Source organism: Catellatospora sp. KI3, from assembly GCF_029948125.1.
Lineage (GTDB): Bacteria > Actinomycetota > Actinomycetes > Mycobacteriales > Micromonosporaceae > Catellatospora.
In genome coordinates this window covers 285,257-342,927 of record NZ_JASAMB010000005.1, presented here as the reverse complement: position 1 = coordinate 342,927, position 57,671 = coordinate 285,257, and the positions used below count along the sequence as shown (strand labels likewise).

Below are 57,671 nucleotides of genomic sequence, written 5' to 3'. Positions count from 1 at the left end.
GTCCAGCGGCACGTAGCAGCCGCCGGCCTTGACGACCGCGAGCACCGCCGCGACCAGGTCCAGGCCGCGCGGCAGGGCGAGCGCCACCCGGCTCTGCGGGCGTACGCCCCGGGCCAGCAGCTCCCGCGCCAGCCGGTTCGCACGGGCGTCCAGGTCGGCATAGGTCAGACGCCGTCCCGCGATCGAGACGGCGACCCGGGCCGGGTCGGTGCCCGCCGCCGAGTACGCCCGCGAGAGGTTCGCCATCGCCGGGGACGGGGCGGCGAGGTCGGCGACGGTGCCGGTCGGTTCGGTCAGCAGCCGGTCGATGATGTGCTCCACCTGTTCGAGGAGCTGCCGCGCGCGGTCCGCGCCGATCAGCTCGGTGTCGTACTTGATCTCCAGGGTCAGCCGCTCGCCGGGGAAGGCCACCAGGGCGAGCGGGTAGTGCGGCGCGTCGGTGCCGGTGAACCCGCGCACCCGCAGGCCGGACGCGCCGGGGGTGTCGTCGGCGGCGGGGAAGTTCTCGACCACGACCATCGTGTCGAAGAACTCGCGCACCCCGGCCAGGCGGGCCAGCTCACCCAAACCCGTGTGCTGCACGTCGAGCAGGTCGGTCAGCCGCTCCTGCAGCGCGGCCAGGACCTCGCCGAGCGGCTGGTCAGGCTGCCAGGCCATCGGGACGGGGACGGTGTTGATGAGCAGGCCGACGATCGACTCCACGCCGGGCAGCTGCCCGCCGCGACCGGAGACGGTCGAGCCGAACACCACCCGGTCGCGGTCTACCAGCTGCCCGAGCAGCAGACCCCACGCGGCGTGCAGCAGCGTCGACACGGTCACCCCGTGCCGTCGCGCCGCCTCGGTGACGTCCTTCGTACGCCGCGCGGAAAGGCTGCCCGAGACGCTGTCGTGGTGGCCGACCCCGGCCCCGGTGCCGACCAGCAGCGTCGGGGCGACCCCGGTCAGGGCGCGTGCCCAGGTCTCGCGGACCACCGCCGGGTCGTGGGCGAGGACGGACTCGACGTGGTCGCGGAAGGTGACGGCCGGGGCGGGCAGGTCGGCGCCGCCGCGCTCGTACGAGGCGATGACGTCGGCGAACACCAGCGGGTACGACCAGCCGTCGGCGATGATGTGGTGCATCGTCTCGATGAGCCGGTGCTCGGTGGCGCTCAGCGAGACCAGCGTGTAGCGCACCAGCGGCGCCTGGGCCAGGTCGAACGGCTCGGCCAGCGCGGCCGCCGCGATCCGGGCCAGCTCCGCCTCGGCGTCGGCGCGGCCGGACAGGTCGACCGCCTGCCAGGGCAGGGCCACCTCGGCCGCGATGAGCTGGGCGATCCGGCCGTCGGACAGCTCGACGAAGGCGGCCCGCAGGGCGTCGTGGCGGCGTACCGTCGCCGCCACCGCCACCCGCAGCACCTCGGCGTCGAGCGGGCCGGTCAGCTCCGCGACCTGCTGCACCCGGTAGGTGTCCACGTCGGAGTCGGCGTACGCGGCGTGGAAGTACATGCCCTGCTGCAGCGGCAGCAGCGGCAGGATGTCGCGCACCCGGCCGGGGCGCGCCAGCCGGTCCACGTCGGCCTGCGACAGCGCCACCAGCGGGAAGTCCGACGGGGTGTGCCCGTCCAGGGCGGCGCAGCGGGCGAGCGCGGTCAGCGCCGCCAGCCACAGCCGGGCCAGCTCCCGCACGTCGTCCTCGGTCATCAGCCCGGTCGGCCAGGACAGCGTCGCCGACAGGACCGGACCGTGCGGGCCGTCCTGCGCCTGCGCGTTGACCTCCAGCACCTGAGCCGGGTTGTCCGGGTGGACGCCCTCGTGCAGCACGCCGGTGCCCTCGCCGCCGGTGAACCGGCCCAGGTAGTTGAACAGGATCTGCGGGGTGCGCGGCCACGGCGAGCCGTCGGCCAGGTAGCGCAGCACGCCGTACCCGAAGCCGTTGTCGGGCACCGCCCGCAGCTGCTCCTTGACCGCCCGCGCGGCCGCGGCCAGCCCCGGACCGGCCGCCTCGACCTCGGCCCAGCCGACCGTGCCCGGGTCGAGCGCGACCGGGTGGATGACGGTGAACCAGCCGACGGTCCGCGACAGGTCGGCGTCGGCCGCGCCGACGTGCTCGCCGTGGCGGCCGTGGCCCTCCAGGTTGACCAGCACCGGCGTCTGCTCCGGGGTGGTCGCCCAGCCGGGCCGGGGCGTGGCCCGCCACCGCCGGACCGCCACCGCGAACGCGGTGAGCAGGCCGTCGTTGACGCCGCCGCGCAGCGCGGCGGGCACGCTGGTGAGCAGGGCCGTGCTCAGGTCGGCCGCGACCGTGACGGTGACCGACGAGACCGTGGCGGCGGTGTCGCGCGCCGGGTCCAGGTCCCGCGTGCCGAGCCTCGGGTCGGGCGTGTCCAGCACCGCCCGCCAGTAGGCCTCCTGCGTCGCGAACCCGCCCGCGTCGGCGACGGCCCGCACCCGGGCCGCCCAGTCCTGGAACCGGACCGGCACCGGCGGCAGCGCGGCCGGACGCCCGGCGGCCACCGCCGCGAAGGCGCGGGCCAGGTCGTCGGTGAGCACCCGCCACGACACGCCGTCGACGACGAGGTGGTGCACGCTCAGCAGCAGGTGCGAGGGCAGGTTCGGGCCCTCGTCGTACCAGGTCGCGGCGGTCATGCGCCCCGCCGCCGCGTCGAGCCGGGCGGCGGCCGCGTCGACCGCGCCGGACAGCCGCGCGGGCGGTGGACCCGACTGCGCGACCAGGTCCGGTTCGAACGCCGCGCGCACCCGCAGCACGTCGCCGTCGACGCTGAGCCGCAGCAGGTCGTGGCACTCGCCCAGGGCCCGCAGCACCGCGGTGACCCCGGCCAGGTCCAGCCCGGCCGGGGCCGGGAGCAGCATCGTCTGGTGGAACCGCGACAGCGGCGTACCGGCCTGGAACGTCTCGGCCAGCATCGGGGTGAGCGGGACCGTGCCGTCACCCGCGACCGGTGCCAGCGCGGGCGCGGCCGGGGCGGCGGCGGTGACGGTGGCCGCCAGTGCCCGCACGGTGCGGCGGCGGAACACGTCGCGCGGGGTGACGTGCAGGCCCGCCTCGCGGGCTCGGGCCGCCGCCGCGATCGAGGAGATGCTGTCGCCGCCGACGGTGAAGAAGTCGTCGTCGATGCCGACCCGGGGCAGAGCCAGCACGGCGGCGTAGACGCCGCACAGGGTCCGCTCGGCGTCGGTGCGCGGCTCGGCCGTGGCGCCGGTGTCGGGGATCGACGCCTCCGGCAGCGCGGCGGTGTCGAGCTTGCCGTTGACGGTCAGCGGCAGCACCGGCACGGCGGCGTAGCGCTGCGGCACCATGTACCCGGGCAGCACCTCGGCCAGCGCGTCGCGCAGGCCGGCCAGGAACACCCCGTCGGCGGCCCCGGCCGGCACGACGTACGCGGCGAGGCGCCTGCGGCCGGTGACGGCGTCCTCCAGCTGCGCCACCACGGCCGCCTGGCGTACGCCGGGCAGCCCGCCGAGCACCGTCTCGATCTCGCCCAGCTCGACCCGGTAGCCCCGGATCTTCACCTGGTCGTCGGTGCGGCCGAGGAAGTCCAGGTGGCCGTCGGGGCGCAGCCGGACCAGATCGCCGGTGCGGTACATGCGCCCGCCGGGAACGTTGGGGTCGGCGGTGAACCGCGAGGCGGTGAGGCCGGTCGCGTTCAGGTAGCCGTGGGCCAGGCCCGCCCCGGCGATGTACAGCTCCCCCGCCGTGCCCGGGTGCACCGGCCGCAGCCACGGGTCCAGCACGTACGCACGGGTGTTCCAGATCGGACGGCCAACGGTGCTGGTCGCGCTCTCATCCGTACCGGCGCCGAGGGTGTTGATGGTGTACTCGGTCGGCCCGTACAGGTTGTAGCCGATCGGGCCGCCGGGCCGGCGCAGCCGCTGCCACACCGCGTCGCTGACGGCCTCCCCGCCGAGCAGGACCAGGCTCGGCGGATACCCGGCCGGGTCGAGCAGCCCCTCCTCGAACAGGTGGTGGGCGTAGGTCGGTGTCACGTTGACCACGTCGACCCGGTGCTCGCGGCAGTACGCGACCAGCGCGGTCGCGTCGCGGCGCAGCTCCTCGTCGCAGACGTGCACCTCGTGGCCCTCCACCAGCCACAGCAGCTCCTCCCACGACATGTCGAAGGAGAACGACACCGTGTGCGCGACCCGCAGCCGGTCCCGTCCGGCCGCCTTCGCCCGCGCCACCGCCGGGTCGAATATCTCCGCCCGGTGGTTGAGCTGCATGTTCGTCAGCCCCCGGTACGGGGTCACGACGCCCTTGGGCCGCCCGGTCGACCCGGACGTGTAGATCACGTACGCCGGGCTGTCCAGCGAACCCGGTCCGGCACCGGGCATCGGCTCGCCGCTCAGCGCCGCCAGTTCGGCCGCCAGCTCGGCGGTGTCGAGCAGCAGCGCCTGCCCGCCGAGGTCGCGCTGCCGTCCGGCCAGCTCGGCCGCGCCGGTCGTGCAGAGCAGCAGGGCGGGCCGGGCGTCGTCGAGCATGTCGGCCAGGCGGGCCACCGGGTGGTCCAGGTCCATCGGCAGGTACGCCGCCCCGCAGCGCAGCACCGCGAACAGCGCCACCACCATCTCCACGCCGCGCGGCAGCCCCAGCGCCACCACCGTGCCCGCCCCGGCGCCCCGCCCGCGCAGCAGCCGCGCGTACCGGTTGACCTCGGCGTCCAGCTCGGCATACGTCAGCGACCGGGCGCCGAACACCAGCGCGGTGTCGGCCGGGATCAGCGCCGCCCGCTCGGCGAGCAGGTCCGCGACGGTCGCCTCCGGCAGCGGGTGCTCGGTGGCCGCCCAGTCGCCGCGCAGCCGCGCCGCCTCGGCGTCCAGCACCGGGTCCAGCCGCGCCACCGGGGTGTCGAGGCCGTCGGCGACCCGGGTGAGCAGCCGCAGGAACCGGTCCAGCTGGCGCCGGGCGTCGGCGGCGTCGGTCACGTCGGGCCGGAACTCCAGCTTGACGTGCAGGTTCGCCCCGGGCGTGACCACCCACGTGTACGGGTAGTGCGTGGTGTCGGTGTACCCGACCCCGGTGATGCCGTGCCGCTGCTCCAGGTCGGTGAACGTGTCGTCGGCGAGGAAGTTCTGCAGCACGAACAGGGTGTCGAACAGCTGGTCGTGGCCGGTGGCGCGGTGGAGTTCACCGAGCCCGAGGTGCTCGTGCGGGGCCAGCCGCAGCCGGTCCTGCTGCGCCCGGCGGGCCAGGTCGGCGACCGTGTCGGCGGGGGCCGGGCGGACCCGGACCGGGACGGTGTTGAGGAACAGGCCGATGGCGTCCTCGATGCCGGGCAGCTCGGTGGGGCGCCCGGCGACGGTGGTGCCGAAGACGACGTCGGTGCGGCCCGCCTCGTACCCGATCAGCAGGCCGAGCACGGCGGTGAGCAGCGAGTGCAGGGTGACGCCGCGCCGCTGGGCCTGCTCGCGCAGCCGCAGCGTGACCGCCGACGGCAGCGCCGCCAGCAGCCGGTGCGAGGGCAGCGGGTCGCGGCCCACGGCGGACGGGACCAGCAGGGTCGGCTCGGTCACGCCGGACAGCTCGTCGCGCCACGCGGCGACGGCCGCGTCGGAGTCCCGCCCGGCCAGCCAGGTCAGGTACTCGGGGAACCCGTTGGCGGCGGGCGGCAGGGCGCCGGCGGCGCCGCGAGTGGCGTACCGGGCGAAGAGGTCGCGCAGCACCAGCTCGCGCGACCAGCCGTCCCACAGCAGGAAGTGGGCGGTGAGCAGCAGCTGGTCCCGGTCGTCGGGCAGCCGGACCACGGTGAGCCGGATCAGCGGCGGCCGGGTCAGGTCGAAGGGCTCGGTGAGGTCGGTCTCGTGCAGCCGGGCCAGCGCGGCGTCCAGGTCGCCCGGGTCCAGGGTGGACAGGTCGGTGACGGCCACGGTCGCGTCGAGGTCGGCGGCGATGTACTGGACCACGTCGCGCACGCTGTCGCCGGTGAACCCGGCCCGCAGCGTCGGATGGGCCCGCAGCAGCGACGCGAACGCGGCGCGCAGCGCGTCGAGGTCCAGGCGCCGGTCGAAGTCGAAGACGTTCTGGGCGATGTAGGTGTTGGCGCCGTCGGCGTAGGCGGCCTGGTAGTAGACGCCGCGCTGGAGCGGCGACAGCGCCCAGATGGTCTCGACCGGCACCGGCGCGGCGGCCAGCACCCGGTCGATCTCGGCCTGGTCGAGCCGGACCGTGGCGAGGTCGGCCGGAGTCAGCGCGGCCGGTGCCGGGGCGGCCTGGCCGGCCAGGCCGGCGTCGATCGCGGCGGCGGTACGCAGCCGGAACAGCGCCTCCACGCTGACGTCCAGGTCATCGCGCGCGAGCCGGTTGACGACCCGGATGGCCAGGATGCTGTCGCCGCCGTGGGCGAAGAAGTCGTCCTCGGCGCCGAGATCGGTGCTGGACAGCACCTCGGCCAGGTGGCGGCGGATGCGCTCGGCCCGTTCGGTGCGGGCCGCGCCGCCGGTGCGGGCGGCGGGCGCCGGATCGGGCAGGGCCCGCCGGTCGCGTTTGCCGTTGGGCAGCAGCGGGATCCGGTCCAGCACCGTCACCGTGGCCGGGACCAGGTACGGCGGCAGCTCGGCGCGCAGCATCGTCCGCAGCGCGCCAGGGTCCAGGCTCTCGCCGGGCTCGGCGACCACGTAGGCGTGCAGGGCGTGCGTACCGGCGCTGCCGGGACGGGTCGCGGCGACCGCCTCGGCGACCCCGATCCGGCGTGCGAGGGCCGCCTCGACCTCGGCCAGCTCCACCCGGTAACCGTTGATCTTGATCTGGTCGTCGGTGCGGCCCAGGAACTCGACCTGCCCCGACGGCAGCAGCCGCGCCCGGTCGCCGGTGCGGTAGAGCCGCTCGCCGGGCGTGAACGGGTCGGCCACGAACCGTGCCGCCGTCCCGCCGCCCTGCCCCAGGTAGCCCCGGGCCAGCTGCGCGCCGCCGACGTAGACCTCGCCGATGCCGCCGGCCGCGACCAGGTCCAGGGTCTCGTCCAGCAGCAGCACCCGGGTGCCGGGCACGGGCGTGCCCAGCGGCACCCGGCCGTCCACCGTGGTCACGTCGGCCGTGAGCACGTCGCCGACGACCTCGCTGGAGCCGTACGAGTTCACGATCCGCGCCCCCGGCGACGCGGCGGCCAGCGCCCGTACCGTGCCGGCGTCCAGCGCCTCGCCGGACAGCAGCCAGCGCCGCACCCCGGCCAGCGGCGCACCGTCCACTTCGGCCATCGCCGCGGCCAGGCTCGGCACCGCCAGCAGCTGCGTCGCGCCGCTGTCGGCCACGAGCCGGGCCAGCGCGGCGCCGTCGGCGGCGGTCCGCTCCGGGGCGATCACCGTCGTGGCTCCGGCGACCAGGGCGCCCAGCAGCTCGGTCGTACCGTCGATGAAGCTCAGCGAGCTCTTGGCCAGCCGGACGTCGGGCGTGCCCGGCGCGGCCGACCACTGCTCGGCCGCCCAGACGAGGCGGTTGCCCAGCCCGCCGTGCGTCCCCACGACCGCCTTCGGCCGCCCGGTCGACCCGCTGGTGTAGACCACGGAGACGGCGTCGGCCGGGTCCGGCTCGGCCGGGTCCGCGATCGGCGCCCCTGCCGCGGCCGCCCGCACGGTGTGCTGCGGCAGCCCGTGCGGCGGCAGCGTACGGGCCGTCGCCTCGTCGGCCAGCACCGCCACCGGCCGCGCGTCGGCGAGCATGAACTCGATCCGCCCCGCCGGATACGCGGGATCCACCGGCAGGTAAGCCGCCCCGGTCCGCGCCACGGCCAGCAGCGCGGTGGCCAGGTCGACCCCGCGACCCACCGCGACCGCCACGATGTCGCCCCGCCGGACCCCGCTGCGGCGCAGGTGCCCGGCGACCCGGTCGGCCTTCGCGACGAGTTCGGCGTAGGTGAGCGCGGTGTCCCCGCAGACCACCGCGGCCCGGTCCGGTGCCGCCGCCGCGGCCCGGTCGATCAGTGCGAGCACCCCCGGCTGCGCCTCTCGCAGGTTCGCCGAGGCGGCGAGCAGGGCGGCCCGCCGCTCGCCCGGCACCAGCCCGACCTGCCCCACGGGCAGCTCAGGGTGGTCGGCCAGGGCCGCCAGCAGCAGCAGGTACTGGTCGAGCAGCGTCTCGGCCGAGGCGGCGTCCACGGCGGACAGGTCGTGCGTGAGCAGCAGGTCGATGCGCTGACCGGGCTTGGCCATCACGGTGACCGGGTAGTGCGGCGCCTCGACCGTGTCGACGCCGGTGACCCGCAGCGCGCCCACCTGGTCGAAGACGGCCGGATAGTTCTCGATGACCACGAGGGTGTCGAACAGTTCGCCGACCCCGGTGCGCCGGTGGATGCGGCTGAGTGCGGTGTGCTCGTGCTCCATCAGCCCGGTCTGCGCCCGCGCGGCCCGCGCCACGACCGCGATCAGCGGGTCGGCGGCGCGCCACCGGACCCGCGCCGGGACGGTGTTCACCAGCAGGCCGATGATGTCGTCGATGCCGTCGAGGTCGCCGGAGCGGCCGGAGACGGTCACGCCCACGACCGCGTCGCCACTGCCGGTACGGCGCCCGACCAGCAGGCCCCATGCGGCGGTGAGCAGGCCGCTGACCGTGATGCCGTGCCGCTGCGCGAGGGTGCGCAGCCGCTCGGTCAGCTCGGCGGGCACGGTCGCGGCGCGCCGGGCGTAGCCGGTCGCCGTGCCCGGGGCCAGCGCCGAGGCCAGCCGGGTCGGGCCGGTGACGCCTTCGAGCGCGGCGGCCCAGGCGTCGGCGGCGGTGTCGGTGTCGAGGGCGGCCAGGGCGCGCAGGAACGTGTCGTAGCCGACCGGGGCGGGCAGCGGCTGCCGCTCGTGCAGGGCGAGCAGCTCGCGCAGCATCAGCGGCACCGACCAGCCGTCGGCGAGCAGGTGGTGCACGGTGTGCACGAGGGTGTGCCGGCCGCCGTCGAGCCGGGCCAGCGTGAACCGCATCGCGGGCGGGTCGGCCAGGTCGAACGCGGTGGTCCGGTCGGTGCCGGCGGCCTCGTCGAGCCGCCGCGCGGCGGTGTCGGCGGGAAGGCCCGACAGGTCGAGGTCGCGCCACGGAACTCGGACCCGGTCGGCGGTGGCGGCGACGGTACGGCCGTCGCGCAGCGTCAACAGCGCGGCGGCCAGGTGCGGGTGCCGGGCCAGCAGGCCCTCGGCGGCGGCGCGCAGCCCGGCCGGGTCGACCGGCCCGTCGAGGTGGATGCGCTGCTGGACGACGTACGGGTCGGCGCCGGTCGCGGCGCGGGCGTGGAAGTAGAGGCCCTCCTGCAGCGGCGACAGCGGCAGCACGGTGCGCAGGCCCGGCACGGCGGCGTCCAGTTCGGTCACGTCGGCCTGGGTGAGGGCGGCGAGGGGGAAGTCCGACGGGGTGTGCCCGGCCACGCCCGGGTCGGCGGCGATCGCGGTGAGCGTGTCGGTCCAGCCCCGGGCCAGCTCGGCGACGCGGTCGGCGGTGAGCAGGTTCCCGGCCCAGCTGAACCGGGCGCGCAGCACCGGACCCTCGGCGGTGTCGACGGCGACGGCGTTGACCTCGACGACCCGGGCCAGCGGCAGCGCCGGATCGCGCCGCTCCACGACGATGTCGCCGCCGTCGACGGCCGCGAACGGGCCGGAGTCGGCGGCGGTGAACCGGCCGAGGTAGTGGAACAGCACCTGCGGCGCGGCCGCCAGCTCGGGCCGGGCCGTGCCGGACAGGTAGCGCAGCGCGCCGTAGCTCAGGCCCCGGTGCGGGACGGCGCGCAGCTGCTCCTTGACCGCGCGGACGGCCGCGCCCAGGTCGCCGGCCGGGCCGGGGTCGACGGCGAACGGGTACAGCGTGGTGAACCAGCCGAACGTGCGCGACAGGTCGACCTCGCCGGGCAGCACGTCCTCGCGGCCGTGGCCCTCCAGCTCCAGCAGCAGCGGCCCGTCGCCGCCGCGCCAGGCGCGCAGGGCCAGCGCGAACGCGGTGACCAGGCCGTCGTCGACGCCGCCGTGGACGGCGGCGGGCACCGCCCCGAGCAGCCGGGCCGACACGTCCGGCGGCAGGGCCACGGTCAGCTCGCGCTCGGTCGCGACGGTGTCGCGGGCGGGGTCGAGCGGCCGGTGGCCGAGCCGCGGGTCGGCGGTGGCGCAGGTATGCCGCCAGTACGCCTCGGCGGCGGCGAACACCCCGTCGCGGGTGGCCTCGCCGAGCCGCCGCGCCCACTGCCGGAACGCCGTGCCGTCGCCGGGCAGGCGCACCGGCCGCCCGGCGCTCAGCTCGGTCCAGGCGGCGCGCAGGTCCTCCAGCAGCACCCGCAGGGACACGCCGTCGACCACGATGTGGTGCACGGCGAGGATGAGCCGCCCGTCGCGGTCGGGGCCGCCGTCGAGCCATACCGCGTCGAGCATGCGCCCCGCGTACGGGTCGAGCCGCCGCGCGGCGGCGGTCGTCTCGCGGTCCAGTGTCGCGTCCAGTTCGGCCGGTGCCGGGGCGGTGCGGCGGGTGGTGAGTCCGGCGGCGGTGACCGACCCGGCGGGTTGGACGGTCAGCGTCCAGCGCGGGGTGCCGGTGGCGCGGGTGCGCAGCACCGGGTGCGCGGCCAGGACGGCGTCGAGCAGGATGTGCAGCTGCGCCTCGGTGAGACCGGCCGGGGTGCGCAGCGTCATCGCCTGGAAGAAGCCGCGCATGGCGGGGCCGAGGTCCTGCAGCCACTCGGTGATCGGGGTGGGCGGCACCTCCCCGTCGGCGTCGGCGGCCGTCACGGCGGCACCGGGATCGACGGCGGTGACGGCCGGGGCCAGCGCGGCGGGTGTCCGCCGGGCGAGGATGTCGCCTGGCCGCACCACGTACCCGGCCTGGCGGGCGCGGCGTACGACGCCGATGGCGGTGATGCTGTCGCCGCCGAGGGTGAGGAAGTCGTCGTCGGCGGAGACCTCGGCGACGCCGAGCACGTCGGCGAAGACGTGGCAGAGCAGCCGCTCGACCGGCCCGTCCGGGGCGCGGCGCGGCGCCCGCTCGGGGGCGGCGGGGTCGGGCAGCGCCCGCCGGTCGACCTTGCCGTTGGCGGTGACCGGGAACGCGTCCAGGATGGTCACGGTGCCGGGCACCATGTACTCCGGCAGCCGGTCGGCGCACCAGGCGCGCAGCTGCTGAGCGGTGACCTCGGCGTCGACCGTGGCGTATGCGGCGAGCTGGGCCGCGGCCGTGCCGGTGTGCACGACGACCGCCGCGCGGCGTACCGCCGGATGTCCGGCCAGGACCGCCTCGACCTCCTCCAGCTCCAGCCGCATGCCCCGGATCTTGACCTGGTTGTCCGCCCGGCCGACGAAGTCGAGGCTGCCGTCGGCGGCGAACCGGGCCAGGTCACCGGTGCGGTACATGCGGGTGCCGCGCCCGTCGAACGGGTTGGCCACGAACCGCGCCCCGGTCAGCGACGGCGCGTTGACGTACCCGCGCCCGAGCAGGAACCCGGCCGCGTACAGCTCGCCCACCTCGCCGGTCGGCACCGGCTCCAGCCGCTCGTCGAGCACGTAGAGCTGCGTGTACGGGTTGGCTCGCCCGATCGAGGTGGCGATGCGCTCGGCCTGGTCGCGGTAGATGACGTGCGAGACGCCGATGGTCGCCTCGGCGGGCCCGTAGCCGTGGTAGAGCGTGGTGGTCAGCTGGCGCCGGAACCGCTCGAACAGCTCCGGGGTGAGCACCTCGCCGCCGCACCAGACGTGGCGCAGCCCGTCGAGCAGGGTGGTGCCCCGCGCCATCTCCAGCAGCACGTCCAGCATGGATGAGACGAGGTAGACGAAGGTGACCCGTTCCCGGGAGATCAGGTCGAGCAGGTAGTGCGGGTCGCGTTCGCCGTCGGGGTCGGCCACGACCACGTACCCGCCGCTGACCAGCGGCAGGAGGATCTCGTTGACGGAGATGTCGAACGCGAGCGGGGCCTTGAACAGCGACGCGTCGCCGGGGCCGAAGTGGAGGATCTGCTCGACCTGCCACAGCAGCCGGTTGCAGATCGCCTCGTGGCGGATCATCGCGCCCTTGGGGCGGCCGGTGGAGCCGGAGGTGAAGATCACGTACGCCAGGGCGGCGCCCGGGATGGGCAGGTGGAGCGGCTGGGCGGGCTCGGTCCCGTACCCCCAGTCGGCGAGGTCGACCTCGACCAGGTCCCCGGCCGGCACGCCCTGGGGGTGGCCGGGCGCGGCGACGACCAGCCGCGCCCCCGCGTCGGCGCGCACCTTCTCCCGGCGTTCGGCCGGCCAGGCCGGGTCGACCGGCACGAACGCCCCGCCCGCCGACATGACCGCCAGTACGGCGACGACCATCTCGGCGGAGCGGGGCGTGCTGACGGCGACCGTCTCCTCCGGACGCAGTCCCCGAGCGCGCAGGTGGTGCGCCAGTTGCCAGACCCGGGTGGCCAGTTCCGCGTAGGTCAGCCGGGTCTGTCCGGCGACCAGGGCCAGGGCCTGCGGGGTGCGGGCCGCCTGGTCGGCGAACAGCTTCGGGACGGTCGTGATGGTACTGGGGACAGCGGAAAACTCGGCCACACCGAAGGTCATGTAAGTTAGGTTAGCCTAACCTTTGTTTCAGTGGAAGTCGGCGTCCGCGCCTGCCACGCCCGCCACAGTCCGGCGTAGTACCCGTCGGCCTTGAGCAGCTCGTCGTGGTGTCCTTCCTCGACGATCCGCCCGTCCTCCAGCACGCACACCCGGTCGGCCGCGGCCGCCTGGGTGAGCCGGTGCGCCACGATCAGCGCGGTCCGCCCGCGCATCGCCGCCGACGCCGCCTCCTCCAGCACCCTGGCCCCCTGGCTGCCCGCCTCGGCGGTCGCCTCGTCGAGCACCACCACCGCCGGCTCGGCCAGCACCAGCCGGGCCAGCGCCACCTGCTGCGCCTGCGCGGCGGTCAGCGGATGCCCGCCCTCGCCCACGGCGGTGGCCAGCCCATCTGGCAGCGCGTCGACCCAGTCGAGCGCGTCCACGACCGACAGCGCGGCGCGCAGCTCGTCATCGGCCGCGCCGGGCTTGGCCAACCTCAGATCGGCGGCGAGCGGACCGGCGAACACCCGCGTCTCCTGGGTCACCATCGCGATGTGGCGCCGCAGCAGCGGCCCCAGCTTGGGCAGCGGCGCCCCGCCCGCCAGCGCCGCGCCAGAGTCGGGCCGCAGCACCCCGGCCGCGATGGCGGCCAGCGTCGACTTGCCCGCGCCCGTGGTGCCCACCAGCGCGACCCGCTCGCCGGGCGCGAGCCGCAGAGTCACCCCGTGCAGCACGGGCACCCCCGGGCTGTACCCGAACACCACGTCGACCAGCTCCACCGACGCGTCGGCGGGCTCCTGGGCCGCCACCGGCTCCTCGGTCTCCGGGATGTCCACCACGCCGACCAGCCGGGCCAGGCTCGCCCCGGCCAGCTGCACCTCGTCGAACACGAACAGCAGCATCCCGATCGGGTTGAACAGCCGGTGGAACAGCACCGCCGCGGCGGCGGTCTCGCCCACGGTCAGCGAGCCGTCGCGCACCAGCAGGAACCCGGTCACTAGGATCGCCGACAGGACGAGGAACTCGGCCCGGTTGACCCGCCCCACGAACCTCGTGAACAGCGTGAAGACCGACACCGACAGGTCGCGCCTGGCCGCCGAGGCGGCCTCCAGGCCGCGCATTCGCCAGCCGAGCAGCCGGTACGCGTGCACGGTGCGCACCCCGTGCAGCGACTCGACCAGGTGCTGCGAGGACTGCGCCCCGGCCAGCCGCTCGCGGGCGTAGACCGGTGACGAGCGGGGCAGGTACCAGCGCAGCGCCAGCACGTACAGCGGCACCGCGACCGCACCGGCCAGGCCCAGCCGCCAGTCGAGCCCGGCCATCGCGAGCAGGCTCAGCGTCCCCAGCAGCACCGACGACGCCATGGTCGGGATCACGTCGGCGACGGCCTTGCCGATGGTGGTGGCGTCGCTGCCGACCCGGGACAGCAGATCGCCCTGCCCGGCGCCCTCCACCATGGCCGACGGCAGCCGCAGCACCCGCGCCAGCACCCGTTCGCGCAGCTCGGCGAGGACGGACGCGCCCAGGCGCCCGGTCAGGTACGTGCCGAGCCCGGTGGCCAGTCCACCGAGGACGGCACAGCCGACCAGCACCGCCGCGACCCCGGCGACCACACCGACGGCGGCGCCTTCGCGCACCCGGTCCACCAGCACGCCGAGGGTGTACACGGTGGCGACCCCGGCGGCCGCGCCGACGGCCCCGGCGGCCAGCGCCCCGGCCAGGCCGGGCCAGCGTTCGCGCAGCGCGGCCGACAGGTAGCGGCGGCTGTCGCGGGCCGACGCGATGGGCAGCACGGCGGCGGTGAACACGTCGCTCATCGCAGCACCGCCCGGCGGTAGGCGTCCTCGGTGCGCGACAGGTCGGTGTGCGTACCGGTCGCGACGGCGCGCCCCTGCTCGACCAGCACGACCCGGTCGGCCACGGCCAGCAGCGCCGGACTGCTGGTGATCACGACGGTGGTCTGCGCCGGACCCGACGCCCGCTCCGGGTGGCGCAGCGCGCGCAGGCCCCGGGCGATGGCGTGCTCGGTGACCGCGTCCACGGCCGTGGTCGGATGGTGCAGCACCAGCAGCGGCGGCCGCGCCAGCAGCGCCCGGGCCAGCGCCAGCCGCTGCCGCTGCCCGCCGGACAGGCTGGCGCCGCGCTCGGCCACCGGGTGGGCCAGCCCGCCGGGTGCGGCCCGCAGCACCTGGTCGGCCGCCGAAGCCCGCAGCGCCGCCGCCAGCAGCTCCTGGTCCGGCTCGTCGCCCTCGGCCGCGCCGGCGGTCAGGTTGCTGCCGATGGTGCCGGTGAACAGGTCCGGGTGGTGCGGCTCGGCGTGCAGCGGCCAGCCGTCGGCGCGGTGCTGCCCCAGCACCGAGCCGCCCAGCCGGGCCTCGCCGCGGTAGTCGTCGGGCGGGACCCGCCCGGACAGCACCGCGGCCAGCGCGTCGCCGTCGGTGGCGCGGGTGGCCACGACGGCGACGAACTCGCCGCCGCGCACCTCGAGGTCCAGGTCGGACAGGGTGGAGTAGCTGAGTCCGGCCAGGTTCAGCTCCGGCTCCGGCGCCGCCTCGGCGGGCGCGGCGGGCTCGGGCAGCACGGCGGGGGCGGCCAGGACCGCCGCGATCCGGTTGGCCGACCCGCGCGCCTGCGCGACCCAGCCGGGGATGACCGCCAGCAGCCCCATCGGCTCCATCAGGAACTGCGCCAGCCCGATCACGGTGATGAGCTCCCCCACCGAGATGTCGCCGCGCAGCGCGAACCAGCCCGCCAGCACTGCGGCGGCGCCGGCCAGCAACGCGCTGCCGACGCCGGAGGCCGCGGTGTAGGCCCCCTGCGCCCGCGCGGCGCGGACCATCGCGAGCCGCGACCGGCCGGACACCTCGCGGTACCGGTCGGCGGCGGCGCCGGTCGCCCCGATCCCGGCCAGCGGGCGCAGCCCCGAGACCAGGTCGGTGGCCACGGCGGTGGCCTCACCGGCCAGTTCCTGCTGCGCCTCGGCCCGGCGGGTCAGCGCCGGGGTGGCCGCCTGCAGGGCGAGCAGCACCAGCGGGGTGCCGACCAGCACGGTCAGCCCCAGCGGCACGTCGATGGCGAGCAGCGCGGCGGCGCTGATCCCGATCGCCACCACCGCCCCGACCAGGCGCGGAATGTAGTCCAGCACGTACGAGGTCTGGTCGGTGTCGACCGTGGCCACGCTGAGCAGGTCGCCGGTGGCCTGCTCGGTGCGCAGGCCGCGCGGGCGCAGCACGGTGGCGGCCAGGTCCAGCCGCAGCAGGTGCGCCTCGTCGGCGATGGCCTGCATGAGCTGCCGGGCGCCGAACCGGTACGCCACCGTCAGCACCGTGAACAGCAGCCCCAGCGCGGCGATCCACCGGGCCAGGGCGTACCCGTCGCCGGTGGCGACGGCGCGGTCGACGATCACGCCGATGAGGATCGGCACCAGCGACTCGCAGACCTGGTGCACTCCGATCAGGGCGGAGCCGACGGTCAGCCGCCGCCGGTTGCGCGCGACGGTACGGCGCAGCACCGCGCCGCCGGTGTCGACGGTCGCCGTCGTCATCCCCGGGTCAGTTCGCGGTCGCCGCGGCGGCCATGCGCTCGCGCAGGCTCTTCGGGCGCAGGTCGGTCCAGTGCTCGTCCACGTAGTCCAGGCACGCCTGGCGGCTGGTCTGTCCGTCGGCGCCGAAGACGACGGTCCACCCGGCGGGCACCTCCTTGAAGGTGGGCCACAGCGAGTGCTGCTCCTCGGCGTTGACGAGCACGAAGAACGTCGAAGCCTCGTCGTCGAACGGGTTGCTGGACATGGCGCCTCCTAGATTCAAACCAAGGTTAGGCTAACCAAAGTCGGCAGTTGAGGCAAGGCAGCCCCGGTCACCGTCCCCGGCGGCCCTGCGCGGCCAGCAGCCACACCAGATAGACGCCGCCCAGGGCCACCGTCACCACGCCGACCGGCAGCGTCGTCGGCGCGAACGCCCGCGCGGCCAGGAAGTCGCTGCCCGCCAGCAGCAGCGCGCCCGTCGCCGCCGCCGGAGCCAGCGCGATCCCGGCGGTCCCGGCCAGGCGCCGGGCCAGCTGCGGCGCGGCCAGCGCCACGAACGAGACCGGCCCCGCCACGGCCGTCGCGGCGGCGGTCAGCGCCACCCCGACCGCCAGGTACGCCAACCGCACCGGCCCCACCCGTACGCCCAGCGCCGCGGCCGCCTCGTCGCCCAGCTCCAGCGTCCGCAGCCGCCCGCCGAGGCCCAGCAGGACCAGGGCGAGCGCCCCGACCACGGCCACCGCCGGGCCGACCTGCGCCCAGCCGAGCTCGTTGAGGCTGCCCTGGCCCCAGACCGCTGCCGCCATCGCCGTCTGCAGGTTCACCCGGATCAGGAACCACTGGTTGAGCGAGGTCAGGAACGCGCTCACCCCGATCCCCACCACGATCAGCCGGAACCCCTGCACCCCCCGCCGGTACGCGAACAGGTATACCGCCGCAGCCGTGGCCAGCCCGCCGACCAGCGCCCCGGTCGCCGTGACCGCGAACCCGCGCCCCACGAACACCATCGCCAGCAGCACCCCGGTGAACGCACCCGTGCCGAAGCCGAGCACGTCCGGGCTGCCCAGCGGGTTGCGCAGCAGCGCCTGGAAGACCGCCCCGCTCACCCCGAGCGCCGCCCCGAGCAGCAGCGACAGCAGCACCCGGGGCAGCCGCCACTCCAGCACCACCAGCCGGGCGGCCCGGCTGCCGCCGCCGGTCAGCACCTCCACCACCTGATCCGGCGGCAGCGTGAACTGGCCGGTGCCGAGTGCCAGCACCCCCACCCCGGCGCCGAGCAGCAGCAGCACCAGCACGCTCACGCACGTGCGTACGCCCAGCCGCACCGACACCGGTCCGGCCCGCAGCACCAGCATCCGGTGTCCGGAGTCGACGCCCTTCACACGCTCCTCGCCTTCGCCCGGCGCACCAGCAGGATCAGCACGGGCGCGCCGATGAGCGCCGTGACGATGCCCGAGCGCAGCTCGCCGGGGCGGATGACGACCCGGCCCACCACATCGGCGGCCAGCAGCAGCACCGGCGCCGCCACCGCCGTGTACGCCATGATCCAGCGCTGGTCCGGCCCGGTGAACCAGCGCACCGCGTGCGGCACCATCAGCCCCACGAAGCCGATCGGGCCCACCGCCGCCGTCGCCCCGCCCGCCAGCAGCATCACGGCCGCGACCGTCAGCACCCGGGTCCGCGTCACGCTCGTCCCGAGCGACCGGGCCAGGTCGTCGCCGAGGGCCACCGCGTTCAGCGACCGCGCCGCCACCGCCGCCAGCACCAGCCCCGCCAGGATGAACACCGCCACGGTCGCGGCGATCGGCATCGGACGGCCGGTCAGCGTGCCCACATCCCAGAAGCGCAGGTAGTCGAAGGCGCGCGGCCGCACCATCCGGATCCCCGACGAGATGCCGTCCATCACCGCGCCCAGCGCCACCCCGGCCAGGGTCAGGCGGACCGGGGTGGCCCCGCCCGAGCCCGCCGAGCCCAGCGCGTAGACCAGCACCAGCGCCACCGCCACCCCCGCGAAGGCGAACCAGACGTACGCCCAGATGCTGGTCAGGCCGAACAGGCCGATCGCGACGACGACGAACAGGCTGGCGCCGGAGTTCACCCCGAGCACCTGCGTGTCGGCCAGCGGGTTGCGCGTCACCGCCTGGATCAGCGCCCCGCAGACGCCCAGCGCGGCCCCGGCCAGCAGCCCCAGCACCGTACGCGGCAGCCGCAGCTCGCGCACGATCGTCTGGTCGTCGCTGTCCACGGGGTGCGCGAACGCGTCCCAGACGGTGTGCGGGGCGATGTTCCGGGTCCCGATCGTGATGCTGAGCAGGCAGACGGCGGCCAGCGCCAGCAGGCAGAGCAGCAGTCCGGCCAGCCGCCGCCGCGACCGCACGGCGGGCTCCGGCGGAACGGGTGGTGCGGGGGCCTGGACGGACAGCGGGGTCGACACTTACTTAGGATAGGCTAAGCTCATCCGGTGCGGCAGTCCCCACCCTCCGACCTCGCCGGCCTGCTCGCCGCCGTCGACCTGGGCTACCCCTTCACCATCCACGCAGGAGTCCCGGACGGTCCCGACTGGATCACCCTGGACCGGCTCGCCACCGACCCGGCCCTGCTCGACGCCTGGCTGTCCGACCTGCTGGCCGGTGAGGCGCGCGGCCAGCTCCCCGTCGCCGCCGTCAGCCTCGCCGCGTACGTCGCCTCCGCCGTCGCCGACCCGCTCACCGTCGCCCTGGCCACCCTCGGCCGAGCCTGGCCGGTCACCCCGACCGGCACCGCCGTGCACCGCCACCCCGACGGCTGGTGCGACGGCGTCGCGATCGCCCACCCCCAGCGGCCCCCCGCCGACGATCCGCTCCACCCGGCCGCACCAGACCCAGCCGCCGACCCTTTCCGCACGGCCGCGCACGACCCGGCCGATGAGGCCTACCGCACGGCCGCGCGCGACGTGGTCGCCGCGCTCGGGCCGGTGTTCGAGGCGATCCGGGCCCGGACCCGGATCGGCCGACCGGCCATGTGGGGCGGCCTCGGGGACATGATCGCCGCAGCCGCCGTCGACCAGGCCAGGTACCGGGGCACGGACCCGGGCGTCGCCTGGCACGGCGCGCAGCGCCTCGTAGACGCCATCGCCGAGCATGCGCCGCAGGTCCGGGCGCGCCGGTCGCTGGTCGTCATCGCACATCCCGGGCCGGCCGGGTTCGTCGCCCGGGGCACCTGCTGCCTGGACTACCGCGTCGGCGGCGACTACTGCACCCGCTGCCCGCTGCGCACCCCCGAAGACCGCCTCGCCCGCTGGACGACGGAGCTCGCGGCCGAACGGGGAGATCCGGAATCGTGGACGCCCGGTGCTGCTGTAGCGACACCCGGCGTCCACGATTCCGGATCACCACCGACGCACCCCGACCGCTGCGCGGAGTCACCGGGCAGTCGGGCGTGCCTGTGGGCAGAAACACCCGACTGCCCGGCGGCATGAGCCCGGTCTCAGGGTCGAAGCCAGGGTGAACACCTGATCTGCCGGGTGCGGGTGGGGGCTAGGTTGGCGGGCGTGCCCCTCATCGCGACACGTTCGCTGACCAAGACCTACCCGGGCGGGGTGACCGCCCTGTCCGATCTGACCCTGGCCGTCGAGCCGGGCATCATCGGGCTGGTCGGCGCCAACGGCGCCGGCAAATCCACGATGATCAAGACGCTGCTCGGGCTGCTCGCGCCGACCACCGGCGAGGTGCAGGTGCTCGGCCTGGACCCGACCAAGGCACCCGAGCAGGTCCGCGCTCGGGTCGGCTACATGCCCGAGCACGACTGCCTGCCGCCGGACATGATCGCCGCCGAGTTCGTCACGCACATGGCCCGGATGAGCGGCCTGCCGCGCACCGTCGCCCGCGAGCGCGCCTCCGAGGCGCTGCGCCACGTCGGGCTGTACGAGGAGCGCTACCGCCAGATCGGCGGCTACTCCACCGGCATGAAGCAGCGGGTCAAGCTCGCCCAGGCGCTGGTGCACGACCCGGACCTGCTGCTGCTCGACGAGCCGACCAACGGCCTCGACCCGGCCGGACGCGACGCGATGCTGGCGCTGATCCAGCGCATCGGCACCGAGTTCGGCATCTCGGTGGTGGTCTGCTCGCACCTGCTCGGCGAGATCGAGCGGATCTGCGACTCGCTGATCGCGATCGAGGGCGGGCGGCTGCTGCGCGCCGACCGGATCGACGCGATGACCACCGGCACCGACGTGCTGGCCATCGAGGTCGCCGAGGGCACCGAGCAGCTGTCGGCCGCCCTGGCCGAGCGCGGCCTGCGGGCCACGGCCGAGGGCCGGATGCTGCTGGTGCCGCTGGACGACGAGGCCACCTACGACCTGATCCTGCGTACCGTCGCGGATCTCGACCTGCCGCTGCACCGGCTCGACCAGCGCCGCCACCGGGTGGCCGAGCTGTTCTCCACCGAGGCGCCGACCGTCCAGGAGGCCACCCATGTCTGACACCAGTGTCATCCACGACATCGGCTACCAGCGCTACGCCGGAGCCCGGCTGGGGCGGGCGTACGCGGTGCGGGCGCTGTTCGAGCACGGGCTGCGGGTCGCGTTCGGGCTCGGCCGCAGCGCCAAGGCCAAGATCTTCCCGTGGATCGTCGTCGGCCTGGTCACCCTGCTCGCGGTCATCGCGGTGGCGGTCAGGGCGCAGACCGGCGAGACGTTCCTGCCGTACCAGGAGCTGCCGTCGGTGGCCAGCCTGCTGGTGCTGGTGTTCCTGGCCGTGGTCGCGCCGGAGCTGGTCTCACGCGACCTGCGCAACCAGACGCTGCCGCTGTACTTCTCCCGCCCGATCAAGCGGTCGGACTACGCGCTGGCCAAGTTCGCCGCGCTGTTCACCGCGTCGTGGCTGCTGATGGCCGGACCGCAGCTGCTGCTGTTCGCCGGTTCGGCGTTCTCGACCGGCACGGGCGCCGGCGCGTGGGCCGAGGCGCGGGGCATGCTCGGCGGCTGGGTCGTGTCCGCCCTGTACGCGCTGGTGTTCAGCAGCGTGTCGGTGCTGGTCGCGTCGCTGGCCAGCCGCCGCGCCTTCGCCGCGGGCGCGATCGTGGTCGTCTTCATGGTCACCACGCCCGTGGTCGGCCTGCTCATCTCGCTGGGCGGCGACGGCAACCTGGCCAAGCTCGCGCCGCTGGCCAGCCCGTTCCTGCTCCCCGAGGGGGTACGCGTCTGGCTGTACCACGCGGACAGCCTGCCGATCGGATCGTTCGGGCCGCTCTACGCCCTCGTGACCGTGCTGCTCACCGCCGCGTGCACCCTGCTGCTCCTGCTGCGCTACCGGAAGGTCTCCCTGTGAGCGCGAGGAGCGTAGCGAAGCGAAGCACCGCAAGCCGCGAACGAAAGGCAGACCTGTGACCGACCTCGAACTGCGCGGCGTCTCACGCTGGTACGGCAACGTCGTGGCCGTCAACGACGTCACGATGACGCTCGGCCCCGGCGTGACCGGCCTGCTCGGCCCCAACGGCGCGGGCAAGACCACGCTGCTGCACATGATGGCCGGGTTCCTGGCCCCGTCCCGGGGCGAGGTCCTGCTCGACGGCGTCGCGACCTGGCGCAACCCCGGCATCTACCGGCACCTGGGCCTGGTCAACGAGCGCGAGGCGGTGTACGGCTTCCTCACCGGCGCCGAGTTCGTCCGCGCCAGCGCCCGGCTGCACGGCCTGCCCGACCCGGCCGCCGCCACCCGGCGCGCGATCGAGCTGGTCGAGATGGCCGACGCGCAGGACCGGCGGATGGGCACGTACTCCAAGGGCATGCGGCAGCGGATGCGGGTGGCCGCGGCGCTGGTGCACGACCCGGCGGTGCTGCTGCTCGACGAGCCGTTCAACGGCATGGACCCGCGCCAGCGCATGCACATGATGCAGCTGCTGCACCGCCTCGGCGAGCAGGGCCGCACGGTGCTGTTCAGCTCGCACATCCTGGAGGAGGTCGAGCAGGTCTCCGGCACGGTCCAGGTGGTCGTGGCCGGGCGGCTGGCCGCCTCGGGCGACTTCCGCACCATCCGGCGGCTGATGACGCACCGGCCGCACGTGTTCGCGATCCGGTCCAGCGACGACCGGCGCCTGGCCACGGCACTGATGGCGTCGGAGTCAGTGGCCGGGGTGACGCTGGGCAAGGACGGGCTGACCGTGCACGCCGGCGACTACGGCACGTTCACCCGGGCGCTGCCCCGCATCGCCCTGGAGCAGGGCGTACGTGTACGCGCGCTGGTCCCGTCCGACGAGTCGCTGGAAAGCGTCTTCTCCTACCTGGTCTCGGCATAGGAGCCCGCGATGAACCTGACAATCGCCTGGATCACCCTGCGCGGCCTGCTCGGCCGGCGCCGGTCGCTGCTCCTGCTGCCGCTGCCGCTGATCCTGATCGGCATCACCGCGGTCGGCAAGGCCATCGGCGCCCAGCCCGACGAGCTCGCCGAGGACGTCCTGATCGGGATGGGGGTGGCGGTGCTGCTGCCGCTGGTCTCGCTGATCGTCGGCACCGGCGTGCTCGGTTCCGAGATCGACGACGGCACGGTGGTGCACATCCTCACCAAGCCGATCCCGCGCAGCCGGATCATCCTGGCCAAACTGGCGGTGGCGACGCTGGTCAGCGCCGTGGTCAGCGCGGTGCCGATGTACGTCGCGGCGGCCGTCGGCGGCGTCGCCGACCTGGGGCTCGCGCTGGCGGCGGCGTGCGCGGTCGGGGCGCTGGCCTACTCGGCGCTGTTCCTGGCGCTGAGCGTGGTCACCCGCCGCCCGGTCCTGCTCGGCCTGCTGTACGTGATCATCTGGGAGGGCCTGCTCAGCAACGTGGTCGCCGGGACCCGCTCGGTGTCGGTGCAGCACTACGTGATCGCGATCGCCCAGAAGATCTCGGGCAGCGACCTGATCGGCACCACGATCTCGGCCACCGTGGCGGCGGTGATGAGCGTGGTGATCACCGTCGCCGGAACGTGGCTGGCCGTACAGCGGCTGCGCTCCTTCTCCGTGGCGGGCGAGACGAGCTGACCGTGCCGCGATGTCGGGAGAGCGCCGTGACCGGTCCCCGGTGCGGCGCTTTCCCGTGTCCGCAGGCCGGTACGCGCCTGCGGACACGCCGAAGCCCTGTAGTAATGTGATCTTCTGAGGGCGGTTTGTCTGACTTACGGAAGCCCGCCGGGTAATCGCAGAGCCAGGAAGCGGGCCATGACCGAGCAACCGACGCAGCAGACGGCCGACGACACCGTCACCTTCGAAGACCTCGGCCTGCGCCCCGAGCTGCTCAAGGCCCTCACCGCCCTCGGTTACGAGGAGCCCACCCCGATCCAGCGCGAGGCCATCGGCCCGCTGCTCACCGGCGCGGACCTGCTCGGCCAGGCCGCCACCGGCACCGGCAAGACCGCCGCGTTCGCGCTGCCGGTGCTCCAGCAGTGGGCGCAGCTCGGCGCCGACCGCGACAGCCTCGACCCGGTCGCGCTGGTGCTGGTGCCCACCCGCGAGCTGGCCGTCCAGGTCTCCGAGGCCTTCCACCGGTACGGCCGCGAGATGGGCGTGCGGGTCCTGCCGATCTACGGCGGCCAGCCCATCGGGCGCCAGCTCGCGGCGCTGCGCCGGGGCGTCGACGTCGTGGTGGCCACCCCGGGCCGCGCCATCGACCACATCGGCCGGGGCACCCTGCAGCTGGGCGACCTGCGCACCGTCGTGCTCGACGAGGCCGACGAGATGCTCGACATGGGTTTCGCCGAGGACATCGAGGCGATCCTGCAGGAGACGCCCGAGCAGCGGCAGACCGTGCTGTTCTCGGCCACCATGCCCTCCCGCGTGGACGGGCTGGTCCAGCGGTACCTGCGCAACGCGGTCCGGATCCAGATGGGGCGCGCGGCGACCCCGCCCGGCGAGGCGCCCAAGGTGCGCCAGAGCGCGTACGTCGTGGCCCGTTCGCACAAGCCGGCCGCCCTCGGCCGGATCCTCGACGTCGAGTCGCCCACCGCCGCGATCGTGTTCTGCCGCACCCGCGAAGAGGTCGACCAGCTCACCGAGACCATGAACGGCCGCGGCTACCGGGCCGAGGCGCTGCACGGCGGCATGAGCCAGGAGCAGCGCGACCGGGTCATGGGCCGGCTGCGCGCGGGCACGGCCGACCTGCTGGTCGCCACCGACGTGGCCGCCCGCGGCCTGGACATCGAGCAGCTGACCCACGTCATCAACTACGACGTGCCGTCGGCGCCCGAGGCGTACGTGCACCGCATCGGCCGGGTCGGCCGCGCCGGTCGCGAGGGCGTCGCGGTCACCCTGGCCGAGCCGCGCGAGCACCGCATGCTCAAGACGATCGAGCGGGTCACCAAGCAGCGCATCATCATGGAGAAGATCCCCACCGTCGCCGACCTGCACGCCCGCCGCCTGGAGCTGACCAAGGCCGCGCTGCACGAGGGCCTGCTCGAGGAGGACTACGAGCAGTTCCGGGTGGTGGTGGAGACCCTGGCCGACGAGTTCGACATCGTCGAGGTGGCGCTGGCCGCGGTGAAGCTGGCGCACGAGGCGATGGGCAACGCCCCCGACGACGAGGTCATCCCGGACCTGTCCGAGGCGGCCGAGCGGCCCGACCGCAAGCGTGAGGCCGGGCGCGCCGGCAGCCGGGGGCCGAGCTCGGGCGCGGTGAAGCTGTTCGTGGGGCTGGGGCGGCGCAACGGGGTGCGGCCGCAGGACCTGGTCGGGGCGATCGCCGGCGAGTCGAGCCTGTCCGGGCGCGACATCGGCGCGATCGAGATCGCCGACCGGTTCTCGCTGGTCGAGGTGCCCTCAGGCGCCGCTGACGAGGTCATCGACGCGCTGCGCAACGCCACGATCAAGGGCAAGCGGGTGACGGTGCGCCGCGACCGCGACCGGGCGCCGCGCCGCGAGCGCTGGTAGTCACGCCCCGAACAGGCCGTCCTGGGTGGACTCGCCCAGGTCGGCACCGCTGTGCACGGGGGCGGGCCGCTGCCGCGCCGGGGCGGAGAACAGCTTGCCGGCCGGGCCGTTCGCGGCGCCGACTCCGAACGGCACCAGCAGTACCGGCTCCGGGGGCTCGGCGAACCGGCCGGTGCCCCAGCGCACCCACAGCGCGACCCGGCCCGCCGCCGCCTCAGCCTGCAGTTTCTCCAGGGTGCGCCGCCGATCGGACTGGTCGATCTCGACCACCACCGGCGGACCGTCGGGGCGGCCGATCCCTACGTCGACCCATGAGTGCCGGTCGGCGTACGGCGGTGGCAGCGGCACCACGCTGCGTGCCTTGCGGTAGACCCGCCAGCCCTGCGCGGTCCCCCACGCCAGCACCGCCTCGACCAGCAGCCGCGTCACCCCGTCGGCGTCGGCGCCGCTGAACTCCAGCCCGCCCAGCCATGACGTCAGCGACCCCGCGACCTGCCGCCCGTCGCCGCCCACCACGCGCCCCTCTCCGCCCGTTGGGAAGGGGCCCTTCTACTACGGAAAGCGAGAAGAAGGGGCCCTTCCTTTCCTGACCAGCAGGCTACTCGGGCGGCCCGAGGGTCGGGCGGGTCGGTCAGAGCAGCCCGTTGAGACCGGGCAGACCGCCGAGGCCGGTCGGGCCCTCGGCGCCCGCGCCGCCCAGCGGGCCCGGCAGCGGCAGGCCCTTCAGCAGGTCGCCGACGATCGGCAGGTTGCCGAGCAGGTCGCCGATGATCGGAATGCCCGATTCCGGGGTGTGCTGGGTCTCCGCCGCCACCGGCGCGGCGCTGGCCGCGGTGGGCAGCGACAGGGCCGCCCCGGCGAGGAGCAGACCTGCACCGATTCGCTTCACATTGGTCATAAACCGATCAACGACGCCCGGACCTGCCAGGTCGTGGCCGCGGGTGCCTGAACACCCGCGCTGAGCGCGGCGGCGGCCGCCGCCGTAGCCGAACGGGGCATGCCCGGCTACGGCGGCGGCCGCGAGTGTCGTCCCGTCGCGCGGTCACACCGTATGCGGTGTGGGTACACCGCATACGGTGTGACCGCCGGATCGGGGACGGGACGACGGCCCGGTCAGGACCCGAAGACCTCCAGTTCCGAGAGCTGACCGGCGGGCCACCCGGTGTTGGCGGTGACGGTGATCCGCACGTACCGCACCGTCCCCGCCGGGAACGTGATCGTCACCGTGTTCCCGGTCGCCGGGTCGAACGTGTACGGCGCGGCGGCCTTCAGCGTGGTGAAGTTCGTGCCGTCGGTGCTGCCGGACACGGCCACGGTCTGGCTGCGGGCGGCCCACGCCGACGGCGGGGGCAGCTTGAGCACCACCCGGCCGACCGGCTGCGCCGACCCGAGGTCCACCTGCAGCCACTGCGGGAACGCGTTGTTGGCGCTCTCCCAGTACGTGCCGGAGTTGCCGTCGACCGCGTTGCCGGACACGTACGTCTGGACGTTGGAGGACTGGCTGGTGGGCCGGTTGAGCGCCAGGTTGGTGACCGCGGCGGTGCCGGTGCCGGTCAGCGACACCGTCAGCGGCGAGTTCGTGGCGCTGCTGGTGACGGTGAGCGAGCCGGTGCGGGTGCCCGCCGCCGTCGGCCGGAACACCACCGAGACCGTGCAGGAGCCGCCCGCGGCGATGCTGCCGCCGCAGGTGTTGGTCTGCGTGTAGTCACCGCCGGGCACGATCGACGACACGGTGGCCGCGAGGGTGCCGGTGTTGGAGACGGTCACCGTCTGCGCCGCGCCGGCGCCGCCGACCGTGGTCGCGCCGAAGGTCAGCCCGGTCGGGCTCGCCGACAGGACCGCCGAGCCGGTCGAGGTGCCGGTGCCGGACAGGGCCACCGTCTGCGTGCCGTTGGTGGCGGTGCTGGCGATGGTGAGCGCGCCGGTGCGGCTGCCCGCCGCCGAGGGGTGGAACGTCACCGTGACGACGCAGTTGGCGCCGGGCGCCAGCGTCGCCGCGCAGGTGGTGGTACGGGTGAAGTCGCCGCTGGTGGTGATGCCGGAGATCGTCGCCGTACCGGTGCCGGTGTTGTTGATTTCGACGGTCTGCCAGTCGCTGTTGTCGTTGACCGGGGTGGACTCGAACGCCAGCGCGGACGGGTTCACCGTGAGGGTGGCCGGGCCGCCGGTCCCGGCCGCGTACACCTCGAACTGCGACACCTGCCCGGCGGGCCAGCCGGTGTTGCCGGTGAACGTCAGGCGCAGGTAGCGGGCCGTGGCCTGGGCGAAGGTGAGGCTGGCGGTGTTGCCGGTGGCCGGGTCGAAGGTCATGGCCTGGGCGCCGGTGATCGCGGCGAAGCTGGCGCCGTCGGAGCTGCCGGAGACCGCCACGGTCTGGGTGCGGGTCGCCCACGCCGCCGCCGGCGGCACGCGCAGGGTCACCTTGCCCACGGCCGTGGCCGAGCCGAGGTCGACCTGCAGCCACTGCGGGAACGCGTTGTTGGCGCTCTCCCAGTAGCTGTTGACGTCGGCGTCGGTGGCGTTGCCGCCCGGGTAGCCGCCCTGCGCCGAGGAGGTCGAGGTCGGCCTCCCGGCGGCCACGTTGGTGGTGCCGGTGCCGCCGGTCACGCCGACGCCGGTGAGCTGCACCAGGATGGCGCCCTGGCCGTCGTCGCCGGTGATCGAGTAGACGGCCGACTGGGCGCCCGTGGTCTGCGGGGTGAACGTCACGGTCTGGTGGATGACGTCACCGGGGGCGAGCTGCTGCCCCTCCGATACCGGCGTGGTGGTGTTGAACGCCCCGACCGGCGGCGCCGCCTTGGTGATGGTCAGGGTGATGTTGCCGGTGTTGGCGATGTCGAACGTGCCGGTGGCGGTCTGCCCGACCGGCACCTGCCCGAACTTCAGCGGGTTGGGCGTGATGGTGAGCTGGGCCGCGCCGCTGACGGCGGTGCCGGTCAGCGCCACGGTGACCGAGCCGGCGTTGCTCGCCACGGTCAGCGCGCCGGTGTGGCTGCCCGCGCTGGTCGGCGTGTACTTGACCGATACGGACACCGAGGCGCCCGCGGCCAGGGTGGTGCCGTTGGCCGGGAACCCGGTCGCGCTGAAGGGCGCGGTGGGCGCGGTCGCGCCGCTGATGGTGACCGCGCTGGTCCCGGTGTTGGTGATGCTCACGCTGAGCGTCTTGTTCGCCCCGGTGGGTACGGTGCCGAACGCCAGCGTCTTCGGAGTCGCGCCGAGCCCGGTCTGGGTGCCGTTGCCGTGCAGGTCCAGCGCGACGGTGCCGCTGTCGGTGGTGAACGACAGGCTGCCCGCGGCGCCGCCGGGCCCGGTCGGGGTGAAGCGGACCGGCACCGACAGGGTCTGCCCGTTGTTCAGGGTCACCGGCAGCGCGGGCGGCGTGGCCCCGAACGGGGCCGCGGTGCCGATCGCCGAGACGGTGACGGTACGGGTCGCGGTCACGGTGACGGTCGCGTTGCCGGTGCTGCCCACGGCGACGTTGCCGAAGTCGGTGGGCGAGCTGGTCAGCGCGGCGGTGGTGGGGCGGCCGAAGCCGTAGATCCGGCCGTCGCGGGTGCCTACGTAGACGCGGCCGTTGTCGGTGGCCGGGGTGGCGAACTTGGTCGCGGTGCCGATCGGCGCGGAGTAGCGCAGGTTCAGCCGCCCGTTGACGGGCAGCGCGTCATACGCGCGCAGCTGGCCGTTGGCGCCGGTGGCGCCGTCGCTGTAGACGGTCCAGACCACGGCGGTGCCCGAGGTGGTGCCGGTCGAGGTGACCACGGGCGAGCCCGACGTGTAGCCGAACGTGGACGAGCTGGTCCCGGTCGAGGTGAGCACGGGCAGGCCGGAGCCGTTCACGCCGTACTTGAAGGCGCGCAGGAAGCCCTGGTTCTCCACGGTGTACACGTAGCCGCCGTCGCCGCCCCAGAACGCCGGGTGCCCCCAGACGCCGTTGTACGGCCCGGCCGGTGCGCCGACGGAGGCGTCGCCGCCGCCGGGGCCCTGGGCGTTGCCGCCGAGGTTGTCGCGGTTCAGCAGGTACACCCGGCCGTCCTTGCCGACCTGGACCAGCAGCTTCGGGTGGGCGGTGGTGCCGAACCCGGCGGGCAGCGCCATCGGGCCGCCGGAGCCGAAGTCGGTGTCGTCCTGGTCCAGCCGGCTGTTGTTGTACGGGCTGAAGAAGTCCCGCGCGGTCAGCGACCCGTCGCCGTTGACCTGCAGCCGGATCACCGACTCGGCCAGAGTGCCGGGCGGGCTGGTGCCGGGACCGGGCGCGGGCGAGACGCCGTTGCCGGTGGCCACGATGATCCGCCCGGGGCCGTCGGAGACCAGGCCGCCGCCGGACTGCCAGATCCCGGCCATGCCGTTGGAGCGCCCGGCCTCGGTGGACCACAGCGTCGCCATCTGCGGCGCGGACGTCTTCACCCCGGCCACGTACCCGACGTACGGGCCGTAGTCGCAGTGGCTGGCGAAGCCCGCGTAGACGACCCCGTCGAGCAGCAGCAGGCCGGGGCGCTGCGCGGCGGTCTTGGGGTTGAACGTGTTGGACGGGTCGTTGGTGGGGCTGCCCTGGATGGTGACCGGCCAGCCGGTGCGCTCGACTCCCGTCGCCGGGTTGACGGCGTGCATGTAGAAGTGCGGGTGGTCGGCGTCCGGGCCGTCGTTGACCTTGGCGGTGAAGTACACCGAGGCGGTGGCCGGGTCGTACACCGGGGTGCTGGTGACGCCGATGTTGGGCACCAGGTCGCCGCAGCCGATCGCCGAGGCGGGCCAGGCCGGGCCGACGTTGCGCGACCAGGTGATGGCTCCGGTGGCGGCGTTGAGGCCGTACACCCAGTTGTTCTCGGTGGCGGCGATGACGGTGCCGTTGACCACGATCGGCGCGGCGTAGACCTGGCCGTTGAGGGTGGTGTTGAACAGCTGGCCGAAGTCGGCGGCCGACACCGCCGAGGGCGCCAGCCCTGGTTCGTTGGAGTCCCAGCCGGTCCGCAGGTTGTCGACCGAGATGGTGGTGCTGTCGGCGACGGCGGGGCTGGGCAGGGCTAGCGCGGCGGTGGACACCACGGCTGCGGGCAGCAGCGCGGCGAGCATCCGATGCAGACGTCTGGCGGCGGGCATGACCTACTCCTGGGGGATCACCGGGGACGGCGGTGGGCACCGGGCGCGGAGCGGTCGCGTTCGGCCTGATCGGACGGAACCGTAACTCCGCAGACACGACAACGCAAGATAGAGACGCCGTATGGAAATATTTTTGCGTCGAACCCCTAAAGAACTTGCGTTCCGTGATCATTCCGCGCGTCGAGCCCGTCCAGCAGCAGGTCGAGTCCGCCGGTCAGCGCGGCGCGCGCCGCGGCGACCGGGTCGTACCCGCCGTCCCCCGCCGGGGCCTGGGCCAATGCGGTCGAGTGCGGGAAGCGCTGGGCGAAGTCGGGGGCGACCTGGGCCAGCTGCGCGGCCCGCGCGTGCCACCACTGCTCGTCGGCGTCGCCGGTGGCCCCGGCCGCCGCCCGCGATTCGGCCGCCGTCTGCGCCATGCCCCGGACCAGGTGCAGCAGCGCGCTCACGGCCGTACGCCGCACCGCCGCCGGCAGGCCCATCGCGTCGAGGATGCCGAGCAGCGTCTCCAGCACCGCCTGCTCGTGCGGGCCGAGCACCGGCCGCGCGTAGGAGACCTGCAGCAGCCAGGGGTGGCGCAGGTAGCGGTCCCACAGGTCGGCGGCCCAGGCCAGCACCGCCGCGCGCGGGCCGGCGGCGGGGTACCCGGTGGGCAGGTCGGCGTGGGCCTGGTCGTACATCAGGTCGAGCAGTTCGCGCTTGCTCGGCACGTACGTGTACAGCGCCATCGCGGAGGTGCCCAGCCGCCCGCCGACCGCCCGCATGGACAGCCCGCCCAGGCCGGACTCGTCGGCCAGGGCGATCCCGGCGGCCACGATCGCGTCGACGGTCAGCCCGGGTCGCGGCCCGGGGGCGGTGCGGGTGCCGGGCGGGGCGCCGCCCCGCCAGAGCAGCGCCATGGTGCGGGCGGGGTCGCCCTGTCCGCCGTAGACCGTCACGTGGCATCTCCGTACGTCGTAAGCTATCGTTCCGGAGCATCACTTTACACCGTACGGAATCAGGAGCCGCGATGACCCACGCGACGCTGCACGACGGCGCCCACCTGCCCCTGCACCTCACCGGCGACGGCCCCACCGTGCTCCTGGCGGTCAACCCGGACCCGGTCGAAGGCCCCCAGGCCGAGGCGATGCGGGCCTGGGGTGCAGACCCCGCGCTCGGCCGCAACCTCATCGCCGGGCTCGCCGACCGCTTCCGCGTCGTCGCCTTCGACTACGAGGGCCACCTCCAGCGGCACCCCAAGCCCGGCACGCTCACCCCCGACAACGTCGCCGCCGACCTGCTCGCCGTCGCCGACGCCGCCGGAGCCGACCGCTTCGCCTACTACGGCTACTCCTGGCTGGCCCTGGCCGGGCTGCAGCTGGCCCTGCGCACCGACCGGCTGTCCGCGCTGGTCATGGGCGGCTACCCGCCGATCGACGGGCCGTACCGGCAGATGCTCGCCGTCACCACCGCCGCCCACGCCATGGCCACCGCCCCGGCGCAGCCCGCCGGCGAGGTCGTCGCGGGCGACTGGTCCACGGTCCAGGTCACCTCCACCGAGGCCCAGACCCGCCAGTTCGTCACCCTCTACCAGGCGCTGCGCGCCTTCGACGACCGCGCGGCCGACCTCGGCTGCCCCCGGCTGTGCGTCGTCGGCTCCGCCGACACCATCGCGTACGGCCCCGCCTGGGGCGGTGTCGTCGTCGACATCGCCGGACCGCTGCTGCGCGACCGAGCCTGCGCCGAGGCACGCGGCTGGGACGTCGCGGTGCTCGACGGCCTGGACCACATGGGCGCCATGCAGGCCGCCGCCGTCCTGCCCGTGCTGCGGCCCTGGCTGGCCGACCGCCTGCCGCGCTGACTCAGCGGAACTCGTGCACGACCTCGATCGTGCCCACGATGTGCCGGTTGAACTCGGCCAGCTCCTCGGCGGGCACCCACAGCTCGAGGATGTCCCGCCCGCCCGCCTGCCGCACCGGATAACGCGCCGCGAACCCCTGCTCGACCTCGAACCGGGTGACATATCCCACGCCGGAGGCCGGGACGTTCCAATCGCGCGCGATCAGGACCGCGTACTGCTCGTTCAGCACCGGGTAGAAGATCGGCTGGTCGGGCAGCCGAGGCGGCCACTCCCGCCAGCCCGACGCCTCGACCAGCGCCAACTCCTGCGGCCCGGTCGGACGCCACAGGGTCAGGGTCTCGGTCATCGCGGCGCGCCTCCTCGGTCGACGGCCGAGGCTACCGCCCGACAGCATCGCAGGCCAGCGCAATATCGCGGTGGAGCATTCAACATCGTCCCGGCAAGCTTTCAGCCGGGGCTCAGCCACCGTTGCCAGCATCGTGACATCGCCCCCGGCTTGCCGGAGGTTTAGCCGCCCACCGGCGGGGAAGCCGCAAACGCAAGCCCACCTGTTAGGAGTGACGATGACCGCCGTTGCCGACCACCTCGACCTGACCCAGCTCGGCGCACTGCTGCGGCAGCGCTACGACGACGCCGCCGAGCAGCTGCGTATCGAGACCGAGGCCGACTGGCTGCGGCACATCCACGACCAGGGCCCCGGCGACACCGCCGACGCGGGCACCGCCGCCTCCGAGACCATCGAGCACAGCCTGGTCACCGCCGCGCTGCAGGACCAGCTCGCCCGCCTCGGCGACGCGCTGGGCCGCCTGGGCGAGGGCACCCTGGGCGTGTGCGTGCGCTGCGGCGAGCAGGTGCCCGCCGGGCGGCTCGAGGTGATGCCGTGGGCGACCCACTGCGTCCCCTGCCAGAGCATCGTCGACCGCCGCCGCTGAAGAGCCGCGAAAACCGCAAGGAAGGGCCCCTTCTTATCGCAATGCGCGGTATGAGGGGCCCTTCTTAACGTGCCGGTGCCGACGGCCCGGCCACTACGGCAGCAGGGCGGGATCGGGGTCGGCGCCGACGGCCGACAGCACCCCGCTGAAGAACCGGCGTACGCACACGGCCAGCACCACCTGCAGCACGTCCTGCTCGGACAGCCCGTGTCCGCGCAGCGCCGCGACATCGGCCTCGGTGACGGTCGTCGGGTCGGCCGCGACCTTCTCGGCGAAGTCCATGACCGCGACGTCGACCGGGTCGAGCCCGGCCGTGCGGTGGTCGGCGACGATCGCCCGCAGCCTCTCCTCGTCGTAGAACCGCTCCCGCAGCACCTTGCTGTGGGCCAGGGTGCAGTAGTCCGAGCCCAGCCGCTTGGCCGCCACCACCGTCGCCAGCTCGTAGCGGCGCAGGTCCATGCCGCCGCTCACCGCCTTGGCCAGCTGCTGCCAGGCCGCGTACGCCTCCGGCTGCAGCGCGAACACGCGCAGGTAGTTGGGGGTGTAGGAGGCGTCGGCGTCGTACAGGGGCGACTCGGCGGGGGTGGCGAGATAGGTCATGCCGCGACGGTAGGGCCGGTGCCGACGAGGTCGATCACCCCTGTCGCCCATCCGTCACAGGCGAACCCGCTCCCGCGGCGCGAGCCGGTCGACCGTCCCGGCACAGGTCACTGCTCGCGGCGCACACCTGTGGGGGTGTACGTACACCCCCACAGGTGTGCGCCGCCACAGGGGACGTACGCGGCACACCCGCTGGCCGCGCTACGAGGCGGGCGCCTCCGGAAAGGCCGCCGATGCGCGAGCAGGACTCGCGCACCTGCCGCGGCGGCTCAGGAGGCCGACTCGGCGATCCACTCCTCGACGGGCGGGAGCACCTTGTCCGCGTAGCAGTCGGTGACGGAGCAGGCGCGCCGGCGGTGCAGGTCGGCGGGGTGGCGCGCGATGGTCTCCTGGCGCGCGGCCAGGCCCTCGGCGGTGCGTCCGGCGGCGTACAGGTTGCGCTGGAGGGCGTCCAGCGCCCAGATCAGCAGCTCGGCGGCGGTGTGGTCCTGGACGGGATCGATCAGTCGAGCGGTCGCGACCGCCTCCTGCGACATCCGCAGCTTGTCGACCGGGTCGACGGTGACGCGCTCCAGGCGGATCAGCGCGTCCACCAGGCGGCTGCGGTAGCCGGGGTAGCCCGCGACCAGTGTGCGGTATGCCCACACCTCGGTCGCCTCCGGCAGCTTCGTGGACGACAGGACGATGGTACGCGCGATGAGCTCAGCCTCGATCAACATGCCTCCGTGGCTCTGCGGACAGGAAGGACGCCCGCCGCGAGCGGCGAACGTCCGGTGCCCGGCCTCGGGGGGCGCCACCCCGAACCGGCACGAGCGGGAAGCTTATGCGCGTGAAATCGCAGGTCGCGACGGTCGTACGGCGGAGTGTGGAGTTTCGGATCCTGGTTTATGCTCTTGGTGGTTCAACCTCACACCCGCCCCGGCCGCCGTTTCACCGGCCCGCGCCCGGGTATCAGCGCTGGCATGACTGACGTTGTGCAGACCCGCGGTGACGGCCATGACGAGATCCTGGCGCTGGACACGACCGGGGACGGCCACCCGGACCTGTGGGCGATCGACACCGACGGCGACGGCAAGCCCGACCTGTTCCAGTCCGACACCGACGGTGACGGCAAGATCGACGTGACCATGGTGGACCTCACCCAGGACGGCACCATGGACGTCATCGTCGACGGCGACGGCGGCCACCCGCCGAACACCGACCCGCTGCCGTGACAGCCGCTCCAGGACCGCGCCGGATCCCGCACGGGAAGTCCCTGATGCGATCGACCTGACCGGATGCATATGGTCGGACTTGCCTCATCCGGATCGGCAGAGAGCGGGATCCCGGTGCGAAAAGTCCTGTACGGCCTGGGCCTGTTGCTGGGCCTCTACCTGATCGGCCGGGCGATCGCCGAGCCGTTCACCATCGACATGAGCGACCCGGCGACCTACCGCGACGACTGGGGCGGGCCGGGGCTGCCGGGTGTGCTGCTGGCGCACTGCGGCCCCGGTGTGCTGTCAGCGGTCCTCATCGCCGCCGCGGTGCTGCGGCGGCGCCGCTCGCGCCAGGCTCACGACGCACTCGGCTGACGGCAGACCCGACGACGCCCGGCACCCCCGCACGGTCCCCGCCGACCTGAGTAGATTCTCGGCGTGACCGAGGAGCAGACCGCACCCGCCCGCAGACCCGGCTCGATCGCGGTGACCGCGCTGATGGGGGCTGTCGCCGGGACCGCGCTCGCCGCAGGGCGGGGCGCCGTGACGGTCGCGGTCTCGGCGGTGGCCGGGGCGGGCGCCGTCGCGGGCGCCGACCTGGTGGCGCGGGCGCGGCAGCGGCCCGGTGAGATCCCGGCGCTGTGGTCGCGGATCGTGGCCAGCGTCGCGCTGGCCGCCCCGCTGGGCTGGCTGCTCGGACTCTTGATCGCGCGCCCGCCGCTGGTCGGACTGGTCAGCGGCGCGGTCGTCGGACTGCTCGGCCTGCGCCCGCAGAAGGTGCTGCTCGGACCGGTCGTGGGTCTGGTAGTGGGCTGGGCGCTGGCGGCCGGCTGGCCGGGTGTCCCGGCGGCCGTGGTCGCGGCCGCGGCGGTGCTGGTGTTCCGGTGCCTGTCCGCGCTGGTCTTCCGCGACCCGCAGGTCAGCCTGCTCGCCGAGCAGGCGGACGCGCGGCTGCTGCCGTTCGTGGTGCCGCTGACCTCCAGCACCCGCTACGTCGGCACCGGGTACGTGCGGGAGCTGGCCGCCGCCGTCGGCGGCCACTACACCCCGGACGCGCCCGACGTGGGCATCGTGTCCAGCCTGGACGAGCTCACCGGACCGGGCTTCGACCCGGCCGCCGTCGATCCGCTGGTGCGCGAGTTCTACGAGCACACCACCCGGTTCTCGCTCGACATCGTGCCGCGCTGGCGCGCCTGGGTCCGCCCCGGCTACCTGCTCTACCGCAACCTCGTCGCCCGCCCGCTGGGGCAGGCGAACGTCCCGATGAACCAGCGGGAGACCCAGCGCGGCGTACGCAGCCGCATCGACACGGTCAGCACCGACCGCGGCGGCCCGATCAGCCGCCGGGGCTGGATCAGGTCGTTCGCCGACACCGACGAGCCCATCTACGTCGGCATCTACACCACCTACCGGCACCAGGACCGAGGCTATGTCAGTGTCGGGTTCCCGCTGCCGCGGGCCAGCTTCACCGCGACGCTGGCCCCGGACAACCGCCCGTACGGCGGCCTGGTGCTGGCCAGCGTCGGCACCACCGACCAGCCGGGCCACTACCTGACCGTCGTCGACGAGCCGACGGGCAGGCTCACCGTCGCGGCGGTCCACGGGTTCCGCGAGCGCCTGGACGTCTACCTCGAGCAGGGCGAGCTGCGGGCCGAGCACGCGTTCTGGCTGTTCGGCTTCCCGTTCCTGGTGCTGGAGTACCGGATGCGCCGCAAGTCCGCGACCTGACTCCCCGCATCTTCCGAAGCGGGCAACCATCCGGCGGCCGGGACGCGTCCTGAGTGGCATGTCGGTACCGTCCGCTGCCCCGCTGCCCGCCGAGTTCGACGCGTTCGTCCGGGCCAGGACCGCCGCGCTGCTGCGCGCGGCCTACTTCCTCACCGGTGACCAGCACCTGGCCGAGGACCTGGTCCAGTCGGCCCTGGCCCGCACCCACCGCTGCTGGTCGAGCCTGCACGCGACCGGTGCGGCCGACGCGTACACCCGCAAGACCATGTACCACCTGCAGGTGTCGTGGTGGCGGCGGCGCCGGGTCGCCGAGACGCTGACCGGGGAGCTGCCCGCCCGCACCCCGGCGGCGGCCGACCTGGCCGAGCAGACCGCGCTGCAGGTGACGCTGCGGTCGATGCTGCTGCGGCTGCCGCCTCGGCAGCGGGCCGTACTGGTGCTGCGGTTCTTCGACGACCTGACCGAGGAGCAGACCGCGCAGGCGCTGGGGGTCACCGTCGGCACGGTGAAGAGCCAGACCGCCAAGGCGCTGGCCAAGCTGCGGCTGCTCGCCCCGGAGCTGCGGGAGTTCTACGCCGGTACGGCCGCCGAGGTCAAGCCGGTCGACCTGCGGGAACGGGCGCTGGCGTCGTCGCGGCGGCTCGGCGCCCGGCGGGCCGCGGCGGTGTCCGCGCTGGCCGCGGCCGTACTGGTGGTGCTGACCGTGGCGGTGACCGTCGGCGGGGGCGGGGACCGGTCTGTGCCGCCCGCTAAGCCGACCCCGTCGGCGTCGCTGCCGGTCGCGCCGTCGCCGACGCTGCTGCCCCAGCCGGTGGTCGACAACACCCCTGACGTCGGCCCGTTCGCCGGGGCCACGGTCACGCTGCCGGTGTGGTCCGGCCCGCGCGGGTCGCTGTGCGCGTCCGGCCGCACCGTGTTCAGCCGGTACGGCATCGCCGACCGGGCCGCGCTGCCGGTGTGGGTCATGGAGCAGGTGCAGTCTGACGTGGACGGCGACGGGGACGAGGATGTGGTCGCGGCGTTCATGTGCAGTGAGGGACCGGAGTCACCGGGTACGCAGGTCGTCGCGTTCCGCCGCGACGGCGCGGACCGGCTCACGATCCTCGGGCGGGTCGTCGCGACCGGGCCGGGCATCGCGATGATCCACCACATCGAGGCCGCGAGCGGCGGGGTCGTGGTCGAGCTGTCGCGGGACTACAGCGACGGCGGCCAGAGCAGCGTGCCGTTCCAGCGCCGTACCTTCCGCCTGGTGGACGGCGCGTTCAAGCAGGTGGCGGGCCCGACGACGTGGCCCGCGCGGCCCGAGCACGCGGCGTTGGCGCTGAGCACCACCGACGTGGTGCTGCGGCCCGCCGCCGACGGGCGGTACACCGGGCGGCTGACGGTGAGCGTGGCCAACACCGGCACCCTCGGCGTGGCCGAACTCCAGCTGGCCCTGACGCTGCGGCCGTGGCTGCGGCCGGCGGGGCCGGGCTGGGACGGCTGCACCTTCGCCAGCCACGGCGAAGACGGCGACAGCGCGGTCTGCCCGCTGGACGGGCCGGACGCCGGCGCGACGGTACAAGCCGGCTACACGTTCGTCGCCGATACCGTGCCCACCCCGCTGCCCAGCACGGGCAGCCAGCCGTGGCAGCCGCTGTTCGCAGCCCGGATCGCCCAGCTCCCGCCGTACACGTTCGAGCAGCCGGTGCGGTGGGAGCAGGAGTTCACGGTGGTGCTGGGCTGACGAGGGTCAGCGGCCGCCGGGCGGGTCCGGCCGGGCGGCCAGCCGCGCGACGTCGGGCCAGGTGAACCGCAGCTTGGCTGGGGTGCCGTGCAGCCGTCCCGGCACCCCGCCCGGCGGCCCGACCGGTGCGCGCTCGGCGGCCGTGCCGCCGACGGCCCGGTAGAAGCCCTGGGCGGCGGTGTTCTGCTCCAGCACCCACAGGTACAGCGCCGGGGTCGCGGCCGAGGCGAGCACGGTGCGGGCGGCGCGGGCCATCAGCCCGGTGCCGAGGCCCGTGCGGTGGCGGTCGGCGACGACGTGCAGGTTGTCGACGAAACTGCCCCAGCGGTCGTCCTCGTCGAGCACCACGTGCACGAACCCGGCGAGTCCGGCGCCGTCCCGCGCCAGGATGGTGACGCCGCGGCCGGGTGCGGCCAGCCGGGCCGTCCACACGGCACGCCGGTCGGCCAGGACGTCGCCGTCGAGGAACGCGTCGGCGAACGCGCCGCGGTAGTGGCGGCGCCAGCTGTCGGCGTGCAGGTTCGCGACGGCCTCGGCGTCGTCGGGGTCCGCGGTGCGCCATACCGGCGAGGTGCCGTCTCTCATCGGCCCGACGCTAGCGGCGCCGCCCGCACCGGACGGCCGGTTTCCCGCCCGCTGGACGTTCGGGGGAACTTTCGCTCAGTCCACGGCGATGCCGCAGTCGACGTCCTGCGGCATGTCGGGGCGCCGGTTGCGGGCCAGCGACTCCAGCAGCGACCGCTCCAGCGGCAGCGACAGCACGGTCAGGCCGTAGTCGAGCCGGTCGGTGGTCCTCGACCGGCTCGGGTTCGAGCGGCGGCTCCGGTGGGAGGTGAGCACATCGGACAGTGTGTCATCCCATGTCAGCAGCCATCTCGCGGCGCACGGATCCCATCCGCTCGGCCGATCACCCGTTCAGGCGTCGGCGATGCCGCGGCGTTCGTCGTAGGGGACGGTGCCGGCGGCGGTGTGCTCGTGGCGCTGCTGCTCGCGCAGGTGCTCGGGGGCCAGCCAGCGGGCCAGGTGGTAGCCGACGATGGTGACGATGGTGCCCAGGGCGATGCCGCCGAGGGTGAACGTCGGGCTGAACACCAGCGACGTGTCGCCGATGGCGATGATGATCCCGGCGGCCAGCGGCACCAGGTTGATCGGGTTGCCGAAGTCGACCCCGTTCTCCTTCCAGATCTTGGCGCCGAGCAGGCCGATCATGCCGTACAGGACGACGGTGATGCCGCCGAGGACGCCGCCGGGGGTGGCCGACACGACGGCCCCGAACTTGGGCGAGAACCCGAACAGGATCGCGACCAGCGCCGCCAGGTAGTACGCGGCCGTGGAGTAGATCCTGGTCGCGGCCATGACCCCGATGTTCTCCGCGTACGTCGTGGTCGGCGAGCCGCCGACGGTGCTGGCCAGCACCGTCGCCACGCCGTCGGCGCCGATGGCCCGCCCCATGACCGGGTTGAGGTCGTGGCCGGTCATCTCGGCGACGGCCTTGACGTGGCCGGCGTTCTCGGCGATCAGCGCCACGACCGCGGGCAGGACCAGCAGGATGAACGCGAACTCGAACTGGGGCAGGTGCCAGCCGGCGATCTCGTTGCCGTTGGCGTCGGTGCCGGTGTGCGGCGGGAACCCGAGCCACGGCGCGGCGGCCACCCCGGACCAGTCGACCCGGTCGTGGGTGGTGGGGCCGCTGCCGCCGGGCAGCACCGAGGTGATCGGACCGGCGACGCGGTCGAGCAGCCACGACAGCGCGTACCCGAAGACCAGGCCCAGGAAGATGGCGATGCGGCCGACGAAGCCGCGGGCGGCGACGGCGACCACGATGACGAACAGCATCACCGCCAGCGCCACCCACTGGTCCTGCGGCCAGTACACCTTCGCCACGACCGGGGCCAGGTTGAACCCGATCAGCATGACGACCGCGCCGGTCACCACCGGCGGCAGCACCGCGTGCAGCACCCGGAAGCCCAGCAGGTGGATGAGCAGGCCGACCAGGGCCAGCACCGCACCGGCGATCAGGATCGCGCCGGTGACCTGGGCGGAGTCGCCGCCCTGGGCGCGGATGGCGGCCACGGCGCTGACGAACGACGCCGAGGTGCCCAGGTAGCTTGGCACCCGGCCCTGCACGATCAGCAGGAACACGATGGTGGCCACGCCGCTGACCATGATCGCCAGCTGCGGGTTGAGGCCCATCACGACCGGGAACACGAACGTGGCGCCGAACATCGCGACCACGTGCTGCGCGCCCAGCCCGGCCATGCGCGGCCACGACAGCCGCTCGTCGGGGGCCACGACCCCGCCCGGCGGAGGGGTCTTTCCGCCGTACACCTCATGCCATCGCAACACCGGCAGCCCACCTCTCCCCCGCCGCGGCCGACCCGCTCAGCATGCACCGCGCGGTGGGCAAAGCGTCCTGGCCACGCCGGGTCAGCGGCGGTCGAGCAGACCGCGCAGGTTGGCCACGCCGATGGCGACCGCCGCCGCGACGGCCAGCACGCCGACCGCGACCCGCAGGTTGGTCAGCAGCAGCCAGACCACGTACCAGACCGCGGCGACGATGGCGAGGCCGAGCAGGAACACCAGCAGCCGCCCGCGCAGCACCGCCTCGACGCCCATCACCGCCAGCACCGCGATCACGGTCACCCACAGCACCGGGCCGAGGTCGAGCAGCAGCCCGACGCCGAGCAGGAGCAGCAGGATCGACAGCGACGCCCCGGTCCAGAACCGCAGCAGCACCCCGGCCGAGGTGGTCACGTCCGGTACGGCCCGGTGGCGCAGGTGCGCGTGCGGGTCGGGCCGTACCCCCGCGTCGGCGACCTGGCACAGCTGGTCGCGTTCGTTGACCGCGGCCCGGCGCCGCGACCGCAGGCCCGCCACCTCCGCCTCGCGCTCGGCCAGCCGCTCGGCGGCGCCGTCGCCGCCGCGCCGGGCCCCGGTGACCGTCGGCGGCAGCGCCGCCACGCCCGCGCCGGCCCGGCGCAGCTCCTGCTGCCCGGCCGCGATCTGCCCGTCGAGGCCGCCGATGAGCTGCTCCAGTTCGGCGATCCGGGCGGTACGGGCGGCGGCCGCGTCGGCCTCGGGCGGCACCCGGTCCAGTCCGGCCCAGCCGACGGGGTCGGCCCACGACTGCCGGATGGCGCCGCTGCGCTCGTAGCGGGGCCCGGCCGGGGCCCGCTCGCCGCCGAACGGGTCGTCGGTGTCCAGCCCCCACAGCCCCCGGTAGTCGCGCACCCACGGGGTCCGCGAGTCGATCAGGACCGGGGTCCACTCCCGGCCGGTGCCCGGCCCGACCCGCACGCCGTCGCCGCGCCGGTAGTCGACGTACGGGATGCCGACGCCGAGCGAGGGCCGCCCGCGCGTCCACGGGAACAGCACCGACCGCACCGCGGTGTACCCGGCGATGAACCGCGCCAGCGCGGGCGGCTGGACCCGGACCAGGTAGTCGCCGGGCAGGTAGGCGCCCGAGTGGGAGCCCGCGCCCGCGTTGCCGACCAGGTGCGTGCCGTCGACCCAGGTCAGGTCGGGGTCGTCGGGGCGGCGGCGCAGGTCGTCGCCGACCTCGTCGTGCGCCGACAGCGCCACCCACGCCAGGTCGTACCGCTGCTCGGGCGGCCCGGGGCGGCCGGTGTCGACCAGGTACAGCGTCAGCTGCTCCCAGTCGGCCTCGTGGTCGTTGACCCCGGCGAACGTGGACCGCCAGTCGTTCATCGCGTACAGGAACCAGTACTGGAGCACCACGTAGCCGCCGTCGGTGCTGACGTGGGCGTGGTAGGCCTCGCGCGGCGGCCCGGTCCCGGCGTAGCGCTGCTGCCCGGCGGCGACCAGGCCGCCGGGCACCCGCCCGCGCATGATCAGCGACAGGCGCATGCCCGAGTCGATGAACCGGCCCAGCAGCCCGACGGCGGCCAGCCGGGACACGCCGTGGAAGGCGGGCCGGTCCGCGCGGCGCCGCCACTGGCGCAGCTCCCGGCGGCGCAGCGACTGGGCGGCGTAGCGCAGGAACAGCCGGTCGACCGGGTGCTCGCGGGCGGCGCGGGCCAGGCCGTCCGGGTCGAGGTCACCGTGGTCGACCAGCAGCACCGCCGGGGCGCGGCCGCGCGCCGGGGCCAGCCACAGCGCGGCGCCGGACAGGTACTGCTCGACGGTCATCGGGAAGAACAGCTCGCCCGCGGTGAAGCGCAGCACCGGTTCGAAGCGCCGTACCAGGGCCAGCAGGTCCACGTCGGCGGGCAGGTCCCGGGCATCGGCTCCGCCGCTCATCTCTGCAGTCTGCCGTCGCGGCGCGCGCGGCGGAGCCGGTTTGGCTCAGCCGATGGCGGCCAGGTTCGCGGTGTAGATCCGCACCCCGTCGGCGTCGCCGGTGCGGCGGCACTGGGCCAGGGCCGCCTCGGTGTGGTTGCGGGCGGCCTCCAGCTGACCGAGCCGGTACAGGTTGAGGCCGAGCAGCCCGTACACCTTGGCCAGGTGCCGCACCGTCTCCGGGGCGGCGTCGGTGAGCAGGCCCCGCAGCACGCCGTTGCTGGCCGCGTACCGGCCGCTGTCGGACAGGTCCTGCGCCTGCCCGATGCGGCGGCGCACGTCGATGGTGCGCAGCGACGCGGGGTCGCCGCGGCCGGCGCCCTCGGCCAGCCGCGCCAGCTCCAGGTTCGCGGTGTAGACCGCCGCACCGGCGGCGTCGCCGACCGTCTCGCACAGCCGCAGCGCCTGCTCGGTGTGGGCCACCGCGCCGGCGTAGTCGCCCAGGTGCAGCGCGGCGACCCCGGCCAGGCCGCGCACCTGGGCGGCCAGGCCGCCGGGCACGGTGTCGGACCACGACATCTCGGTCAGCACCTCGCGCAGCAGCGCGGCGCTGTCGGCGTGGTCGGCGGCGGCGGCCGACTGCTGCGCCTGCGCGTACGCCCGCTGCCAGCGCTCGGTCGGGTCGGGGGCGCTCACCGGTCTGCTCCGGACACCGCGTAGGCCAGCGGGATCAGCCCGGCGCGGAAGATCCCGCCGGGGATGTCGGCGTGGCGCACCCGGTCGGCGGGCACCCGCCGCACCCGCTTGTCGCCGGGGTCGCCGGGCGGCAGCACGGTGACGTTGCCGCCGCCGCGGTCCAGTGCCACGTGCCGCAGCGGCAGCCCGGCGGCGGTGACCGCGGTGACCACCGCCGCGGTCGCGGCGCAGTGCCGCAGCCGGGCGGTGGAGGTGAGCAGCACCCACTGGTCGGCCTCGATCGCGGCGGTGCGCAGCGCCCCGCCGGGCAGGTGCCCGACCGGGGCGATGTCGCTGGCCAGCCAGCTCAGCGAGCCGACCGGCCCGCCGAGCGCGGCGGCCAGATCCGCGGCGTGGGCGCGTACCCACGTGGCGACCAGGACCGCCTCGGCTTCGCACGCGGCCACGATCACGGCGTGCGCGCCGGTGCCCCAGCGCTGCCAGGGCGCCCCGTACGCGAGGTCGGGGCCGGGGCCGCCGGTCAGCCGCAGGGCCGCCGTCGCGTCGAGCCCGGCCCCGCCGGGCGGCACCGGCCGGGCGGTCCAGGCCGTGTCGACCGGCACCACCACGTCCGGCCCGGCCACCGGCAGCGGGAACACCCCGGTCAGCACCTCGGCGTCGTCGACGTGCACGCCCTGCGGCGCGCCCAGGGTCAGCAGGTGCTGGTAGACCAGCGGCAGGTCGCCGGGGCGGGTGGCGGTCAGGCCCAGCCGCGCCATGCACGCGACCCGGTCCTGCAGCCCGAACACCTCGGTGTCCAGCAGCGCCCGCCACACCAGGTGCGGGCGGTCGGCCAGCGCGTCGCGCAGGAACCGGGCGGACTCCTCGGCCGCCTCGGCGGGCACCGGGCCGCCGGGCAGCAGGTGCAGGCCGGTGTGCTGGGCGTCGGCGACCAGCGCCTCCAGCGTGCACCAGGCGCTGGCCAGGTGCGCGTCGACGTCGTCGAGCATCACCACGGTACGGCCGATGAGCTGGTAGGCGCGCAGTTCGCGCAGCCCCTGCTCGAACGCGCGGACCTCGTCGGCGTCGGCGTGGGGGCGCTGGGGCAGGCAGGCGTAGTCGTACCACAGCATGATCCGGTCCAGGACCGCGCGCAGCAGCTGCGAGCTGCCCGCGATGTCGCGCAGCCGGGACAGGCCCGGGTCGGCCAGCGCCGCGGCCAGGCCCTGGTCGACCGTCAGCGCGTCCAGGGCGCCGACCTCCGTGTACAGCACCGACAGCGCGTCGTCGTCGAGCAGCGGCCGCAGCACGTTCACGATGATCGCCTCGGCCAGCTCCGTGCCCGCCATCCCGATCGGCACGCCCAGGATGGTGCTGCGGCGGCGCGGCCGGCGCAGCCCGCGCAGGTGCGCCACCCGCACCGCCTCGCACACCGCCGACAGCAGGTGCCAGGCCAGCACGCACGCCTGGGTGCCGTCCGGGTCCGGTTCGTCGGGGGTGAGCCAGCGGTGCGACACGAACAGGTACAGCCGTCCGGGGTGGACCTCGCCGACGAGCTGCTCGCGCCAGTCCTGCATGCGCAGCAGGCGGCCGGTGGCGGCCAGGGTCGGCAGCGGAAGCCAGCGCACCCCCGCCAGCTCGATGCGGTGGGTCTGGTTCGCCCCGGCGGGCACGTCGTCGTCCTCGGCCTGGTCGCGCAGCAGCGTCGGCGGGGCGGTCAGCGGGAACGACCACACCTGCGGCGGCTGCCCGTCCGGGTGCACGGTCAGGTGGATCACCTCGCCGCGGACCTCCCAGCCCATCCGGCCCGAGACCGTCGGCAGGTCGATCGGGCGGTGGGCGAGCCGGTCGGCGTTGTCGAGCAGGCCCTGCAGCCGGGCTGGCAGGCGGCCGCGGGTGCGCACGTCGCGCTCGCGGCGCAGGTCGGTGATGGTGCGCAGCGGCACCGCCCCGGTGTGCGGGGCGGCCGAGCGCAGCCGGGAGCCGATCTCGTCGTACGGGCGCGGGCCGCCGGCGTGCGCGTACGCCAAGGCCTCGCCCGCGCTCCACGGCGAAGTCGTGATCACCCGCGCCAGCGTAGACGGTCCATGCGAATTAGTGGATACCTTACGGTCACCGCCCGAGCACGGTGCCGACCCCGCCGGCCACCGCCCAGGCGTGCACGACCGCGGCCGCGGCTACGTCGAGGGCCGCGTGACCAGTGGATTTGTACACCGACAGGCCGTCGCCGCGCCCCGGATGCCGACCGTCCAAAACCGACCCGAGCAGCACCACCCGGGCCGGGTCGACGCTCTGCAGCTCGTACGCCCCCGCGGGCGGCGGCGCGGCGGCCGCCCCCGGCCACTCCGCGAACAGGGCGGATTCGGCGATCGTGGCAGCATCCACTTCGGACCCGTGCGAGCCGCCCACCGAACTGACATGCGCCCCGTCGGCCAACCACGCCCTCGGGAACAGCGGCTCGCGGGCGCCCGTGCAGCAGAAGACCACGTCGGCGCCGCGCACGGCCGCCTCGATGCCGGCCGCGGTGGCGAACGGGTGGTCGGCGACCAGCGCCGCCACCCGGTCCGGGTCGCGCCCGCCGACGGTGACCGGCACGTCGACCCCGAGCGCGGCCAGCAGCTCCAACTGCGCGCGGGCCTGCACCCCCGCCCCGAGCACGGCGATGCGCGCCGGGTCCGGGGCCAGGGCGCGCATGCTCAGCGTCGCCGAGGCCGCGGTGCGTACGGCGGTGAGCGGCTCGGCGTCCAGCAGCGCCACCGGGGCGCCGTCGTGCTCGTCGTAGAGGGCGACGATGCCGCGGTGGGTGCTGCGACCGGGCTGCCCCGGCGCGGCGAAGACCGAGACCAGTTTCGCGGCCAGGCCCAGGCCCGGCACGTACGCCGGCATCGCGCCGAGCAGCCCCGCCGGTGCCATGGCCGCGATGCGCGGCGGCGCCGACACCTCGCCGCGGCTGAGCGCCACCAGCGCGGCGGCGACCGCGTCGAGCACCCGCAGCGGATCGAGCCCGGCCCGGGTCTGGTCGCGGTCCAGGATGCGGACGCCGTTCACGGACTGCTCCCGTCGCCGGTGAGGGTGGTCAGGGTGGTGCCCAGGGCGGCGCCCGCCTCGGCCAGCCGCTCGCGCAGCCGCGCCACACGCGCGTCGTCGAACTCGGCGTCGGGGCCGACGACGGTCACCGCGCACAGCGGCACGCCACCGGGCGACACGACCGCGCGGCTGATCGAGGCGATGAGCTTGTCGTTGCGGCCGCGCTCCAGCGCGTAGCCGTCGGCACGGGCCCGGTCGAGGTCTACGCGCAGCCCCTGCGGGCCGTCCAGCGGATAGCCGGCCTCGCGCGCGGGCACCAGGTACGGCTCGCGCGCGGCGGGATCCAGCTGCGCCACCAGCGCCAGCGGCCCGGCGAACCGGTGCACCGGCAGCGCCTCGCCGACCAGGTCGCTGATCATCTGCAGCCGCGCCGGGCGGACCGCGTCCACGACCCGGGACCGGTCGGCCTCCAGCACCTGCAGGTTCACCATCATGTCGGTGTCCTGCGCCAGCCGCGCCAGCACCGGGTGGCCGAGCGCGGCCAGCGAGTTCGCCGCGGCCGCCCGCGACACCTGCAGCGCGGCGGCGCCGGGCAGGTAGTGCTCGCCGACGCGCAGCACCCAGCCGCGCGCGACCAGGTCGAGCAGCACCCGGTAGGCGGTGGCCCGGTGCAGGCCGACGGCCTGGGCCAGCTCACCCAGGCGCCGGGGCCGGTCGGCGCGGGCCACGGCCTCGATCAGGTCCAGCGCCTTGTCCACCGCGGAGCTGGCAGATCGTGGCACGTCACCGCTCCTTCCGTATCGGGCGTGCGCCGCCCGCCTCGCTCAAGATCCGTGCAGTTCCGGGGAAAGTGCACGGATCTTCGGCACGTTTCGTGCACTTTCCCCGGAACTGCACGATGCCCGGGCCTCGCGTGGCGCGGCTGGCAGCGGGTACAGTACCCGGGAGTTTCAGGCAACGATACAAGTGTTACAGCTGCTGTAACAAGTACGGTTCAGAAAGCGGAGGTGGCGACGATGGCACACGAGGACGAGGGCGCCCCCACGCCCTACGCCCCGGCAGCTCCGGGCTCCGTGGTGGCGTACCGGAACGCGACCCTCATCGACGGCACCGGCGAACCCGCCCGCACCGGGATCACGATCCTGGTCGACGGCCAGGTCATCACCCAGGTCAGCCCCGACGCCGACACCGAGGTGCCCGACGGCGCCGCCGTCATCGACCTCACCGGCCGCTACGTCCTGCCCGGCTTGATCGACTCCCACCAGCACCTGGCCACCCCGCCCAACCGGCCCGTCGCCGAGGCCGCCCTGCGCCGCCAGGTGTACGGCGGCGTCACCGCCATCCGCGACATGGCCGACGACCTGCGCCAGATCGCCGACCTCACCCGCGCCTGCCTGGTCGGCGAGATCCCCGGCCCCGACATCCACTACGCGGCCCTGATGGCCGGACCCGGCTTCTTCGACGACCCCCGCACCTGGCAGGTGTCGCAGGGCGAGACCCCCGGCCACGTCCCGTGGATGCAGGCCATCGACGACCACACCGAACTGCCGCTGGCTGTGGCGATGGCGCGCGGCACCCACGCCACCGCCATCAAGGTCTACGCCGACCTGCCCGCCCGCACCGTCGCCGCGATCACCGCCGAGGCGCACCGCCAGGGCATCGACGTATGGGCCCACGCCGCCGTCTTCCCGGCTACCCCCGCCGAGGTCGTCGACGCCGGCGTCGACGCCGTCTCGCACGTCACCCTGCTCGCCCAGCAGACCGCCGCCGAGTCGCTGACCAGGTACAAGACCAAGGCGCCCATCGACACCGCCGCCCTGGTCCGCGACGGCCACCCCGCCCTGGACACCCTCTACGACCAGATGATCGCCCGCGGCACCGTACTCGACGCCACCGCGAGCATGTGGACGTGGATGGCCGAGCAGGCCGACGACGACGCCGCCCGCGAACGCGCCCTGGCCAACATCGACCTGTCCATCCGCCTCACCGCCGACGCCTTCCACGCCGGCGTGCCCGTCAGCACCGGCACCGACTACGAGACCGACCCCGACCAGCCCTTCCCGTCGCTGCACGAGGAGATGCTGTTCCTGTGGCGCCGCTGCGGCATCCCCGCCGAGCAGGTCATCCGCTGCGCGACCCTGGTCGGCGCGATGAGCATGGGCGCCGCCGACCGGATGGGCACCGTCGAGGCGGGCAAACTCGCCAACCTGGTCGTGCTCGCCGCCGACCCGGTCGCCGACCTGGAGAGCATCCGCACCGTCGAGTTCACCGTCAAACGCGGCCGCCGCTACTACCGCGCCGACTACGCCCAGCCGAAGGGAACGCCCGCCTGATGAGCACCGCCACCGACTACATGATCATCAACGCGCTGGGCGCCCTGGACAACCCCAACGCCCCCCACTCCGCCGACGCGGCGAGCAAACTCATCCAGACCAGCGACGAACTCACCATCGACGCCCGCACCATCGCCGACGCGCACGCCTCCGGCCTCACCGCCGTCAACATCACCCTCGGCTACACCCTCGGCGACCTGCCCCCGTACGAGCACACCCTGCACGAGCTCGACGTCTGGGACGCCATCATCGACCAGCACCCCGACGACCTGCTCAAGGTCCGCACCGCCGCCGACATCCGCGCCGCCCGTCGCGACCGGAGGATCGGCGTCATCTACGGCTTCCAGAACGCCGTCGCCGTCGGCGACGACCTCGACCGCATCGCCGAATTCGCCCGCCGCGGCGTACGCGTCATCCAGCTCACCTACAACCAGGCCAACCACATCGGCGACGGCTCCATGGCACCGGACAACCGCGGCCTCACCCCGTTCGGCCGCGACGTCGTCGCCGCCCTCGAACAGCACCAGATCATGGTCGACCTGTCCCACAGCGGCGAGAACACCTGCCTGGACACCATCCGCACCGCCACCCGCCCCGTGTCCATCAACCACACCGGCTGCCGCGCCCTGACCGACCTGCCCCGCAACAAGACCGACGAGGAACTGCGCCTCGTCGCCGAGCAGGGCGGCTTCGTCGGCATCTACTTCATGCCGTTCCTCAACCCCACCGGCCACGCCACCGCCGCAGACGTCGTCGAGCACATCGCCCACGCCGTCAACGTCTGCGGCGAGGACACCGTCGGCATCGGCACCGACGGCGCCGTCACCTCCATCGACGACCTCGACGGCTACCGCGCCCAGCTCGCCGAGCACGTCGCCCAGCGCCAGGCCGCCGGAGTCGGCGCCGCCGGCGAACGCGCCGACACCTTCCCGTTCGTCGTCGACCTGCGCGGCGTCGACCAGTTCCGGCAGCTCATCACGCTGCTGGAGCAGCGCGGCTTCTCCTCCGGCCGGATCGAGAAGATCATGGGCCGCAACTTCCTCGACTACGCCCACCGGATCTGGGGCGCCTGACCAGGTATCGGCTGCCCCGCGCCGTCGCACCAGCGGCCCGGGGCAGCCGGTGCCGTCAACGCACCCAGGCCAGCGTCACCGTCGCGGCCGAACCCGGCCACGAACCGTGCAGCGCGAGCCGCTCGCCGGACTCCGCCGCCGGGTCGAGCACCCGGGCCACCGCCAGCTCCAGCGAACCGGCCGACAGCAGCGCCGGATCGCCGTCGGTCGCGGCCGCCCCGGCCAGCGGCGGCACCGCCGACGCGGCGCCCGTGCCGCGCACCGTCATCGCGGGCGTACGCGGCACCGCCCGGCCGTCCTCCTCGACGAACTCCGCCGCCTCACCCGAGCCGGTGAGGATCGCCTCGGCCAGGGCGGCCGCGTAGACCGGGTCGCCGCAGGCGTCGTACACCCAGCGCTTGCCCAGCACCGAGTGCTCGGTCGTGCCGACCAGCCACTGCTCCGCGCCGTCGAGCGGCGCGTCGCGGTAGGTCAGCGGGGTGTGCAGCAGCGGGCCCTCACCGGCGCGCACGACGAGGGTCTCCACGCCGACCTGACCCGCCGGGTCGTCGAACCGGCACGCCGCGATGCGCGCCAGGTCCGGGTCGGCCGGGCCGTCGTACCACGGACGGGTCGGCAGCCACGCCGCCAGCAGTTCCAGCTTGGTCGGATTGATCTCAGCCTTGTACAGCAGCGCCATTCCCGCATCCTAGATCGCGGGCACGGCGGCCCGCCGACCCGCGCGGCAGCCGCCCGCAGCGCACCGCTACGTGACCGCAGTAGCCGATCATCCAGCGGAGATCGGCTACTGCGGTCAGATGCTGCGGTTCGCGCCGACATCCGGACACCAACGGGTGATCTTTCTCAGGAGATCGCTGCTTGCGGCCAGGGAGCGGCCCAGCCGGCTCACGGCGCGGGCCTCAGGGTGCGAGGTGGACCGGGGCCCCCGGGCCGAGCGGGATGCCCAGCAGATACCAGGCCACGAAGAACAGCGTCCAGGCCACCGCGATGATGATCGTGTACGGGATCATCAGCGAGATCACCGTCCCGACCCCCGCCTCCTTCTTGTACTTCTGCGCCAGCAGCACGATGAACGGCAGGTACACCATCAGCGGGGTGACCACGTTCATCGGCGAGTCGGCGACCCGGTAGGCGGCCAGCACGGTCTGCGGCGCCACGCCCAGGCGCAGGAACAGCGGCACGAAGATGGGCGCGAAGATGGCCCACTTCGGGATGACGCCCGGGATGATGATGTCCAGCAGCAGCACCACCAGGATGAACCCGATGAGCAGCCACAGCGGCCCGATGCTGGCCCGCTCCAGCCCGTCGGCCATCTTCACCGCCGCGACGGTGGCCATGTTGGTGTAGTTGAAGTACGCGATGAACTGGGCGATCACCAGCAGCATGAAGATCAGCCCGCCGAGCCCGGCGTACGTCTTGGTGATCGCGTCCATCACCGCCGCGCTGCCCCGCAGCGTGCCGGCGCCCGCGCCGTAGCACAGGCCGCAGACCAGGAACACCAGCATGATGATGAAGATCAGGCTGTCCATCAGCGGCGAGTCCTCGACGAGGCTGCCGGTGACCGGGTTGCGCAGGATGCCCCACGGCTTCGGCGGCACCGACAGCAGCAGGAGCAGCGCCAGCACGCCGAGCAGCCCCCACAGCGCGTACCGCAGCCCGCGCGCCTGCCCGGCGGCGTCGGCGTGGCCCTCGGCCGGGTTGGCGTCCGGCACGTCGGTGGCCTCGTTGGACACGGTCCCGGTGAACTTCCCCAGCCGGGGCTCGATCACCTTCTCAGTCACGAACGTGATCAGGAATGCCAGGAAGACGGTCGACCCGATGGCGAACAGCATGTTCGCGGTCAGACCGATCTTCTGGGTCGGGTCGGCGAGCGCGATCGCCTCGTTCGTGATCTCGGTGATGATGCCGTCGGTCGGGGTGATCAGCACATTGACCATGAACGTGCCGCCGACGGCCGCGAACGCCGCCGCGAGCCCGGCCAGCGGATGCCGCCCCACGCTCAGGAAGGCGACCGCGCCCAGCGGGATGAGCACCAGGTATCCGGCGTCGGAGGCGATCGACGACAGGATGCCGACCAGCACGATGATGAACGTCAGCGACCACGGCGGAGCGACCGCCACCAGCCTGCGGATCAGCGCGCCGATGAGCCCGGCCCGCTCGGCCAGGCCGACGCCGATCATGGCGACGAGGATGACGCCGACGACGCCGAAGTTGGTGAAGTTGCTGACCGCCGAGGTGAAGATGAACCGGATCCCGTCGGCGGTGAGCAGGCTCTTGATCTCGGTGGTCTCGGTGTGGGTCTTCACCTCGGGGTGGTACAGCTCCTCCGGCGGGACGTCCAGGGACGGCTCGATGGTGCCGCCCGGGTAGGTCTCTCCGGCCACGACCGGACCGGGGGCGGCGGTCTCGTACGTCACCTTCACGCCGAACGCGGCGAACACCGCCGACAGGATGATGATCAGCAGGATCAGGTACAGGAAGATCATGACGGGGTGCGGGACCTTGTTGCCGACCCGTTCGATCCCGTCCAGCATCCGCTGGGTGAACGTCCTGTTCCCGGCGTCCGCAGCCGCGGTCATCCGCACCACACTCCCGCGCCCGCAGGCGTCCGACGGTCCCGAAGCCCAGCATGCGTGCACAGACCGCCCAAGGCGGGGGGTTCGGTGAAATCCGGCGCACAACCTCCAGGCCGTCCTAGGAACCTGGATCACTGTGCGGAACCGTCCGGCACCGGTCCTCGGTGCCGGACGGTCAGCGTCCGCGGGTCAGAGCTTGCAGGAGAGGCTGTCCATATCCGTCGGCTTCGGCTTGAACCTGCTCTCGAAATCCCCGCCGCTGCTGTCGGCGCCCCGGAACGCCTCCACCGCGTCCTTGAGGGTGCTCTGGAAATCCTGCCGCCACTGCGTACGCAGGTATTCCTTGATCACCTCGTTCAGCCTCAGGCAGCGGTTCAGTCGTCCGGTACCGACGCGGAACGAGCGTGCGACCGCCCGTGGATGTACGGCCGGAATTGTCGACTGAACCGACGCTGCGCACCGCTCGCCACGCGGGTTAGATTCTCGCCGACCCGCGGCTGGGAGGCCTCCATGCGAATGTCCACAAGGTACCTGCGCGCGGCCCTGGTGGGCCTGCTCGTGGCGGTCATCCTGCCCGCGGGAGGCACCGGGGCGCAGGCCGATGTGGTCACCTACACGGCGTACACCTGGGGCGGCAACGGGTTCGGGCAGCTCGGCAACGGCACCACCACCGCGCGCCTGACCGCCGGGGCGGTGCCCGGCCTCACCGACATCGTGCAGATCGCGGGCGGCCGCGAGCACGCGGTCGCGCTGGACTCCGCCGGCCACGTCTGGACCTGGGGCAGCAGCGAGCAGGGCCAGCTCGGCCTCGGCAACCTCACCAACCGGTCCACGCCGCAGCAGGTGCCCGGCCTCAGCAACGTGATCGAGGTGGCCGCCGGGCACAACCACTCGATGGCCCGCACCGCCGCCGGCACCGTCTACACCTGGGGCCTGAACACCACCGGGCAGCTCGGCGACGGCTCGACCACCACCCGCACCGCGCCGGTGCAGGTCACCGGCCTGAGCGACGCGGTGCTGATCGCCGCCGGGCGGGACATGAGCTACGCCGTACGCGCCAACGGCTGGACCGTCGCCTGGGGCCTCAACGACAACGGCGAACTCGGCGATGGCACCCGGACCACCCGCACCAGCCCGGTACGCGTCGGCACCCTGGGCAACGTCACCTCGATCGCGGGCGGCCGCGACCACGGGGTGGCCCGGCTGAGCGACGGCTCGGTGTGGGCCTGGGGCTGGAACCTCTACGGCCAGGTCGGCGACGGCACCACCACCGACCGCCTCACCCCGGTGCAGGTCATCGCCTCGGGCGTCGGCGCGGTCACCGCGGGGGCCCACCACACGTACGCGCTGCGCACCGACGGCCAGGTGCTGTCGTGGGGCCGCAACTACCGCGACGAGCTGGGCGACGGCACCACGACCAACCGCACCCGGCCCGTGTCGGTGCTCGGCGTGACCTCGGCGGTCTCGATCGCCTCCGGGCGCGACCACGGTATCGCGGCGATGGCCGACGGCAGCGTCATGACCTGGGGATACAACGCCAACGGGCAGCTCGGCGACGGCACCACCACCAGCCGCACCCGGGGCGTCACGGTGGCGGGCCTGTCCGGGGTGACCGTCGCCGGCGGCGGTGGCGAGCAGTGGTCGGTGGTGCTCAAGCCCAACGGCACCACCCCGCCCGCCAACCAGCCGCCGACGGCCGCGTTCACCTCTTCCTGCACCCTGCTGGCCTGCACCTTCGACGCCTCCGGCGCGGCCGACACCGACGGCGCGATCGCCTCGTACGCGTGGACGTTCGGCGACGGCGCCACCGGGGCCGGGACCACGCCCGCCCACACGTACGCCGCGGCGGGCAGCTACCCGGTGACGCTGACGGTCACCGACGACGACGGCGCCACCGGCACGGTCACCCGTACCGTCACGGTCAGCTCGCAGCCGCCGGGCACGGTCACGTTCCGGGCCTCGGCGGGCGTCGACGCCAACACGCAGACCCCGGCGGTGACCGTGCCGGCGTCGGTGCAGCCCGGCGACCGGCTGGTGCTGTTCCTGTCCGCCAACCGGGGCGCCACGACGACCACCCCGACCGGCTGGACGCTGGTCGGCACCAAGTCCGACGGCACCGACCTGGTCTCCTGGGTGTTCACCCGTACGGCGGTGGCGGGCACCGCGGGCTCGGCCGTGTCGACGAGCCTCGACGCGATCACGAAGACGAGCATGGTGCTGCTGGCGTACTCCGGCGCCGGGGCGGTGTCGGCCAGCGGGGCGTTCGAGGACGCCGCCACCAAGACCACGCACGCGACCGCGCCGGTCACCGTCGCCGCCGGCGGCTCGACCGTCGTCAGCTACTGGGTGCAGAAGCTCAGCAGCACCGCCGTCTGGACCGTACCCGCGACGGTGACCAGCCGCCGGTCGACGACCGGGAGCGGGGGCGGGCTGCTGTCGACGGTCGCGGGCGACAGCTCGGGCGTCGCCGCGGGGCCGTGGGCGGGGACCACGGCGACCAGCAGCGTCGCCTCCGCGCGCGCCATCGGCTGGACCGTCGTCCTCCCACCCGCTTAGAGGGTAAGGAAGGGCCCCTTCTTATCGCATTCCGATGTAGAAGGGGCCCGCCTTCACGCTCAGGGCTGCGAGGTGGTGAGTGATCCGCACAGGGTCGCGCCGGGGACGTTGACGGCGGCCCAGGCGGCGTTGACGGTCTTGTACTCGATCGAGCACATGCCGTAGAGGTCGGCGGCGGCCGCCAGCGTGTGCGCCCGCATGGTCGTGCCGGGGCTGCCCGGGTTGACGTACTTGGTCGTGGACAGGGCGTACACCTTCAGCGCCCGGTACCAGATCTTCTCCGCCTTGGCCCGGCCGATGCCGACCACCGGGGCCGCCGACCCGCAGACGGGGCTGAACCCCCACCGGGTGGCGCCGGTGCCCTCGGCGAGGTCGAAGAAGAAGTGCTTGCCCACCCCGGCCGACACGTGCGGGTCCGCGGGCGGGGTGTCGATCGACCAGCAGCTGTGCGACGACCCGTCCAGTGCCGGGTTGTACAGGTTGGACAGCGGCGCGCCGGTGCCGTAGATGTCGATCTCCTCGCCGATGGTGTAGTCGGCGGGGTCGCCGGGCGCGCCCGCGTAGAACTCGACCATGGTGGCCCAGATGTCGCTGCTGGCCTCGTCGATGCCGCCGGACTCGCCGCTGTAGACCAGCGGCACCAGGGCGTCGGTGTACCCGTGGCCGAGCTCGTGCCCCACCACGTCGATCGCGGTGAACGGGTGCGCGTCGCCGGCGCCGTCGCCGAAGGTGAGCTGGGTGCCGTCGTAGTACGCGTTGACGTAGTTGTGGCCGTAGTGCACCCGCGAGACGATTCCGGCGCCGCTGCCGGTGCGGCCGCTCTGGCCGTGGACGAACTTGAAGTAGTCGTACGTCTTCGCCGAGGCGAAGTGGGCGTCGGCGGCGGCGCTGGCCCGGTTGGTGAGGGCGAAGTCGCCCCACGTGTTGTCGGCGTCGGTGAAGGTCACGCAGGGGCCGCTGGTGCTGTTGAGCATGTCGCAGGTGCGGTTGCTCCCGTGCGACGGATCGACCATCGCGTACGAGGTGCCGGTGAACGTGGTGTCGATCTGCACCGTCCCGGAGTAGTAGGCCCGGCCGATCCCGAACACGGTCTCGACCTCGTCGTACGACCCGTACACCGCTGCGGTTCCGGCGTCGGTCAGCACGTGCCGCCGCGACGGGGTCTGCCCGTCGGGCGCCCAGCCGCGCACCACGGTCTCCCAGGCCAGCCTGCCCGCTTCGGCGTCGACGACGAGCTCGGGCGCGCCCACCGAGGTGACGCGGCCGGGAAAGGCCCGCGCGGCCGCCGCGCCGGCCGCCGTCGCGCTCACGCGCGGCGTGGTGGACAGCGCCAGCGGCGCGGCGAGTCCGTCGCCCGCCCCGGCGGCGGCACCGGTGCGGTCCAGGTGCACGACGAGGTCGCCGCCGTGCACCCGCAGGCCCCGGTAGGCGCGTTCGAAGCGGACGTGCACGCTGCCGTCGGCGTCGGTCACGCTCCCCAGCGGGGTGTACGTCTCGGTCGCGGCGGCGGCCTGGTGCGCGGTGAGCACCGCGAGCGCGGTGGCGACGGCGTCCGGGCGCGGTCGGGGCGCACCGGATGCGGCGGTGCCCGCGACCCCTGTGACCAGCAGCGCGGCGGCGGTAGCGGTGGCGATGACGAGGGTACGTCTCATGGAGCTCTCCCCAGGTAACGGTCCGTGCGGGGTGACGCACAGATGTCCCTGTATATAACAGCCCCATCGAGCATCATGGATAGCTTGCCGACGGCTTGCCGACCCGGGACGGCCGCTCGGCTAGCGCGCCTCCACGCTCGCCGCCGTGACGAACGCCGTCAACGCGTCGTGGAACCGCCCCTCCCGCTCGACCAGCTCCTTGCGGTCAGCCGCCCGGTGCACGGTCCCGGCCGCCTCGCCCCGGCCGCGGGCGCAACCGGGGCGGCCCGCCTGTTCCGGTTGCGCCGGCCCGGACGCGCGTGGCAGACTCGGCTCGCCTCACCCTGAGGCCATCCACGGTTAGGAACGAAGTCCATGGACTCGGCGTCCCGCAGCGGCCGCCGGTAGCACTGCCCCAGCGCCTCACGGCGATGGCGCGACCAGTGCCCAGCCCCACTCTCACGGCGGCCCGACAGCCCGGTGCCCGAGCGCACCGACCGGTTCGGACCTTTCACGCGCAGATGACGCCTGTCTCCGCGCGTGCCACCGCTTTCTTCCGTGAGGATCAACCACCACCATGGACAAGACCGTCCAGCAGTTCGCCGTAGCCAACCTCCGCCGCCGTCCGCTGGTCGTCGAGGTTCCGGGCTTCGTCTGCGGCTTCGATCCCGACACCACCAGCCCGTACGTCAACTACGCCACTCCCCTGCCCGACGCCGCCCCGACCGGCGCCGACGTCCGGGCGCTGGTCGCCGCCTTCCGCCAGCGCGGCCTGCTGCCGCGGCTGGAGTTCGCCCCGCAGGCCGCTCCCGCCGTAGCCCCCGCGCTGTACGCGGCCGGGTTCACCGTCGAGCAGACGCACGAGTTCCTGGTCTGCACCCCGGACACCTTCACCGCGCCCGGCGGCGGCCCGGTCCCGGAGGCACCGCGCTCCGAGGACGACTACCTGGCGATCGACGGCGCCCTCGCCGAGGCCTTCTCAGGCGAGTTCGCCGCGTCGGCGGCCGGTGCGGCCCGGCTGCGCCGCGTGCAGGAGGGCGGCGGCGCGGTGCGGTTCGTCCGCGCGCCGGACGGCGGCTGCGCGGGCGCCGCCACCTGCTCGGCGACGGCCGTCGGCACCGCCGAGCTGGCGGGGGTGGGCACCCGCCCGCCGTACCGGGGCCGGGGCGTCGGCGCCGCCGTGACGGCCGCCGTCGCCGCGGCCATGTTCGACCAGGACGCCTCCTCGGTATGGCTGGAGTACTCCGGCGACGGCTCGCGCCGCGTCTACGAGCGCCTCGGCTTCCGCCCCACCGGCACCCGCCTCTACCTCCACCTGCCGCCCGCCTGACCCCCGGTTGGGAAGGGTCCCTTCCACCACGCATTGCGATAAGAAGGGGCCCTTCCTTACCCCCGACCCGGCGCCCGCCGCCGTGACGGGGTGTACAAAACTTCGACGAACCAGAACCTTCACGAAGTTCTGAAAGAAGCGTACGTTCAGGCGTATGACGAACGCGATCTCCGCGACCGGTCTGACCAAGGCGTTCGGGCGCAGCCGTGCGCTCGACGGCCTGAATCTGACGGTCGCCACCGGCGAGGTGCACGGCCTGCTCGGGCCC

41 protein-coding genes and 1 pseudogene (2 of these 42 running past the window's edge) are annotated in these 57,671 nt (G+C 74.3%); 17 read left to right on the top strand and 25 right to left on the bottom strand.

The genetic code is table 11. The features are described from left to right. The 6 genes from QEZ54_RS11740 to QEZ54_RS11715 form a co-directional block, all read right to left on the bottom strand. A protein-coding gene (locus QEZ54_RS11740; protein WP_281304575.1) for a non-ribosomal peptide synthetase crosses the window boundary here: on the bottom strand, positions 1-12,468 show its 5' portion. It extends 9,990 nt beyond the left edge of the window; 12,468 of the gene's 22,458 nt are visible here — the first part of the coding sequence; it begins with the start codon at positions 12,466-12,468; the stop codon falls past the left edge of the window. Between the two features lie 5 nt (positions 12,469-12,473). Then, on the bottom strand, positions 12,474-14,264 hold the full coding sequence (locus QEZ54_RS11735; RefSeq protein WP_281304574.1) for an ABC transporter ATP-binding protein: 1,791 nt from the start codon (positions 14,262-14,264) through the stop codon (positions 12,474-12,476). After that, positions 14,261-15,991 (bottom strand): ABC transporter ATP-binding protein, encoded by a 1,731-nt coding sequence (locus tag QEZ54_RS11730; protein WP_281304573.1) that lies wholly within the window; start codon positions 15,989-15,991, stop codon positions 14,261-14,263. The genes QEZ54_RS11735 and QEZ54_RS11730 overlap by 4 nt, the downstream gene beginning before the upstream one ends. A 7-nt stretch (positions 15,992-15,998) precedes the next feature. Beyond that, positions 15,999-16,235, bottom strand: coding sequence for an MbtH family protein (locus QEZ54_RS11725; RefSeq protein ID WP_281304572.1), 237 nt, complete (start codon positions 16,233-16,235; stop codon positions 15,999-16,001). Between the two features lie 67 nt (positions 16,236-16,302). After that, positions 16,303-17,352: an iron chelate uptake ABC transporter family permease subunit gene (locus QEZ54_RS11720; RefSeq protein WP_281304571.1), complete on the bottom strand. Its 1,050-nt coding sequence runs from the start codon at positions 17,350-17,352 to the stop codon at positions 16,303-16,305. After that, positions 17,349-18,404 (bottom strand): iron chelate uptake ABC transporter family permease subunit, encoded by a 1,056-nt coding sequence (locus QEZ54_RS11715; protein WP_281304570.1) that lies wholly within the window; start codon positions 18,402-18,404, stop codon positions 17,349-17,351. The genes QEZ54_RS11720 and QEZ54_RS11715 overlap by 4 nt, the downstream gene beginning before the upstream one ends. Positions 18,405-18,431: 27 nt before the next feature. Here QEZ54_RS11715 and QEZ54_RS11710 point away from each other — a divergent pair, with 27 nt between their 5' ends. The 6 genes from QEZ54_RS11710 to QEZ54_RS11685 all read left to right on the top strand — a co-directional run bounded on the left by QEZ54_RS11710 (position 18,432) and on the right by QEZ54_RS11685 (position 24,847). Then, the gene (locus QEZ54_RS11710) at positions 18,432-19,427 is read left to right on the top strand and encodes a (2Fe-2S)-binding protein (protein WP_281304569.1); all 996 of its coding nucleotides are present in this window, start codon (positions 18,432-18,434) and stop codon (positions 19,425-19,427) included. Positions 19,428-19,499: 72 nt separating this feature from the next. Further along, complete coding sequence (locus QEZ54_RS11705; protein WP_281304568.1) at positions 19,500-20,429, top strand: ABC transporter ATP-binding protein; 930 nt, start codon at positions 19,500-19,502, stop codon at positions 20,427-20,429. Continuing rightward, entirely contained in the window at positions 20,422-21,276 is an 855-nt protein-coding gene (locus QEZ54_RS11700; protein WP_281304567.1) for an ABC transporter permease, read from the top strand. Before QEZ54_RS11705 ends, QEZ54_RS11700 begins: the two co-directional genes overlap by 8 nt. 55 nt (positions 21,277-21,331) lie before the next feature. Continuing rightward, positions 21,332-22,243: an ABC transporter ATP-binding protein gene (locus QEZ54_RS11695; RefSeq protein ID WP_281304566.1), complete on the top strand. Its 912-nt coding sequence runs from the start codon at positions 21,332-21,334 to the stop codon at positions 22,241-22,243. Between the two features lie 9 nt (positions 22,244-22,252). Beyond that, entirely contained in the window at positions 22,253-22,966 is a 714-nt protein-coding gene (locus QEZ54_RS11690; protein ID WP_281304565.1) for an ABC transporter permease, read from the top strand. 177 nt (positions 22,967-23,143) lie between these two features. Then, the gene (locus tag QEZ54_RS11685; RefSeq protein ID WP_281304564.1) at positions 23,144-24,847 is read left to right on the top strand and encodes a DEAD/DEAH box helicase; all 1,704 of its coding nucleotides are present in this window, start codon (positions 23,144-23,146) and stop codon (positions 24,845-24,847) included. On the opposite strand, the gene QEZ54_RS11680 is transcribed toward QEZ54_RS11685, so the two are convergent. The 4 genes from QEZ54_RS11680 to QEZ54_RS11665 form a co-directional block, all read right to left on the bottom strand. After that, positions 24,848-25,363 carry a hypothetical protein gene (locus QEZ54_RS11680; protein WP_281304563.1) on the bottom strand — a complete coding sequence of 172 codons (516 nt, stop codon included), beginning with the start codon at positions 25,361-25,363 and terminating at the stop codon, positions 24,848-24,850. Between the two features lie 115 nt (positions 25,364-25,478). After that, the gene (locus QEZ54_RS11675; protein WP_281304562.1) at positions 25,479-25,745 is read right to left on the bottom strand and encodes a hypothetical protein; all 267 of its coding nucleotides are present in this window, start codon (positions 25,743-25,745) and stop codon (positions 25,479-25,481) included. Positions 25,746-25,960: 215 nt separating this feature from the next. Beyond that, positions 25,961-29,944 carry a choice-of-anchor D domain-containing protein gene (locus QEZ54_RS11670; RefSeq protein WP_281304561.1) on the bottom strand — a complete coding sequence of 1,328 codons (3,984 nt, stop codon included), beginning with the start codon at positions 29,942-29,944 and terminating at the stop codon, positions 25,961-25,963. Positions 29,945-30,090: 146 nt separating this feature from the next. After that, a complete protein-coding gene (locus QEZ54_RS11665) occupies positions 30,091-30,879 on the bottom strand; it encodes a TetR/AcrR family transcriptional regulator (RefSeq protein WP_281304560.1) in 789 nt (262 codons plus the stop codon). Positions 30,880-30,950: 71 nt separating this feature from the next. Here QEZ54_RS11665 and QEZ54_RS11660 point away from each other — a divergent pair, with 71 nt between their 5' ends. Beyond that, a complete protein-coding gene (locus QEZ54_RS11660; RefSeq protein WP_281304559.1) occupies positions 30,951-31,781 on the top strand; it encodes an alpha/beta fold hydrolase in 831 nt (276 codons plus the stop codon). A 1-nt stretch (position 31,782) separates the two neighbouring features. Here QEZ54_RS11660 and QEZ54_RS11655 read toward each other — a convergent pair whose 3' ends face one another. Then, complete coding sequence (locus tag QEZ54_RS11655) at positions 31,783-32,127, bottom strand: ADP-ribosylation/crystallin J1 (protein ID WP_281304558.1); 345 nt, start codon at positions 32,125-32,127, stop codon at positions 31,783-31,785. A 217-nt stretch (positions 32,128-32,344) separates the two neighbouring features. Here QEZ54_RS11655 and QEZ54_RS11650 point away from each other — a divergent pair, with 217 nt between their 5' ends. Beyond that, positions 32,345-32,713 (top strand): TraR/DksA C4-type zinc finger protein, encoded by a 369-nt coding sequence (locus QEZ54_RS11650; protein ID WP_281304557.1) that lies wholly within the window; start codon positions 32,345-32,347, stop codon positions 32,711-32,713. A gap of 93 nt (positions 32,714-32,806) precedes the next feature. Here QEZ54_RS11650 and QEZ54_RS11645 read toward each other — a convergent pair whose 3' ends face one another. After that, positions 32,807-33,313: a carboxymuconolactone decarboxylase family protein gene (locus QEZ54_RS11645; RefSeq protein WP_281304556.1), complete on the bottom strand. Its 507-nt coding sequence runs from the start codon at positions 33,311-33,313 to the stop codon at positions 32,807-32,809. 269 nt (positions 33,314-33,582) lie between these two features. After that, on the bottom strand, positions 33,583-34,032 hold the full coding sequence (locus QEZ54_RS11640; RefSeq protein ID WP_281304555.1) for a hypothetical protein: 450 nt from the start codon (positions 34,030-34,032) through the stop codon (positions 33,583-33,585). A gap of 243 nt (positions 34,033-34,275) precedes the next feature. On the opposite strand from QEZ54_RS11640, the gene QEZ54_RS11635 reads away from it, so the two are divergent. The 4 genes and pseudogenes from QEZ54_RS11635 to QEZ54_RS11620 all read left to right on the top strand — a co-directional run. Continuing rightward, the gene (locus QEZ54_RS11635; protein ID WP_281304554.1) at positions 34,276-34,527 is read left to right on the top strand and encodes a hypothetical protein; all 252 of its coding nucleotides are present in this window, start codon (positions 34,276-34,278) and stop codon (positions 34,525-34,527) included. A gap of 114 nt (positions 34,528-34,641) precedes the next feature. Continuing rightward, a complete protein-coding gene (locus QEZ54_RS11630) occupies positions 34,642-34,884 on the top strand; it encodes a hypothetical protein (protein WP_281304553.1) in 243 nt (80 codons plus the stop codon). 63 nt (positions 34,885-34,947) lie between these two features. Beyond that, positions 34,948-36,237, top strand: coding sequence for a hypothetical protein (locus tag QEZ54_RS11625; RefSeq protein WP_281304552.1), 1,290 nt, complete (start codon positions 34,948-34,950; stop codon positions 36,235-36,237). Positions 36,238-36,295: 58 nt separating this feature from the next. Then, positions 36,296-36,811 (top strand): annotated as a pseudogene (locus QEZ54_RS11620) (SigE family RNA polymerase sigma factor); the annotation flags it as partial. A gap of 1,158 nt (positions 36,812-37,969) precedes the next feature. Here the strand turns inward: QEZ54_RS11620 and QEZ54_RS11615 are convergent. The 8 genes from QEZ54_RS11615 to QEZ54_RS11580 form a co-directional block, all read right to left on the bottom strand. After that, positions 37,970-38,548: a GNAT family N-acetyltransferase gene (locus QEZ54_RS11615; protein ID WP_281304551.1), complete on the bottom strand. Its 579-nt coding sequence runs from the start codon at positions 38,546-38,548 to the stop codon at positions 37,970-37,972. A gap of 75 nt (positions 38,549-38,623) precedes the next feature. After that, complete coding sequence (locus QEZ54_RS11610) at positions 38,624-38,803, bottom strand: hypothetical protein (protein ID WP_281304550.1); 180 nt, start codon at positions 38,801-38,803, stop codon at positions 38,624-38,626. A gap of 75 nt (positions 38,804-38,878) precedes the next feature. Next, the gene (locus tag QEZ54_RS11605; protein ID WP_281304549.1) at positions 38,879-40,309 is read right to left on the bottom strand and encodes a solute carrier family 23 protein; all 1,431 of its coding nucleotides are present in this window, start codon (positions 40,307-40,309) and stop codon (positions 38,879-38,881) included. Between the two features lie 81 nt (positions 40,310-40,390). Continuing rightward, positions 40,391-42,223, bottom strand: coding sequence for a hypothetical protein (locus QEZ54_RS11600; protein ID WP_281304548.1), 1,833 nt, complete (start codon positions 42,221-42,223; stop codon positions 40,391-40,393). A 45-nt stretch (positions 42,224-42,268) separates the two neighbouring features. Further along, positions 42,269-42,898 carry a hypothetical protein gene (locus QEZ54_RS11595; protein ID WP_281304547.1) on the bottom strand — a complete coding sequence of 210 codons (630 nt, stop codon included), beginning with the start codon at positions 42,896-42,898 and terminating at the stop codon, positions 42,269-42,271. Then, positions 42,895-44,943, bottom strand: coding sequence for a hypothetical protein (locus QEZ54_RS11590; protein ID WP_281304546.1), 2,049 nt, complete (start codon positions 44,941-44,943; stop codon positions 42,895-42,897). Before QEZ54_RS11590 ends, QEZ54_RS11595 begins: the two co-directional genes overlap by 4 nt. 46 nt (positions 44,944-44,989) lie before the next feature. Further along, a complete protein-coding gene (locus tag QEZ54_RS11585; RefSeq protein WP_281304545.1) occupies positions 44,990-45,925 on the bottom strand; it encodes an NAD(P)-binding domain-containing protein in 936 nt (311 codons plus the stop codon). Next, positions 45,922-46,686 (bottom strand): helix-turn-helix domain-containing protein, encoded by a 765-nt coding sequence (locus QEZ54_RS11580; protein ID WP_281304544.1) that lies wholly within the window; start codon positions 46,684-46,686, stop codon positions 45,922-45,924. The genes QEZ54_RS11585 and QEZ54_RS11580 overlap by 4 nt, the downstream gene beginning before the upstream one ends. A 234-nt stretch (positions 46,687-46,920) precedes the next feature. Here QEZ54_RS11580 and QEZ54_RS11575 point away from each other — a divergent pair, with 234 nt between their 5' ends. Beyond that, positions 46,921-48,237: an amidohydrolase family protein gene (locus tag QEZ54_RS11575; RefSeq protein ID WP_281304543.1), complete on the top strand. Its 1,317-nt coding sequence runs from the start codon at positions 46,921-46,923 to the stop codon at positions 48,235-48,237. Beyond that, a complete protein-coding gene (locus tag QEZ54_RS11570) occupies positions 48,237-49,310 on the top strand; it encodes a membrane dipeptidase (protein WP_281304542.1) in 1,074 nt (357 codons plus the stop codon). The genes QEZ54_RS11575 and QEZ54_RS11570 overlap by 1 nt, the downstream gene beginning before the upstream one ends. Before the next feature lie 55 nt (positions 49,311-49,365). Here the strand turns inward: QEZ54_RS11570 and QEZ54_RS11565 are convergent, their stop codons facing one another. The 3 genes from QEZ54_RS11565 to QEZ54_RS11555 all read right to left on the bottom strand — a co-directional run bounded on the left by QEZ54_RS11565 (position 49,366) and on the right by QEZ54_RS11555 (position 52,237). Next, entirely contained in the window at positions 49,366-49,989 is a 624-nt protein-coding gene (locus tag QEZ54_RS11565) for a hypothetical protein (RefSeq protein WP_281304541.1), read from the bottom strand. A 220-nt stretch (positions 49,990-50,209) separates the two neighbouring features. Next, positions 50,210-51,889, bottom strand: a complete 1,680-nt coding sequence (locus tag QEZ54_RS11560) for an AbgT family transporter (protein WP_281304540.1) — start codon at positions 51,887-51,889, stop codon at positions 50,210-50,212. A gap of 186 nt (positions 51,890-52,075) precedes the next feature. Then, a complete protein-coding gene (locus QEZ54_RS11555; protein WP_281304539.1) occupies positions 52,076-52,237 on the bottom strand; it encodes a hypothetical protein in 162 nt (53 codons plus the stop codon). 159 nt (positions 52,238-52,396) lie between these two features. Here QEZ54_RS11555 and QEZ54_RS11550 point away from each other — a divergent pair, with 159 nt between their 5' ends. Continuing rightward, on the top strand, positions 52,397-54,442 hold the full coding sequence (locus tag QEZ54_RS11550) for a PKD domain-containing protein (RefSeq protein ID WP_281304538.1): 2,046 nt from the start codon (positions 52,397-52,399) through the stop codon (positions 54,440-54,442). A gap of 59 nt (positions 54,443-54,501) precedes the next feature. Here QEZ54_RS11550 and QEZ54_RS11545 read toward each other — a convergent pair whose 3' ends face one another. After that, positions 54,502-56,094, bottom strand: a complete 1,593-nt coding sequence (locus QEZ54_RS11545; RefSeq protein WP_281304537.1) for a M4 family metallopeptidase — start codon at positions 56,092-56,094, stop codon at positions 54,502-54,504. A gap of 556 nt (positions 56,095-56,650) precedes the next feature. Here QEZ54_RS11545 and QEZ54_RS11540 point away from each other — a divergent pair. Next, positions 56,651-57,403 carry a GNAT family N-acetyltransferase gene (locus tag QEZ54_RS11540; protein ID WP_281304536.1) on the top strand — a complete coding sequence of 251 codons (753 nt, stop codon included), beginning with the start codon at positions 56,651-56,653 and terminating at the stop codon, positions 57,401-57,403. Between the two features lie 154 nt (positions 57,404-57,557). After that, positions 57,558-57,671, top strand: the start of a protein-coding gene (locus QEZ54_RS11535; protein WP_281304535.1) for an ABC transporter ATP-binding protein. It continues 795 nt past the right edge of the window; 114 of the gene's 909 nt are visible here — the first part of the coding sequence; its start codon is at positions 57,558-57,560; its stop codon lies beyond the right edge, outside the window.

Excerpts from the sequence above, each read along its gene's own strand:
- QEZ54_RS11700 (WP_281304567.1), top strand. The coding sequence starts at position 20,422 with ATGTCTGACACCAGTGTCATCCACGACATCGGCTACCAGCGCTACGCC.
- QEZ54_RS11545 (WP_281304537.1), bottom strand. The coding sequence starts at position 56,094 with ATGAGACGTACCCTCGTCATCGCCACCGCTACCGCCGCCGCGCTGCTG.
- QEZ54_RS11685 (WP_281304564.1), top strand. The coding sequence starts at position 23,144 with ATGACCGAGCAACCGACGCAGCAGACGGCCGACGACACCGTCACCTTC.
- QEZ54_RS11650 (WP_281304557.1), top strand. The coding sequence starts at position 32,345 with ATGACCGCCGTTGCCGACCACCTCGACCTGACCCAGCTCGGCGCACTG.
- QEZ54_RS11655 (WP_281304558.1), bottom strand. The coding sequence starts at position 32,127 with ATGACCGAGACCCTGACCCTGTGGCGTCCGACCGGGCCGCAGGAGTTG.
- QEZ54_RS11565 (WP_281304541.1), bottom strand. The coding sequence starts at position 49,989 with ATGGCGCTGCTGTACAAGGCTGAGATCAATCCGACCAAGCTGGAACTG.
- QEZ54_RS11560 (WP_281304540.1), bottom strand. The coding sequence starts at position 51,889 with ATGACCGCGGCTGCGGACGCCGGGAACAGGACGTTCACCCAGCGGATG.
- QEZ54_RS11600 (WP_281304548.1), bottom strand. The coding sequence starts at position 42,223 with ATGAGCGGCGGAGCCGATGCCCGGGACCTGCCCGCCGACGTGGACCTG.
- QEZ54_RS11725 (WP_281304572.1), bottom strand. The coding sequence starts at position 16,235 with ATGTCCAGCAACCCGTTCGACGACGAGGCTTCGACGTTCTTCGTGCTC.
- QEZ54_RS11540 (WP_281304536.1), top strand. The coding sequence starts at position 56,651 with ATGGACAAGACCGTCCAGCAGTTCGCCGTAGCCAACCTCCGCCGCCGT.
- QEZ54_RS11635 (WP_281304554.1), top strand. The coding sequence starts at position 34,276 with ATGACTGACGTTGTGCAGACCCGCGGTGACGGCCATGACGAGATCCTG.
- QEZ54_RS11735 (WP_281304574.1), bottom strand. The coding sequence starts at position 14,264 with ATGAGCGACGTGTTCACCGCCGCCGTGCTGCCCATCGCGTCGGCCCGC.
- QEZ54_RS11640 (WP_281304555.1), bottom strand. The coding sequence starts at position 34,032 with ATGTTGATCGAGGCTGAGCTCATCGCGCGTACCATCGTCCTGTCGTCC.
- QEZ54_RS11615 (WP_281304551.1), bottom strand. The coding sequence starts at position 38,548 with ATGAGAGACGGCACCTCGCCGGTATGGCGCACCGCGGACCCCGACGAC.
- QEZ54_RS11690 (WP_281304565.1), top strand. The coding sequence starts at position 22,253 with ATGAACCTGACAATCGCCTGGATCACCCTGCGCGGCCTGCTCGGCCGG.
- QEZ54_RS11645 (WP_281304556.1), bottom strand. The coding sequence starts at position 33,313 with ATGACCTATCTCGCCACCCCCGCCGAGTCGCCCCTGTACGACGCCGAC.
- QEZ54_RS11570 (WP_281304542.1), top strand. The coding sequence starts at position 48,237 with ATGAGCACCGCCACCGACTACATGATCATCAACGCGCTGGGCGCCCTG.
- QEZ54_RS11575 (WP_281304543.1), top strand. The coding sequence starts at position 46,921 with ATGGCACACGAGGACGAGGGCGCCCCCACGCCCTACGCCCCGGCAGCT.
- QEZ54_RS11675 (WP_281304562.1), bottom strand. The coding sequence starts at position 25,745 with ATGACCAATGTGAAGCGAATCGGTGCAGGTCTGCTCCTCGCCGGGGCG.
- QEZ54_RS11670 (WP_281304561.1), bottom strand. The coding sequence starts at position 29,944 with ATGCCCGCCGCCAGACGTCTGCATCGGATGCTCGCCGCGCTGCTGCCC.
- QEZ54_RS11550 (WP_281304538.1), top strand. The coding sequence starts at position 52,397 with ATGCGAATGTCCACAAGGTACCTGCGCGCGGCCCTGGTGGGCCTGCTC.
- QEZ54_RS11660 (WP_281304559.1), top strand. The coding sequence starts at position 30,951 with ATGACCCACGCGACGCTGCACGACGGCGCCCACCTGCCCCTGCACCTC.
- QEZ54_RS11730 (WP_281304573.1), bottom strand. The coding sequence starts at position 15,991 with ATGACGACGGCGACCGTCGACACCGGCGGCGCGGTGCTGCGCCGTACC.